The 57,671-nt window shown below is 69.1% G+C and carries 35 protein-coding genes; 8 read left to right on the top strand and 27 right to left on the bottom strand.

The features are described from left to right. The first annotated feature begins 479 nt into the window (after nucleotides 1-479). Nucleotides 480-1,565, top strand: coding sequence for a LacI family DNA-binding transcriptional regulator (locus tag GGD89_RS13695; RefSeq protein ID WP_184046229.1), 1,086 nt, complete (start codon nucleotides 480-482; stop codon nucleotides 1,563-1,565). Nucleotides 1,566-1,615: 50 nt separating this feature from the next. Here GGD89_RS13695 and GGD89_RS13700 read toward each other — a convergent pair whose 3' ends face one another. The 5 genes from GGD89_RS13700 to GGD89_RS13720 form a co-directional block, all read right to left on the bottom strand. Next, nucleotides 1,616-2,404 (bottom strand): thioesterase II family protein, encoded by a 789-nt coding sequence (locus GGD89_RS13700; protein WP_184046231.1) that lies wholly within the window; start codon nucleotides 2,402-2,404, stop codon nucleotides 1,616-1,618. Then, nucleotides 2,401-3,507, bottom strand: coding sequence for a Gfo/Idh/MocA family oxidoreductase (locus GGD89_RS13705; RefSeq protein WP_184046233.1), 1,107 nt, complete (start codon nucleotides 3,505-3,507; stop codon nucleotides 2,401-2,403). The genes GGD89_RS13700 and GGD89_RS13705 overlap by 4 nt, the downstream gene beginning before the upstream one ends. After that, nucleotides 3,507-13,199 carry a polyketide synthase gene (locus GGD89_RS13710; RefSeq protein WP_184046235.1) on the bottom strand — a complete coding sequence of 3,231 codons (9,693 nt, stop codon included), beginning with the start codon at nucleotides 13,197-13,199 and terminating at the stop codon, nucleotides 3,507-3,509. The genes GGD89_RS13705 and GGD89_RS13710 overlap by 1 nt, the downstream gene beginning before the upstream one ends. A gap of 94 nt (nucleotides 13,200-13,293) precedes the next feature. Then, the gene (locus GGD89_RS13715) at nucleotides 13,294-19,560 is read right to left on the bottom strand and encodes a non-ribosomal peptide synthetase (RefSeq protein ID WP_184046237.1); all 6,267 of its coding nucleotides are present in this window, start codon (nucleotides 19,558-19,560) and stop codon (nucleotides 13,294-13,296) included. A gap of 65 nt (nucleotides 19,561-19,625) precedes the next feature. Continuing rightward, nucleotides 19,626-20,393 carry a class I SAM-dependent methyltransferase gene (locus tag GGD89_RS13720; RefSeq protein ID WP_184046239.1) on the bottom strand — a complete coding sequence of 256 codons (768 nt, stop codon included), beginning with the start codon at nucleotides 20,391-20,393 and terminating at the stop codon, nucleotides 19,626-19,628. Between the two features lie 475 nt (nucleotides 20,394-20,868). Between GGD89_RS13720 and GGD89_RS13725 the strand changes: the two genes are divergently transcribed. Continuing rightward, nucleotides 20,869-22,938 carry a TonB-dependent receptor gene (locus GGD89_RS13725; protein WP_184046241.1) on the top strand — a complete coding sequence of 690 codons (2,070 nt, stop codon included), beginning with the start codon at nucleotides 20,869-20,871 and terminating at the stop codon, nucleotides 22,936-22,938. 189 nt (nucleotides 22,939-23,127) lie between these two features. Here the strand turns inward: GGD89_RS13725 and cobF are convergent, their stop codons facing one another. After that, nucleotides 23,128-23,904 (bottom strand): precorrin-6A synthase (deacetylating), encoded by a 777-nt coding sequence (cobF, locus tag GGD89_RS13730; RefSeq protein WP_184046243.1) that lies wholly within the window; start codon nucleotides 23,902-23,904, stop codon nucleotides 23,128-23,130. Next, entirely contained in the window at nucleotides 23,901-25,154 is a 1,254-nt protein-coding gene (cbiE, locus tag GGD89_RS13735) for a precorrin-6y C5,15-methyltransferase (decarboxylating) subunit CbiE (RefSeq protein ID WP_184046245.1), read from the bottom strand. The genes cobF and cbiE overlap by 4 nt, the downstream gene beginning before the upstream one ends. Nucleotides 25,155-25,338: 184 nt before the next feature. Here cbiE and GGD89_RS13740 point away from each other — a divergent pair, with 184 nt between their 5' ends. The 3 genes from GGD89_RS13740 to cobJ are packed head-to-tail and all read left to right on the top strand — an operon-like array spanning nucleotide 25,339 to nucleotide 28,454. Beyond that, nucleotides 25,339-25,968 (top strand): precorrin-8X methylmutase, encoded by a 630-nt coding sequence (locus tag GGD89_RS13740; RefSeq protein WP_184046247.1) that lies wholly within the window; start codon nucleotides 25,339-25,341, stop codon nucleotides 25,966-25,968. Next, entirely contained in the window at nucleotides 25,969-26,751 is a 783-nt protein-coding gene (locus tag GGD89_RS13745) for a precorrin-2 C(20)-methyltransferase (protein ID WP_184046248.1), read from the top strand. Continuing rightward, entirely contained in the window at nucleotides 26,748-28,454 is a 1,707-nt protein-coding gene (cobJ, locus tag GGD89_RS13750; RefSeq protein WP_184046249.1) for a precorrin-3B C(17)-methyltransferase, read from the top strand. Before GGD89_RS13745 ends, cobJ begins: the two co-directional genes overlap by 4 nt. Nucleotides 28,455-28,479: 25 nt before the next feature. Here the strand turns inward: cobJ and GGD89_RS13755 are convergent, their stop codons facing one another. From GGD89_RS13755 to tcuA, 5 genes are all read right to left on the bottom strand, one after another. Beyond that, nucleotides 28,480-28,782 (bottom strand): BrnA antitoxin family protein, encoded by a 303-nt coding sequence (locus GGD89_RS13755; RefSeq protein WP_184046250.1) that lies wholly within the window; start codon nucleotides 28,780-28,782, stop codon nucleotides 28,480-28,482. Beyond that, a complete protein-coding gene (locus tag GGD89_RS13760) occupies nucleotides 28,730-29,062 on the bottom strand; it encodes a BrnT family toxin (protein WP_184046251.1) in 333 nt (110 codons plus the stop codon). The genes GGD89_RS13755 and GGD89_RS13760 overlap by 53 nt, the downstream gene beginning before the upstream one ends. Before the next feature lie 232 nt (nucleotides 29,063-29,294). Beyond that, on the bottom strand, nucleotides 29,295-30,074 hold the full coding sequence (locus tag GGD89_RS13765) for a cobalt-precorrin-6A reductase (protein ID WP_184046252.1): 780 nt from the start codon (nucleotides 30,072-30,074) through the stop codon (nucleotides 29,295-29,297). Then, nucleotides 30,071-31,189, bottom strand: a complete 1,119-nt coding sequence (tcuB, locus tag GGD89_RS13770; protein WP_184046253.1) for a tricarballylate utilization 4Fe-4S protein TcuB — start codon at nucleotides 31,187-31,189, stop codon at nucleotides 30,071-30,073. Before tcuB ends, GGD89_RS13765 begins: the two co-directional genes overlap by 4 nt. Further along, the gene (gene tcuA / locus GGD89_RS13775) at nucleotides 31,173-32,468 is read right to left on the bottom strand and encodes an FAD-dependent tricarballylate dehydrogenase TcuA (protein WP_184046255.1); all 1,296 of its coding nucleotides are present in this window, start codon (nucleotides 32,466-32,468) and stop codon (nucleotides 31,173-31,175) included. The genes tcuB and tcuA overlap by 17 nt, the downstream gene beginning before the upstream one ends. Nucleotides 32,469-32,666: 198 nt before the next feature. Between tcuA and GGD89_RS13780 the strand changes: the two genes are divergently transcribed. After that, the gene (locus GGD89_RS13780) at nucleotides 32,667-33,914 is read left to right on the top strand and encodes a flagellar hook-basal body complex protein (protein WP_184046257.1); all 1,248 of its coding nucleotides are present in this window, start codon (nucleotides 32,667-32,669) and stop codon (nucleotides 33,912-33,914) included. Nucleotides 33,915-33,931: 17 nt separating this feature from the next. Here GGD89_RS13780 and hemW read toward each other — a convergent pair whose 3' ends face one another. From hemW to GGD89_RS13800, 4 genes are all read right to left on the bottom strand, one after another. After that, nucleotides 33,932-35,131 (bottom strand): radical SAM family heme chaperone HemW, encoded by a 1,200-nt coding sequence (gene hemW, locus GGD89_RS13785; RefSeq protein WP_343058608.1) that lies wholly within the window; start codon nucleotides 35,129-35,131, stop codon nucleotides 33,932-33,934. Beyond that, a complete protein-coding gene (ubiB, locus tag GGD89_RS13790; protein ID WP_184046259.1) occupies nucleotides 35,125-36,693 on the bottom strand; it encodes a 2-polyprenylphenol 6-hydroxylase in 1,569 nt (522 codons plus the stop codon). Before ubiB ends, hemW begins: the two co-directional genes overlap by 7 nt. A gap of 102 nt (nucleotides 36,694-36,795) precedes the next feature. After that, the gene (locus tag GGD89_RS13795; RefSeq protein ID WP_184046261.1) at nucleotides 36,796-37,689 is read right to left on the bottom strand and encodes a class I SAM-dependent methyltransferase; all 894 of its coding nucleotides are present in this window, start codon (nucleotides 37,687-37,689) and stop codon (nucleotides 36,796-36,798) included. Nucleotides 37,690-37,760: 71 nt separating this feature from the next. Beyond that, on the bottom strand, nucleotides 37,761-38,654 hold the full coding sequence (locus tag GGD89_RS13800; RefSeq protein ID WP_184046263.1) for a DUF4405 domain-containing protein: 894 nt from the start codon (nucleotides 38,652-38,654) through the stop codon (nucleotides 37,761-37,763). A 475-nt stretch (nucleotides 38,655-39,129) separates the two neighbouring features. Here GGD89_RS13800 and GGD89_RS13805 point away from each other — a divergent pair, with 475 nt between their 5' ends. Next, nucleotides 39,130-39,411: a hypothetical protein gene (locus GGD89_RS13805; protein WP_184046265.1), complete on the top strand. Its 282-nt coding sequence runs from the start codon at nucleotides 39,130-39,132 to the stop codon at nucleotides 39,409-39,411. A 116-nt stretch (nucleotides 39,412-39,527) separates the two neighbouring features. Here GGD89_RS13805 and GGD89_RS13810 read toward each other — a convergent pair whose 3' ends face one another. The 5 genes from GGD89_RS13810 to GGD89_RS13830 all read right to left on the bottom strand — a co-directional run bounded on the left by GGD89_RS13810 (nucleotide 39,528) and on the right by GGD89_RS13830 (nucleotide 45,153). Continuing rightward, nucleotides 39,528-40,535, bottom strand: a complete 1,008-nt coding sequence (locus tag GGD89_RS13810; protein ID WP_221238470.1) for an ABC transporter ATP-binding protein — start codon at nucleotides 40,533-40,535, stop codon at nucleotides 39,528-39,530. 17 nt (nucleotides 40,536-40,552) lie between these two features. After that, nucleotides 40,553-41,533, bottom strand: a complete 981-nt coding sequence (locus GGD89_RS13815; RefSeq protein WP_184046269.1) for an ABC transporter ATP-binding protein — start codon at nucleotides 41,531-41,533, stop codon at nucleotides 40,553-40,555. Nucleotides 41,534-41,537: 4 nt separating this feature from the next. Continuing rightward, nucleotides 41,538-42,467: an ABC transporter permease gene (locus GGD89_RS13820; protein WP_184046271.1), complete on the bottom strand. Its 930-nt coding sequence runs from the start codon at nucleotides 42,465-42,467 to the stop codon at nucleotides 41,538-41,540. Beyond that, nucleotides 42,464-43,453 (bottom strand): ABC transporter permease, encoded by a 990-nt coding sequence (locus tag GGD89_RS13825; protein WP_221238471.1) that lies wholly within the window; start codon nucleotides 43,451-43,453, stop codon nucleotides 42,464-42,466. The genes GGD89_RS13820 and GGD89_RS13825 overlap by 4 nt, the downstream gene beginning before the upstream one ends. A 119-nt stretch (nucleotides 43,454-43,572) precedes the next feature. Continuing rightward, entirely contained in the window at nucleotides 43,573-45,153 is a 1,581-nt protein-coding gene (locus GGD89_RS13830) for an ABC transporter substrate-binding protein (protein ID WP_184046273.1), read from the bottom strand. Nucleotides 45,154-45,512: 359 nt separating this feature from the next. Between GGD89_RS13830 and modA the strand changes: the two genes are divergently transcribed. Next, complete coding sequence (gene modA, locus GGD89_RS13835) at nucleotides 45,513-46,370, top strand: molybdate ABC transporter substrate-binding protein (protein ID WP_221238472.1); 858 nt, start codon at nucleotides 45,513-45,515, stop codon at nucleotides 46,368-46,370. 22 nt (nucleotides 46,371-46,392) lie between these two features. Here the strand turns inward: modA and GGD89_RS13840 are convergent, their stop codons facing one another. From GGD89_RS13840 to GGD89_RS13865, 6 genes are all read right to left on the bottom strand, one after another. After that, complete coding sequence (locus tag GGD89_RS13840; protein ID WP_184046275.1) at nucleotides 46,393-47,751, bottom strand: M16 family metallopeptidase; 1,359 nt, start codon at nucleotides 47,749-47,751, stop codon at nucleotides 46,393-46,395. Continuing rightward, complete coding sequence (locus tag GGD89_RS13845; protein ID WP_246423114.1) at nucleotides 47,748-49,220, bottom strand: M16 family metallopeptidase; 1,473 nt, start codon at nucleotides 49,218-49,220, stop codon at nucleotides 47,748-47,750. Before GGD89_RS13845 ends, GGD89_RS13840 begins: the two co-directional genes overlap by 4 nt. A 230-nt stretch (nucleotides 49,221-49,450) precedes the next feature. Next, nucleotides 49,451-49,618: a 50S ribosomal protein L33 gene (rpmG, locus tag GGD89_RS13850; protein WP_184046277.1), complete on the bottom strand. Its 168-nt coding sequence runs from the start codon at nucleotides 49,616-49,618 to the stop codon at nucleotides 49,451-49,453. A gap of 137 nt (nucleotides 49,619-49,755) precedes the next feature. Then, nucleotides 49,756-52,893 carry a methyl-accepting chemotaxis protein gene (locus tag GGD89_RS13855; protein ID WP_184046279.1) on the bottom strand — a complete coding sequence of 1,046 codons (3,138 nt, stop codon included), beginning with the start codon at nucleotides 52,891-52,893 and terminating at the stop codon, nucleotides 49,756-49,758. Nucleotides 52,894-53,123: 230 nt separating this feature from the next. Continuing rightward, complete coding sequence (locus tag GGD89_RS13860; RefSeq protein ID WP_184046281.1) at nucleotides 53,124-53,711, bottom strand: hypothetical protein; 588 nt, start codon at nucleotides 53,709-53,711, stop codon at nucleotides 53,124-53,126. A gap of 619 nt (nucleotides 53,712-54,330) precedes the next feature. Beyond that, nucleotides 54,331-57,468 (bottom strand): methyl-accepting chemotaxis protein, encoded by a 3,138-nt coding sequence (locus tag GGD89_RS13865; protein WP_184046283.1) that lies wholly within the window; start codon nucleotides 57,466-57,468, stop codon nucleotides 54,331-54,333. Nucleotides 57,469-57,671 lie beyond the last annotated feature (203 nt).

Here is a 57,671-nt window from a genome sequence, read left to right on the forward strand (position 1 = left end):
CTGGGCCACCACCGACCGCGTCTACATCAACATGGAAAACCGGGATGACTGAGGGACCTCAGGCCGAATTTCCATCCTTCAGGTTGCTCAATCACAACAGGGCCATGGGAGAGACTTGCCCGGAGACTCACCGTTCCATCCGGGCAAGTTTCTTCGCAACCCTGTTTGTCGAACGGATCGTGCCGACCGTCGGTGGGCGGGGTGCGACACTTCGGTCTCGCGGTCGGTTTTTCATCCGGCGCGAAAACGCGCCGCGCGCCAGGTCGCCCGACCTCATTGTTTCCTGTTGCGAGAGGGGCGAAAAGTCCGCACCGTCGCCGTCTCTTGCGTTACGGCGGTCTGCCGGCCTGTCGGAAGTCGGGCCGTCGAGGGATCGTGTGTCCTCCCCTCGGGGGAACAGTATGGGACCCGACCCTGTTCGGCAGAGCGTGATGGGTCCTCACGTGGGACGTCGTGCTTTCGAAAGGACCGAGACTACGATGCGGGAGAAGAAGAAGAGTGCCCAAGGGACCCGGCCGGTGTCGATCCGCGGGATCGCCGGCATCACAGGGTTCTCCACGACGACGGTCAGTCTGGTGCTGAATGGGCGCGCCGGCAATTTCAACATTTCGGACGAAACGCGCGACCTGATCCTCGCCAAGGCCAAGGAGTTGAACTACCAGCCGAACTTGCATGCGCGCAATCTTCGCAGCGGGCGAAGCGATGTTCTCGGCCTGACGGTGCCGACTTTGCGCAATCCGTTTTTCGGCGAGTTGGCCGAAACCTTCGAAGCGCAGGCAAGAGCCGAGCGCAAACTGGCCTTGATACATGTGACCCAGTACGAGCGTGCCGAGGAAATCAGCGCGATCCGCTACTTTCTCTCGCAGCAGGCCGATTGCATTTTCGTGGCCAATCCGATGGCCCTGGACGAGATTGCGGCGCTGTGCGAGGGCTCAAGCGCGCGCCAGATCTTCCTCGATGCTCAAGCGGCGGGCCGCAACACCGTAAGCACCGATCATTTTAGCGCGGCGCTCGAACTCACCCGCGCCATCGTGGCCTCAATGGCGCGAGATGGCCAACGGGGGCGGATCTACTTCTTCGGCGGCATGGCGGACCATCAGGTCACTCGGATCCGCCTGGACGGCTTCAAGGCGGCCTTGACCGAAGCCGGACTCGGCTTCTCGGACGCGCAGGTCATTTGGTCGCCCTTTGATGCCGAAAGGTCCTGTGAAGTCATTCGGGACCACTTCGCGACGAAGGACGACACGGCAGGAATGTTTGTTAACTCCATCGTTCCGATGGAAGGGTTGATTCGATACTTTCCCGAGAATTTCGATGTTTGCCGCTCCGTCCACTACGGCGTCTTCGACAGTTCACCCTATCTCCGTTTGCTCACCAGCCTGAAGATCATTAGCGTCAAGCAGGACTCACAAGGGATTATGGAGGCGGCGTTCGACCTGTTTCGGCTCGGCACCTCGCACAGTGAAAAAGCGTCGATCGTCGTTCCACACCGACTCATAGGTGCAAACGCTTGCGATCCGCCGCCCTCGCCCGCCGACGCCCAGGAGGGTCGCTACACATCGTAATCGCGATGATCTGGCCCGCTCCCACTCGTGTTACTTCAAACGTCGACACCTTACGCCAGTGCCGGCACCCGCGCACGGCTGAAGTCCAGGACCGCTTGACAGAAGGCGCGCGGTCGACGCGTCGGGTAGAAGTGATCACCCGCCACCTCAACGAAGGCCGTCTCTCCCCTGACCCAGTCCGCCCAGCCCCGAACCTCCCCGGCGTCGGCTTCGTCGTCGAGGCTGCCCCAGAGCATCAACGAAGGGGTGCGGACCGTCGCTTGTCGTCCGTCGTTGTCCAGGATATAGCGTTCCGTGGCCTCGAAATCGGCCCGCAACAAAGGCAGGAACACGGACAGCAGGTCGGCATTGTCGCGCACCTCCGGCACGCATCCGCCGATGCGGATCAGCGTGTCGATGAAATCGCGGTCGCTCCGCCCGCTCAACAGACGCCGCGCCCGCAGGTGCGGCGCCTGACAGCCCGACAGCACCAGTGCCGCCGGACCGACATCGGCGGCTTCCAGGGCCTTGCAGATCTCGAACGCCACCTGGGCCCCCATGCTGTGCCCGACCAGGATCAAGGCATCGCGGACCCGGTCGGGCCGCGTGAGCAACTCGGTCGCGATATCCTGGGCCATACCGGGTACATCGCGCCTTGGCGGCTCGGACCGCCGCTGGTCGCGTCCCGGGTAGGTGGCCAGGGCGCTCGGGAAGGGGCAGACATCCGCCGCGCGCCAGGCCGAGAAGGCACTCCCACTCCCGCCGGCGAAGGGACAGAACAGCACCCAGCGCCGCTCTGCCGCACCCGTTCCATCCCCCGGCCAGAGCGACGTCCACCGCGTCGTGGTCCACGGGGTCATGCCGCTGTCTCCGTCACGGCGCGGCCGAGGCGCCCGCAATCCACGCGCACCGGTGGTTCGTGATCCTCGTATGCGATCGGCCCCGCGCAGTGCATGACGTGGTGCCAAAGCCTGGACAGCGCGAGATCGTAGGCGGGATCGGAGGTCGCCGCGCGCGCGGTGCCGTCGCCGGTCGTGCCGGGATGCAACCATTCTTCCAGAGCGCACCGCACGCCTTCGGCGCCGTCCCGTTCGAAGGCATCCGACCAACACGCGGCGGCATCGGCCAGGACCCGACCAGTCGGCGCGTTCAACCCGATCCGCGCCGCGTCCTGGTACAGGCACATCCGGTCGTCCAGGTGACCCGTCATATACAGCGTGGGCGACCAGACCACCGGCCCGAAGGTGGCAACGTGCGTGAGGGTTCCGGATGGCCAGAGGAGTTGGCCCGAATGCATGACCAGACTGTGCTGGTCGGGATCGTCGCGATCCATGGTCGTCTGGAGCAGCAGGTCCGCCCGACGATCCGCCGCCTCGAGCAACAGTCCTTGAAATGGACCGACCTTTCCGGACAGGCGGACCGAGACCGTCGCCGGATTCCAGGCCAGCGCGAGGCAGATCAGGTCCAGCATCGAATACAGAAGCTGCCGGCTGGTCATGAACCGCGCAAAGACCGGTGCCTGACCGGTCTGCGCCTGAACCTCCCGCGCCGCGCGAATGAAGGTTCGCGGTGCGCGGGCATGTCGGTAGAAGGGATTGACCCGGTAGGACAGGCCGTTCCCCTGCGCCGCGTCCTGAAGACGCTGGACGTCGTCCGGATGCACCGGATGCTCCTGAAGAACGGAGACGCCACGCGCCAGCAGGGTCTCGGCCAGCCGGGTTCCGTCACCCCCGACGATGGCCGACCGGACAACCACGCAGGCGCCATCAATAGGGCCGGGAACATCCTCGACAGAGGTGTACTGCGGCACCGCGTGGGCATGCGCCAGACGCCGGGCGCGCGGACTGCCGCGCGCGACCAGGCCCACGGGCGCGATCCAGGGATGGTCCTCCAGGAACGCGTTCAGATAGACCTCGCCGAACTTGGCGCCGACGATGAGAATCTTCTTCTTCTGGCTGATCATCAGACCCGCTCCTCCACGGCCTGGACGGACCGCCAGCGTGTCAGCGCCGTGGCGACCTCGGCGGCTGTTCGGCGCGCCGTCATGATGTCCCAGTGCCCCGCGTCCACGCGGTGATGGACGGCTCTGGACAGACCCGGCCAGTCGTCCGTGGGGCGGGACCAGTCGGTGGGACGCCGGGTGGCTTCGATCCACAGGCTCGGACCGTCCGCCAGGGCTGGCGGCGGCGCCCCGTGCAGCAGGTCCAGAAGCCGTCGCACCGTCTGAATCCAGTCGCGGACCTCCGCGATCCCGCGCGCGGCCGGTCGCGCCCCGGCCGTGTGGACCCGCTCCGCGAACGCCTGGAGCATCTCGGTCTCGGACAGGGCTTCGAAGCCCGGCGGCAGGCTCAGACGCTCGTCGCGTTCGGCCATCATCCGGTAGAACGCCGCCGGATGATCGATGGCGACATCCCGGCGATGCACCGGATCGATGAGAACCAGGGACGGCACGCGGTCCTCTTGGCGCAGCCGGCGCGCCACCGCCGCCGCCAGAGGGGCGCCATAGGACCAGCCGACGACCTCGATGGGATCGCCGTACCGCGATTGATCCAGGACAGTGGCCGCATGCACGCCAGCCAGATCCTCGAAACGCTGGATCCCGGCCAGGTTCGGCACACAGAGCCCCGTGACCCGATTGCCCAGATGCTCCGCCAGATGCCGGTAGGCCCCAACATCCCCGTCCGACGCATGCAGGACAAGGGTCCAGGGCTCCGCCGCGCCGTCGCACAGAAGAACGCTCGAACTGTCCCGACGGTCGGCCTTCGCGGGCAGATGCGCGCAGAACGCCCTTAGCGTCGCGTGGCGGAACAGGGACTGCAAGCTCGCCCCCGTGTATCCCCGACGATAGAGACCGGTGATCAGGCGGGTGGCCATCAGGCTGTCGCCGCCGCTGGCGAAGAAGTCCGTGTCCTCGGTGACAGGCCGGGACAGCAGATCCTCCCAAAGGGCCACGATGTCCGCCGGGATGCCATCATCGCCCGCCGACGCCGCGTCGATGTGAGCATCGGTCCCGGACGCGTCCGCCGCCCCCGTGGACACGGTATCCGCCGGCTCGGACGCGGTCTTCGGCCCCGGCAGGATCTCACGCACCCGCATCCGAAGGGGAGGCAATGGCCGCCCCGCCGCCTCGACCGCGACGCGCTCCACCTCGGACTCGTCCGGTCTGGCCCATCCACGGGACCGGGCCATGAAGACATGCTGACGCAGCGGTGTATCGTCGGCCTCGGGCCATTGCCGGTCGGGGATGAAACCGGCGTCCGTCAGGGCGGCGCGCCAGCGATCCGGTGTCAGCATCGGCTGATCATCCAGAATCCGGTCGTCCTGATAGGCGCTCAGTCCCTCCAGGAACCCCACGCTGGCCAACTGCAAGGCGCTGCCACGCGTGGTCGCCTCGAGCAGAAGGAGATATCCGCCCGGCTTCAGAAGGCGGCGCAGGCGGCGCAGCGTGCGACCCACATGGGCGCTGTCGTGCAGGACGTTCGCGGCAATCACCACGTGATAGCCGCTCTCGGGATGCGCGGCCATGTCGAAGGGTGCGTTGACGTCCAGAAGGGCGACGTCCATCGCCGGGACATCCCGGAAGGTCTGTTCCGCATCCCGCAGGAACGCCGGCGACACGTCCGTGAACCGGTAGAGGTTCAGGCGTCCGGCCAGCGCCGTCACAACCGGCCGCGTCGTCGCCCCGGTTCCCGCCCCCACTTCCAGCACATCGAGCGGCCCCCAGGCGTCCGCCAGCGCCGATGCCAATGTCGCCGCCCGCTGGTTCAGAAGCCGCGGGGTCGGATGATCGCTGTAGAGGCTCCGCGCTACGGCGGCATCGTCACCGAACAACAGATCCAGCGGCGACACCTCGCCCCGGAACAAGGCCGCGTGCCCGGCGATGCTGCGGTCGAGATAATCGGTCAAGACGGACAGCCATGGCGCCTCGAAGGGCAGAGCGCCCGGCTCCGCCAGCCGCGCCGTACCGCCGTCCAGGCGATAGGCCGCGCCGTCTCGCCGCAAGACACCCGCGTCGGTCAGATGGGCCAGCCACTGGCGCAACAGCGCGTCGTACTTCGGCGCGGCCTCCAGGTGACGGGCCAGGGCCTCGACCGTCACGGCCGTCCCGGGACGGAACAGGCCCGTGGCGTCCAGGGTCCGCCACAGCCCCCGCGTCGCCCGGGCCTCCAGGAAGAGCCAGGCGGCATCGATCCGCAGCACCTCCTGGTCGTCGGCGGGCGGCAGGGACACGTCGCGCACGGCCGGCACCTCGGCCGGGTCTTCGTCGGCGCACAGCACGTCGTCCGGCACCACGTCGACGTGCCATGCCGCCGACCCAGGGTCAATCCGCAGATCGCGCACGCCCGGCAGCGCCCGCAACGCCCGCTCCACCCTCAACACGGCCTCGGCATCGTCGCCGAGGGGGCCGCGCCAAGCCTCGCGGATCGGGGCGAACGCGTCCCCCTCCGCCGACATCGCCGCGCCGACCGTGACCGCCTCCTGATCCTGCAGGTCCGGTGCGTCCGTGATCCGGTCGATCAAGGCGGTGTAGGCCGCGAACATCGCCGCCGGAAGGCCCTCCGGGAAGACGTCCTCCATGAAGAACCAGTTCAGAACCAGGCCCTCGGCATTTTCCATGACCTGATGATCCAGCCAGACCTGGGGCGTCTGGGTGAACGCATGCACCGGATCACCCAGGAAGCTGCCCAGGGCGTCCTGAATGCTGTCTCCGTCGAAGGTCATGCCGAGCATGCTGGTGAACACGACGGGCATCAACGCCTGCCCCCCGCCCTGCCGCAGGCGTCCCCACTCTCGCAGCACCTCGACCCCATTGACGTCGGCCAGGCCCAGGCGTTGCCAGACGCGCTGCTGCACCGCGTCCATGCGCTCCGACACGGTCCAGCCCTGCCGATCGTCGTAATCGACCAGCAACACCGACGTGAAGTCTCCGATCAGCTTTCGCACATCCGGATGGGAGGGTTTCCGGTTGAAGGACGTGACGTTCATGGTGAAACGCGGGTGCCGCGCCCAGGCCGCCAGCGTGTGCGCATACAGCGTCAAGAGCGCCGCCGATGGCGTCACGCCCTTGGCCCGCCAGGCGGCCTTGAGCGCGGCCCACCGGGTCGCCGAGACACGGTGTTGCAGCGCCCCGAAGCGTGGCGGGGACGGCAGGACGCCGCCGCGCACCGGCAGTTCGGGCGCCGCCGGTAGATCGGTCAGCAGGTCCTGCCAAGCACACCAGGCCGTCTTCCAGGCGGGGGTGTCCTTGCGCGCCAGTTCCGCCAGGACGTAGTCGCGGAACCCGCAGCCCAACGGGGCCAGAGTCTCGCCTCGATAGAGGGCCGCCCAATCGTCCATCATGACCTTGAAGCTCTGCGTGTCGAACTGCAGCAGGTCGAGGTTGGCGTGCAGACGGTAGCGGGTTCCCTCGGTCAGGGAGACAACAATCTCGAAAATCGGCCAGCGATCGGTCGGCAACACCTGCTCCGACAGCCGGCGGCGGGTCTCCTCCAGGCGGGCCTGGCGCTCCTCCGGCGCGCAGGTCCGCAAGTCCACCACGTCAAACCGGTAGTCGGGCACCGTCTCAAGCACTCTTTGCCGTCCATCCGGCGCAACGACGCTCCTCAGCATGTCGTGGCGCCGCACCAAGGCGACCCAGGCCGCCTCAAGGCGTGTCCAATCCAGCGTGCGGGTGTCCTTGTCCCATTCGAAGACCACGTGGCAGGCCACGCCGCCGTACCCGATCAGGTCGGTCCGTCCCAGCCAGTAGGCGTGCTGGATCGGCGTCAGCGGGAACGGCTCGAACCGCCCGGCCGGGTCCGGATCCAGCACGGTCCCGCCCGCGTCCCCAGTATCGTCCGAGGGCGCGTCCCCGTCGGTGGTCTCCGGCAGGGCCGCCTGGATCAGGGCGCGGAGCGACGAGACGCTCAGGTCGTCATAGGCGGCGCTGGCCTGGATGGAGACCCCGAATGCCCGCTCGATGGACGCGCTCAGGTCCAGGAACATGAGCGAGTCCAGGCCCAGGTCCATCAGGTTGTCGTCGGGATCGATGGTGTCCGCGTCGTCCAGTCGCAAGTGCTCCCGCAAACAGGTCGTCAGCCAGTGGATCAGGCCGGCGTCGTCCGTGGGCGGCCGCGCCGTATCGTCCGGTTGCACGCGGTCCGCCGAAGCCGCGTCCGATGTGGCCTGGTCTTTGGTATCGGCGACGGCATCGGGAACGGCATCGGGTCGAGCCTTCGCGGGGTGCTCCGCCGCGCCGTCCGCGTCTGCAAGCGCATCGGACCGCCGGGCGGACGACAGGCGCATCGCCAACCGCACCGGCCCGCCGTCCATCATCGCCCGTTCCAGATGCCAGAGCCCCTCGTCCGGGCGCAGGGCCAACATGCCCTCGGCCGCCAGAGCGTCGAGGCGGTCCTCCACGGCGGCCCGGCCGACCTCGGCCCAGGCCCCCCAGGCGATCGACAGCACGCGCGGCCCCGCCCCGGACCGAGCCGTCCCCTTTGTGCGCGCCGCATTGATCGCCAGGGCATCCATGAACGCGCTGGCCAGGGCATGCGCGCCTTGTCCCCGAGGTCCCAGGGTCGCGACGGCCGACGAGTACAGGATGAGATATCGGCTCCCATGCCGCGTCAGATCCTCAAGCAGCACGCGCGCCGCTCCGGCCTTGACGGCGAAGACCGCCGCCATCCGGTCCGGCGTCAACGTCTCGATCGGCGCATCGTCCAGAATGCCGGCGGCGTGGATCACGCCATCGACGCCGCCATCGGCCGCCAGGACTCCCATGGCCGCCCGCACCTGGTCCGGATCCGCGCAGTCGCACACGACCACGCGCACTTGACGTCGGCCGCCGTCTTCCAGGTGGTCGCGAAACGCCTCGCCATCCGGCGGCAGCCGGTGCGCCATCAACGCGATCCGGCGCGCGCCGGACCGGGCCAGCCAGCGGGCGCTGAGCCGCCCCAGCCCGCCGAACGCACCGGTCACCACCTGCCACCGGCCCGTTTCGAACACACCCGGCGGCAGCATCGCCGGCATCGCCGCCCCCGTCACCGGGGCGACGCGCGGCGCGAAACAGACCCCATCGCGCACGACCACAAAGGACACCGCGCCCTGAAGCGCCGTCAGGGCCAGGGTGAGATCAGACCAAGGCGCGTCGGCCGACAGGTCGGCGACCCGTATGGGGCGACGGGCCTCGTGACTGGCGACGCGCAAAAAGCCCCAGAGGGCACGGGCGTCGATGTCGATGTTTTCGTGGTCGTGGACGGCCCAGGCCCGCCGTGTCACGAACACCAGGTCGTCTTGCGGCCACTGAACGAGAGCCGTCCGGACCTGCTCCGCCGCGTCCAGGGCAGACGCGGTCTCCACCATCACCAGGCGGCGCCCCGGCACCGGGGACACGCCACCGGCCCGCAGGGCGGAAGCCACGTCATCCGCGAGGCCGTCGAAAGCGATCCCAGGCGCGCCATCCGCAGCGCGAAGCGGTGCCAGGTCCTCCTGGTACAGCGTGTCCGGCGCCGCTTTCGGCATTGGCAGGCCGGCGTCCGGAGTGCCCTCCACCATCGTTTCCGCCACGGCCAGCGGATGCCAGTCGCCAGTGGCCCGCCGGCCCTCCAGGCAAACCCGTGCCTGGCCGAACAGGCCGGCGCTTGTCACGGCCCGCACCAGGGTCACGTCGGCGGGAGACTCTATCGCGTCCGCCCGCAGGCGCAGCGGCGCCGCACCCAACAGCCCGCATCGCAGCTCTTCGCGGCACACGTCCTCCAGACGGGTCCGCAGCGCCGCGTCGTCCCCCGCGCAGGCGGACATATCCCAGCACAGGGCATCCGTTCCCTCGACCGGTGCCCCTGTCAGAGGCGAACGAGACGACAGGCCCCAATCGGCGCCGGGCAGGGACGCGAGGAGAACATGTTCGCACAGCTCCCCAGTCTCCAGGGACGGCCCCGGGAAGACCTCCATCCGCGCGAAGCCCGCATCCCGGCAGTGGGTGCGCCAGCCATCCACCGACAGGAACAACTCACCATGTCGTGCCGCGACGTCGGCCAATGGCGCGACCAGTGGCCCGAACACGAAGTCGAACAGCCGCACCGTGCGTGTGATTTCCCGCATCAGCAGCCGTCCGCCGGGCTTCAGGAGAGGCCGCAGGTTGGCCAACGTCGCCGCGATATCGCGGGTCGCATGCACGACGTTGGCGGCCACGATCAGGTCGTAGCGGCCAGCCTCGAAGCCTTGCGTCACGGCCGGCCGCTCCAGGTCCAGGTCCCGATACCGCACGAAGGGATAGGCGGCGAACTTGGTCTCGGCCCGCCGGGTGAAGATCGGCGAGATGTCGGTAAACTCGTAGCGCACGTCCGCATGCTCGGCCAGGACCGGCAACACGCTGCTGGTGGTGCCGCCCGTGCCGCCGCCGACCTCCAGAATCCGAAACACCTCCGCCGGCGCTGTCCCGGACGACGTCCCCCGCATCGCGCACAGGTCGGCCACCACGGCCGCCGCGACGCGGTTGAAATAGCGCCCATAGCTGAGATCCTCGTACAGGACCTCGACCCCACGGCTCTGCCCCGAGGGAAAGATCACCGCGACCGGATCGACCTCGCCGCTCAGCATGTGACCAAGCGCTTCGCCCGCGCGGCGAATGGTCTCCGGAATGCCTTGCAATCCCTCGCAATCGTCGAGAAGAGCCTCGAAGATGGCGTCCAGCCGCCCGACCTCGGGTTCTCGCACTTTGCGATAAGCCTTGCCCTCGCGGACGTACAGGCCGTCTTCCACGCAGGCATCCAGCAACCGCACCAGAAGTTGCCGGTATCGGGGCAGGAACCGCCCGGCCCGGAGGATCTCCGTCGCCGACGCGGGGCGATCCAATGGTCGCCCCAGGGCCTGCTCGACCACGCGGTCCACATAGATGCCGTGGAGCGTGGTGATCCGCCCGTAGAAGCCCGACAGCCGTGGAAGGTCGATGTCCGCCAGGGCGTCGCGCGCCATCCCCTCGGCCCGGATCAGCACGCCGGCCGCCTCATCCCGAGACGGCGCCGCGGTCTCGCGAGGTCGCCACCAGAACGGACGCGCGTCGAACACATAGGCGGGGGCTGGCGCCCTGGGTCCGTCGCAGGGCAGCAGGTCCGTCCAGCGCAGATCGTAGCCGGCCACGAACAGACGCGCGGCGGCCTCCCGCATGGCCTGGGGGCCGGTCACGCCCCGGCGGCAGGAGGCCACCCAGGCACAGGCGTCCGGCGCCTCCCGCTCGCCCATGTCGGTGAGAACCGAACTGGGGCCGATCTCCAGGTAGGTCGTGATCTCAAGGGCGCGCAGGCGCTCCTGCGCCGCGCGGTAGCGGACGGTCTCCCGCATCTGCCGAGCCCAGTAGCCTCCGCCGGTGAAGGTCTCTTGTGTCGCCAGATCGCCGGTGATGCTGGACACGAAGGGGACACGGGGCGGACGGGGTGGCGGCAGGTCATGGCAATACGCCTCAAACATCGACAGGACGGGATCGAGATGCCGGGAGTGGGCCGCGCAACCCGACGCCACGGCACGCGTTCGGACGCCCTGGCCTTTCAGATCCTTGGAGAACGCCTTGATGGTCTCCACCGGCCCGCTGAAGACCAGATGACGCACGCCGTTGTCGGCCGCGAGGTCCAGTCCCGCGCGTGCCGCTTGGTCACGCAGGTCCGCCGTGTCCGCGAACACGGCCAGCATCGCCCCGCCCTCGCAGGCCGCCATCAGGTCCCCGCTGCGCGCGGCCAGACGGAGCATGTCGCCTCGGTCGTAGATGTCGGCGACCGCGGCGGCGGCGTATTCACCCCATGAATGCCCCAGCACCACGTCCGGCGTCAGCCCAAGCGCCCGCCAGTGGTCCGCCAGGGCCAGTTCAAAGGCGACGAGAGCCGGCTGTGCGAAAGACGGCCGCGCCAACACGGCGGCGTCCGGATCGAACAGCACGTCTTTCAGGGGCCGTGACAGCAGATCGCCGCACAGATCGGCGCAGTCGTCCAGGGTCGCGGCGAACGCCGCCGAGGAGTTGTACAAGGCCCGGCCCATGCCAGCCCATTGGGAGCCGAGCCCCGAAAACGTCCAGGCCATCTTGCGCCGGTCCGCGCGCCGCCCCGTCATGAGAAGCGGATCGGATCCGCCCTGGGCATGCGCCGACAGGGCCTCGGCGCTGTCCTCCACGACCGGAACCGTCAACCGCCAGTCGAGGTCGAGTTGCCGCCCGGTCAGGGCCATGCGCGCCAGGGCGGCGGGCGGCTGGGTTCGCCAAACCTTGGCGTAGGCCGCCGCCAGGCCGCGCAAGCTGGCCTCGCTGGCCGCGCTCAACAGCAGGTAGCCGTCCGCGTCCCCGGCGGTATCCGCACGGCCGGCGCCCGGGGACGACGCGGGGAAAGACTGGACGACGACGTGGCAGTTGGTGCCGCCGATCCCGAAGGAGGAGACCCCGGCGGAGCGCACCGGCCTGTCCCAGGGCCGGGACGACACCGGCACCTCGAAGGGTGAGCGCGCCAGGTTCAAGGCCGGATTGGGGGCGTCGAAGCCCACCGAGGGCGGAATCACGCCTCGGTGAACCGCGACAATCGCCTTGATCAGGCTGGCGATTCCGGCCGCCGTGTCCATGTGGCCGTAGTTGCCCTTCAGCGATCCCAGGGCCACGGGGCCGGCGGCCGGGTCGCGCCCCGCGAACGCATCGCGCAGGGCATCCACCTCGATCGGGTCTCCCAACGGCGTGCCCGTGCCATGGGCCTCCACAAGGTCGATGTCGTTGGCGTCCACGTCGGCGTAGGCCCAGGCCTCGCGGATCACGTCACGCTGGCCCGCGCCGGAGGGCGCGGTGAAGCCGACCTTGCGGTTGCCGTCGTTGTTGAAGGCGCTGCCCCGCAGGACCGCGAGGATGGGGTCGTTGTCCCGGCGCGCGTCTTCCAATCGACGCAACACCACAAGGCCCAAGCCATGCCCCGCGAAGGTGCCATCGGCCTGGGCATCGAAGGGCCGGCAGGACGCGTCGGCGGAAAAGATCATCCCGGGCTGGTGACGGTACCCGGCGCATTGGGGGAACGACACACCCACACCGCCGGCCAGGGCCATGTCGCATTCCCCGTTGCGCAGGCTTTCGCAAGCGATGTGCACCGCGACCAGGGAACTGGAACAGGCGGTTTGAACGGTCAGCGCCGGCCCATGGAGATTAAGCTTGTAGGCAACCCGGAGGCACAGATAGTCCTTGTCGTTGCCCATCAGCGCCTGCATGCCCCGCGCCCTGGACAGGCCCTGGAACGAGGCTTCCCGCGCCGCCGGATAGGTGCTCATGCGCGCCGATCCGAAGACGCCGGTCTGGTGCGGCACCCCCATGGGCGGGTACCCCGCGCTCTCCAGGGCATGCCACGCCGCGTGCAGGAAAAGACGCTGCTGGGGATCGATCAACTCGGCCTCGGCGGGCGCGTAGCCGAACAGCGCGGCATCGAAGGCGTCGGCGGCCTCCAGGACGGCCCCGGAGCCGACGAACGTCCGATCCTCGCGATCCCGCGCGGTCACGCCGGCAGCCGACAGTTCGTCGTCCGTGAAGGCGCGCGTGACGCAGCGACCATCCACCAGGGTTTGCCAGAAGGCTTCGATATCGGGCGCGTCGGGAAAGCGTCCAGACAGGCCGATCACGGCAATCGGCTCGCTCTCACCATACCTTGGTTGGGTGTCCAACATGGGTGCGGTTGCCTTGTGTCATGGTGAAGCCATATAAGCGATTAAGACGCAATCGCATATCAGGATGCGTGTCCGCCTGTCTCGCGGTCTGGTCCTACGCCGGGGCGTGATCGAGACCGCGCCGCCGCCGCCGCAACCGACCGCGCATCGCCGGTCCCGCTGTTTCGGTGGATGCCATGTTGGTCGATACCGTGTCGGTGGACGCCGTGTCTCCGCTGTGAGGGACCATCGCGCCCAGATGGCGGGCCAGAGCGGCGGGTGAGGCTTGCAGGAAGACGTCCGTGACCTCCAGGGGCTCGTACCCCTCGCGGCGCAGGAAGGCGTGCAGTCGCACCAGGGTCAGGGAGGTGGCGCCGGCGTCGAAGAAGTTTTGCTGCGCGACGATCTCCTGCCCGAGATCCCGACGGAAGAAATCGGCGATCAAACGGAGCGGCGTCTCCTCGCCGGACCGGCTCTGCCGCCCGGTCGTCGGACGCACGATGGTCAGGGCATCCCGGGCAGCCTTATTCTCACGGGGCGCTGGCGCCCGTCGCGCGACCGACGGGGCCGCTCGGGGACACAACGCCTCAAGGTCCAAGGTCCAGGTGTCGGTCTCGGTGCCCAGGCGCCGCAGCATCGACGTGAATCGGTCGAACATTCCGTTCAACAGCGCGGGATCGAACAGTGCTTCGGCGGCGTCCCAGTTGTAGAACAGCATGCCATCCGCTTCATAAACCTGCAGATCGATCCAGGTCTGCGGGGTTTGGGAAATCCCCCGGACCGGTTTCAACCAAGCCCTGCGGGACAGGAACCCCTCGTCCTGGTCGTAGCCGATGGCACTGGTGAAGACCACCGGCATGGACACCGCCGCCACGCCGTCCCGGCGCGCCAGATCCCGCATGACCCGAATGGCCGAGACACCCCGATGGGCCATGTCCTCACGCAGCCGGGTTTGCATGTGGTGCGCCGAGTCCAGCCATCGACGGCGTGGTTCCCAGGACGCCAGCATCAGCGCGGTGAAGTCGCCGAGCACCTGATCCACATCGGGATGAACCGGCTGGCGATCGAACACCGTCAGGTTCAAGGTGACCTCCGGACGGGCGCTGAAGGCCGAGATGGTCGCGGCGTAGACGGCCAGAAGCAGGGCCGACGGCGTCATGTCGTGCCGCTGGGCCGCCCGGCGCAACGCCGCCCAGGTCTCGGCGGGCAGACTGTCGTCGCGGCGCCTGAACCGGGGCTGGTCCACGTCTTGCGGCGACCGGATCAAGGGAAGATCCGGCGCGCCTGGAAGGGACACCAGACGCCGCCGCCAGTGATCCAGCACCTCTTGCGGTGGCGATGTCCCTTCGACATGAACAAGGTAGTCCCGGAACGTCATGGCGGGCGTGGACAGGGTGGCGTCCGGATCCTGATACAGCGCCTTCAGTTCCGCGAACAGGATCTGCATGCTCATGCCATCGACGAACAGGTTGTCGATGTCGATGAGGATGTGACAGCGCGGGGTATCATCGGCCTCGATGACGTGCACGGCGAACGCTGGCCAGACGCTGGGGTCCCGAAGCTCCTGGGACAGCCGTTCCTCCAGCGCGCGGGCGGAGGGGCTGTCCAGGCGCGCGAAGCGGTGTCGCGGGATGTCAAAGTCGGGCGCGGTCTCCAGAACCCGCTGGCGGCCGTCGTCAACCACCGCACGCAGCATGTCGTGGCGCGCGATCAATCGCTTCCAGACGGCCCGGAACCTTTGAACATCCAGGGCCTCGGTTTCGAACACCACGAAGAAGTGGGAGGCCACGCCGCCGAGCGCGAAGCCGGGTTGACGGCCCACCAGATAGGCTTGCTGAATCTCCGTCAGCGGAAACGGCGCGAACCGGGCCGAGGGGTCCGGCACAAGCTCCGATCCGCCGGCCGGCGAGGCCAGCGGTTGAAGTGTTGCCGCGAAGGCCGACAACGTCGGATGGGCGAAAACGGTCTCCAGGCACGCGTGCCAGCCGTCCCGGGCCAGCGTCCCTACAAGGCGGGTGGCCACCAGGCTGTCGCCGCCCAGCTTGAAGAAGTCGCTCTCCCGGCTGACCGGGCCGCACTCCAGAAGCTGTTGCCACACACGAGAGACATGTGTCTCGGCCTCGGTTCGCGGCTGCGTTTCGGTGGCGCGGGTCTCCCCGGTCTCATCGGCCATGGCTGCCAGGGCCTTGGTGTCGACCTTGCCGTTCGCCGTCAGGGGCATCTGATCCAGAACCCGGATCTGGCGCGGGATCATGTAGTCGGGCACATGCGCGGACAGGGCGTCCCCGATGGCCTCCGGATCAGCCACCTCTCGACACGCGGGGGCGCGCAGCAGGAACACGGTCAGGTCCGACAGGTCGTGGTGGGCCTCCAGAACCGCGTCGAGGCTGGCGATCCTGTCGCGCCAGACGGCCGCGTCGCGGATCTCCGTCGATCGGCGGTCGAACCGTCGCAGCACCTCGGTGCTGACGAACCCCTCGGCGGGAGGCGAGGACACCTCCAGGACCAGGACGCAGGCGCCGGGGGCCGCAAGGGACCACAGGTCGCTCAGGGCGCGCACGGGATCGGCCATGCGGTGCAGGGCGTTGTTGGCCCAGACGATGTCGGCGGCGTGCGCGTGACGTGACCGTTGGGCGTCGTCGCATCGCTCCGCCCGCGCGTCTCCCCACGCGGCCAGCCGGTCGCGGGCACGCCGGACCATCTCCGGGGAGTCGTCAAGGGCCAGGTAGGAGACGTCGGCGTCGGTCAGCCGCTCCAGCAACGCCGCCGCAGCGACACCGCCCCGCGCGCCGTACTCCACGACGCGAACGGGACGCCCCAGTCGCTGGCTCAGGTCGCGGACCAGGCCGGCCAGGTGATCCAGCACGCCGGTCATGCCGGGCAATCGGAGCGCGACCTGTTCCGGCGACCAGACCGGATCGTCCAGCAAGGACAAGGCCGGCGTCCCGTCGCGCAGCATGGTGGCCAGGGAACCGTGATGACGCTCCAACGCCTGGTGCAGAGGCCCGGACGTCGGTTCGACGTCAGCGGACGCCGCCTCGGCTGGGGGCTTGGTCAGGCTATAGAGGTTCTCCCGCTCCGCCAGCAGACCCTGGGCGACCAGAAACCGCAGCCAATCGTCCAGCAGCGGGCGCGCGGCGCGGGCACAACCGTAACTGCTGGCGATGGCCTCGGCGGACCGGGGCTCCGTCAGGTCCACGCCATGGCGTGACAGGTGATCAACCAGGAACTGGGCGATCACCCTGGCCCGCCGCGGATCGGCGGACGTGGCCGGCAGCGTCTCGAACCACGTCCGGTAGGTCGGCGGCATACCGGACTCCGCCGTCAGACGCCGCCGGAACGCCCCGGGCTTCAGGGTCGCGAAGGCGCAGAGTTTCTTGTCCTTGTCCCCTGTCGCCAGGGTCACCGCCCGGGCGATCCCCGGCAGGTGCGAAAACGCGGCATCGATTTCGCCAAGCTCGATACGGTGGCCGCCCACCTTGACCTGCTTGTCGCGCCGGCCAAGGAACTCAAGCACGCCGTCCGGCCAGTAGCGGCCCAGATCCCCCGTGCGATACCAGCGCCCCGTGGCCGTCTCCACGAACCGGTCGGCCGTGCGCTCCGGATCGTTGAAGTAGCCCAGGGCCACACCGGCACCGCCGATCCACAACTCGCCGGGCGTCCAGGCCGGACAGTCCCGGCCAACGGCGTCAACCACGCGGTAGGACTGGTTGGCCAGCGGAAATCCATAAGGAATGGAGGGCCAGTGCTCCGGCACGTCGTCCACATCCAGGGCGTTGGACCAGATGGCGGCCTCGGTCGCGCCGCCCATCGCCACAAACTGTCCGTCGCGCCGGAAGGCCCGGTAACGCGCGGGCAGGTCCTTGCCGATCCAGTCCCCGGACAGGAAGACGAGGCGCAGGCGCTCCGGAGCGGGCAGATCGCATCCGTCGGCGAAGGTCAACAGCATGTCGAACAGCGCCGGCACCGTGTTCCACAGCGTCACCCCGTCGCGCTCGATGAGGTCACACCAGACCGCCGGATCACGCCGGTCGCCCTCGGTCACCAGCACGATACCGCCGCCGGCGCCCAACACGCCGAAGATGTCATAGACGGACAGATCGAAATGCAGGGCGGACAGAGCAAGGACGCGGTCGCCGGGGCCGACGCCGTAGCGTGCATTGAGGTCGACGCAGGTGTTCAACGCGCTTCGGTGAGACACCACGACGCCCTTGGGCATTCCCGTCGAGCCGGACGTGTAAATCACATAAGCCGCTTGATCGGGGCAGACAGACGCCCCCGGCCCGGGGTCCGCCGGCGGCACCGTTTGCCAGACGACGCGGTCGAGCCCATCGCCGTGGCGCGCATGGGCCGGGTCCTCGGCGCAGACGATCACGGCCGCAAGCCCGGCATCATTGCAGATCCGGTTGATTCTCTCCTCAGGTTGATCAACGCCAACGGGGACATACGTGGCGCCAGCATGAAGAATGCCCAAGGCCGCCGCCACCTGTCCCGCCCCCTTGGGCATGCAGATCCCCACCCGGTCGCCAACCGACACGCCCAGGTCCTGCAAACGATCGCTCAGGCCGCCGGCCCGCGCGGCCAGGTCACCGCGAGTCCACGTCACGGACCCGTCGCGCACCGCGATCTCGTCCGGATCGGCGGCCGCCTGCCCGAACACCGCGTCGTGGAGACACCCGTTCGGTACCGGGGCCGCCGTCGCGTTCGCACGGACACGGGCGGCGAGTTGATCCGCCGGCAAGACGTCCAGCACCGGATCCTCCCAAGCGTCCGCATAGGTCGTCAGACGATCCACCAGGGCGACATAGGCCGCGAACATCTCGCCGATCATCTGCTCCGGGAACAGGTCTTCGTTGCAATCCCATTGCAAAACGACGGTGTCGCCGCGACGCACGGCCATGTGGTCAATCCAGACCTGCGGCGTTTGCGACACCCCCCAGCCCGCCGTGCCCAGCGTCTCTTCGACGCGCCGCCCGATGAGGGGCGTATTCAGGTTGCCGGTGAACACCACCGGGGCACCATGGGGGTGTCGGCCCTGCTTGCGCAGGTCGCGCATCACCTCGACACCCGAATACGCGCTGTGGCTCCATGCGTCGGCGAAGGTGGCCTGGTTGGCCTGCGCGCGGTCGCACAGCGCGCCGGGCGCGCACTCCAGGTCCAGCACCATGACATTGGTGAAATCGGCCACCATGCCCTCGACCGAGGGGTGAAGGGGTTGGCGGTCGAACAGCGTCAGGTTCAGCAGCAGCCGCGACTGGCCCGTCCAGCGGCCCAGAACGGCCCCAAAACAGGTGGCCAGAACCATGGTCGGCGTCAGGCCGTGTGTCCGGGCGTGCGCCTGGAACCGGTCCCAGGCGTCAGGCCCGATGTCCACCGACCGGCGCGTGATCCGGACCCGGTCGATGGTCTCCGGCTCCCGTTGAAGCGGCAAGGCCGGCGCGTCCGGCAGGCTGTCCAGCCGGTCGCGCCAGAACGCCTGGTCCCGCGCCCGGCGGTCCGTCTCCAGCGCCTCCCGTTGTGCCAGGTAGCTGCGAAAGTCATAGGCTTCGGGGAGCTTCGGCAGGGGGGCTCCCCGAAGGACCGCACCGATATCCTCGAAAATCGTCGCATAGCCGGCGGCATCGGCGACCAGCAGGTCAACGTTCGTGAAGACGCGGTGACGCCCATCCGGCATCACGGCCATCTGGACGTCCAAGGACTCGCCGCCTTCCACGTTCAGCAGTCGGTGGCTCAGCCGCTCGCGCAGATCGGCGAGGGTGCGCTCTCGCGCCTCCTCGGACACCTCCCGGAGGTCGTGAACGTCCAGGCCGGGCCAGGTGGGCGCCTCGGCCAGGACCTGCGTTCCATCGGGGCGGAAGGCCGCGCGGAGCATCGGGTGTCGCCTCAGGACGGCGGAGACGGCTGCCTCAAGATCCTGTGGGGCCAGCCCGGCGCCGTCGAACTCCTGATAGAGATGACAGCCGACCCCCCCAAGGGGCTGCGACCCACTGCGGCCCACCAGATACGCATGCTGCACCGGCGTCAGCCGGAACGGCCGGTCAGGCTGGGCTGTCGGCCAGCGCGGCGCGTCGGTCTTCGCGGCCGTCCCCGGCGCATCTCCCAGGGACTCGTCAGGGGCATTTTCCGCCGCATCGGCCCGAACCAGATCCATCCAGCCGTCCAGGGTCGGCCTGCGGTACAGGTCGGCCACGACAATCGCATGACCCGCGGCCTGGAACCGATGCGCCCATTCCAGGATATCGAGGGAATCCAGCCCCAGCCGGAGGAGGTTTTCGCGCGCGCCGATCTGTCGCGACGGCAGGTCAAGCTGACGGGCCAGCGCGGCCGCGAGATCACTGTCCCGCCACGCGCGGGACTCCAGGCCCTCGCATGTGAGCCTCATGGGTTTTCCCTCCGATGGATAGGCCTTGGTGATCGACAGTGGTTCGTGAACCGGCTGATCCCGTTTTAGGGCCTGGAAAACACGGCGGCGGGAACCGGGCTGTCCGGGAGACTCCGCGCGGTCAATCCCTCCCGGCGGGCCTCGTCCTGAAGGAGGTCCAGGCCGAAAACGTGCCAGTCCCGTTCGATCTCGAACCGCCTGAGCAGGTTGGCGCCATCGAACTCCTCATAGCGCAGGCGCCAACGGATCACGTCGTCCTTGATGGGTTGGCCCTGCAGGTGAATGTCGTAACGATTGGTCCCGACGGCGGCGGAGGCGATCCGGTAGTCGTCCACCACGCACGGCGCGGATACGGCCATCACATCCACCAGCGCGATCCCATCGGGCGTCAGACGCCGAGCCATGTCTTTCCAGAAGAAGGCCCGCTCCTCGGCGTCGAAGAATCCGATACATCCACACACGATGAAGGCACCAACGGTGTCCGGAAGACACGCGTCACCATAGGCCGCCGCCCGCACACTCACGCGAGCGCGCAGGGCCGGATCGGCGATCAGGCGCGTCATCAACCCCACGCGCATGGACGCGGACGGCTCGACCGCCAGGATGGGGTTGTCGGGCAGGGCCTCGGCGATGACGGCCACGCTCTGCCCCGTGCCGGCGCCCACGTCGACGATCCAGTCGCTCGCCGAGATCGATGCGCCACGAAGGACCGTGACAACGGACTCCTTGCGATCCTGCCAGTGACCCTCGGACAGGATGTCGTACATCTCCGCGGATTGGATGTAGTGGTCCGGCTCCGGCGCGTACCCTTTTACCTCGGTGACCTCCAGCATCGTCCTGCCTCCTTTCCCCTGGGTCCAAGAGCGGTGTCACGATCTCGAACGCCCCGGCGCGCGCAGCCCCCGGCAGCCGGCCGTCCCCACGGTCACAGCCGTGGCGCGCATCAAGCCGCGCGAACATCCCGCATAGGATTATGATCGTCCTTTGTATGATCCTATAAATGCGTATCCGACTTGCGGACGAGAATCAATCTCATAATCAACCCAAGCAAGAGGTTTTTCCGTCTTGGGTTGCTATAATGGGGATTGACGCTACGTTTTGTATGGATATTTACTCTTATTCGCATCTGAGGCGCAACTCAAAGACGACAACTCTCAGGCCGCCCTGGCACCACACCGATCCGTGATCGCGCGTTCTAATGTTGATAATAAGTCTCAATATCGTTACGGCGCGACACCGAGAGCACCAGACCATTCTCGTCGCAGTGGTTGCCCCCCCCGACAGAAAACAAAGAAGGAAACAACCGGAATGAGACGTTTCTGGCTCGCCACGGCCTCGGTTCTCGCGCTCTCGTCCGCATCCGATGCGACGGCGCAATCGGACATGGACGGATCCGACGCGCGGGCGGACCGGCCCCTCCCCGCCGAACAGGTCGGCGACGGTCAGGCCAACGCCGACAAGACGACGGTTTACCTGGCCCCGGTCCACGTCACCGCGACGAAACGTCCGGTCACCAGCTTTGACGTCATCGGCAACGTCTCGGTTCAGACATCGGATCAACTTGAAGCGGCGGCCGCCACGAAAACGGAAGATCTAGGCAGCGTATTTCCCGAGCTTTCCAACATGAATCGGGGGACCCGCCTCTACAACAACATGACCATTCGTGGTCAGTCCGGGGCCGATTATTTCTCCCCCAGCGTCGGTCTCTATGTTGATGGCGTTCCACAGCTTTCTCAGAGTTACGCTCAGTCCCTCCTGGGTCTGGAGCAGGTCGAGTTGCTCAAGGGGCCGCAGGGCGTCATTTACGGACGCGGCACCCTGGGTGGCGTCTTGAGCCTTGTCACCCGGACCCCGGACGACGAGCCGGAGGTCTGGGGCGGCTTCGAGTACTACGGTCGCGGCATACGCTCCGACCTTGGCGCCAGCAGCGGCTTCCTCGACAGCGGCTGGGCCGTTCAGGCCATGATGATGGATGACCGCCACTTCGGGACCCTCGACAACCCGGATCGGGGCGAGGAGAACGTCGACACGTCGGAAACGACGGGCGGCTGGATGTCCCTGCATTATCGCTCTCCCACGCACCCGTTCGAGACCCGTGTTCGCGCGGGTCTGGAGACGTACCGGTCCAGTGAAGAATACTTCGTGCCCTTTTCCCCACTCTCCCGCGATCGGGTGAACTGGAACGCCCTCGGCGCCACCGACAGGCCCGACCTGGAACGGGTGCTGAAGCACGTCACCTGGGACGCCATGTACGACGTGTCCGACACATGGTCGCTGAAGGCGATCGCCGCCTATCAGTCCATGGAGCTGGATCGCATGTTCTTGGAGGGGACGAATACCGTCGACTCTCAGAACAGCCTGTTCACGGAAGTTCGCGCGAACTACGACACCGATACCCTGAATACGGTGATGGGGCTTTCTTTTCAGAAGCTTCGATATGAACACGAGAATGTCGCCGAAGGTCTCTGGGGCATGGGCGGCAAGATTTCGAACAACGACATCTACAATTACGCCGCGTTCGCCGATGGCGCCTGGCGCTTCCATCCGCAATGGGAAATCAGCGCCGGCGCGCGCGTCTCTCTTGAGAGCGCCGAGACGGAAATGGTCCTCGAGGAGGATGGCGTCGACGTCCACTATTCCAATGATGACCGGTTCTTTTCCGTGACGCCGCGCGTGGCGCTGGCATGGCTGCCCAATGACCAGAACCGGTTCTGGATTGGATTCGGGCAGGGGTTCAAGCCCGGTGGCTTCAACAAGGAAGGTGTGTCCGCCCAGGATGCCACGTCTTACGAGTCGGAAACCGCGACCAACATCGAGGCCGGCTGGAAGTGGGCCAGTCGTGACTACAGGCATGCCGCCGAACTCACCGGATACGCCATCTTCAGCCAGGACGTCCAGGGCTACGCCGGTCCGCCGGCCGGCATGTACCTGACGAACATGGGGGATGCCCGCAGCCTTGGCGTCGAAGCCACGTGGAAATCCGAAGTCATCGACGATCACGTGATCTCCATCGGCGGCATGTACAATGATTCCCGCTTCACCAATGGCCAGTATGAAGGCAACAAGGTTGCCTATGCGCCGCAATACAGCGCGCTCGTGGCCTGGGACGGACGGTACGGGTCGGACAAACAGATCCAGTCCCGTGTGGCTCTGCGACAGAACGGGCCATTCTACTTCAATGAGTCCAACGACCTGCGTCAGGACAGCTACACGATTCTGGATGCCAGCCTGATGTGGGACACCGGTTATGGCGTCGAAACCGGCGTCTATGCCAAGAACCTCTTGGATACCGAGTATCGTACCACGGCGTTCGAAGGGGTCGGCGCCCAGCTCGGCGCGCCTCGGGAAGTCGGGCTCAGGATCCGATTCCGGTTGTAGCGAACAGCCGTCGGAGTCCAGGCCGTGACTGCTGTCCCCCCGCCGAGGCCGAAGCCCGCTATCATGAGACCCGTCGGGAGGCCACGATGGCGGCGGAGCACTCACACCAACCAGCCTCCGCCAAACCCGGGGCGGTTCAGATGGTGAGGCACCGAAGAAAACACAGGTGCCCGGGGGCGGCCGCGCGCCTCACCCCCCCTTGGGAGCCCGCCGGCGCAGCAGGTAGGTGTCCATGACCCAGCCCTTGCGAGCGCGCTGGTCCTGGATGGTGCGGGAGATGCGCTCGGCCACGTCCCCCAGCGGCCCGGCGATCAGCACCTCGTCCGGGGTGCCGACGTCGCCGCCCCAGAAGATGTCCATGTCCGGCTGATCGGCCAGCCGGCGGAAGGCATCGCGCGAATCCAGCATCACCACGCTGTTGGTAACCGCCGCCGGATCGCCGGTCTCGATCTGGCGGCCGGTGGTGATGGTGATGGATTCCCCAACCCGATTGAGCGTCACCTTGTGCCTGGCGGTCAGGGCCTGCACGCAGGTGATGCCGGGGAACACCTCGAACGTCACGTCGTCGCGGCCGTCGGCGATCAGATCGTGGAGGTTTTGCAGAGTGCCGTCGTAGAGCGCCGGATCGCCCCAAAGGAGGAACCCGCCGATCTCGCCGTCGGCCATCTCGGTGTCGATCAGGTCGGCGATCACCTGGGTACGGCGCTTGCGCCAGTCCTCCACCGCGCCGGCGTAGTCGGCGGACTCCCGGTCCCGCTTCGGGCTGGCCCCGGTGGCGATACGATAGGGACGATCGCTGGCGTGCCGCTCCAGGATCTCGCGGCGGAAGCGGATCAGCGAGTCCTTGCCCTCGCCCTCCTTCTCCAGGACGAAGAACACGTCCACGCGGCGCATGGCTTTGATGGCCGCCAGTGTGAGCGCGTCCGGATCGCCCGGGCCGATGCCGATCAGGTAGATTGTCTTCATGAGGACCCATCCTGAGGTTCGCCGACGGCTGGCTTGCGCGCCGACAGCAGGGTGACGGGCATGGCCGGCCGCCAGCCGTGGAAGCCGCCCAGCGGCCGGGCGTGCGACACCGACAGCCGAGTCAGGTCGCCCCGCCAGCGGGCCTGAAGGGCAACCAGGGCGGCCTCGCCCTCCAGGGTGACGGCGTTGGCCACCAACCGCCCGCCCGGTGGCAGGGCGCCCCAGCAGCGCTCGGCCACGCCGGGCACGGTCACGCCGCCGCCGATGAACACCGCGTCCGGCGCCGCCAGGCCATCCAGGGCCTCGGGCGCGCGGCCGGCGACGATCTCCAGGCCGGGGACGCCCAGGGCCTCCCGGTTGGCCTCGATGAAGGCGCGACGGTCGGCGCGGGTCTCGATGGCGATGGCCTGGCACGCCGGGTGGCTGCGCATCCACTCGATGCTCACGGAGCCACAGCCGGCGCCCACGTCCCACAACAGTTCACCCGGCCGGGGCGCCAGCCGCGCCAGGGTGACGGCGCGCTGGTCGCGCTTGGTGATCTGGCCGTCCTGGGCGAAGGCCTCGTCGGGCAGCCCGGCCAGACGCGACAGCCCGCCCCCAACCCCGCCCCCGGCGCCAGCGTCGGCATGACAGTCAAGGGCGATCACCGCCAGGTCGGCACCGGGCGCATGGGACCAGGCATCGGCCCGCCCCTCCAGGCGGCGTTCGCGCGGACCGCCCAGGTGCTCCAGCACCGTGATCGCGCTGGCCCCGAAGCCACGCGCCGCCAGCAGCGCCGCCACATGCGCCACCGTCGTGCCGTCCTCGGCCAGCAGCAACAGCCGCGCGCCCTCCGTCAGCAGGGGATGCAGCGCGGCCAGCGGTCGGCCGTGCAAAGGCAGCACCGGCACCTGGTGCAGCGGCCAGCCCAAGCGCGCCGCCGCCAGGGACACCGACGACGGCGCGGAAAACACGCGCATCTCCGCCACGGGCACCCGCGCGGCCAGGGTCGCCCCCACGCCGAACAGCATCGGGTCGCCGCTGGCCAGCACGCACACCGGCTTGCCGCGCCGGCTCAGAATCCACGCACACCCCTCGGAAAAAGGGCTCGGCCAGGGGTGGCGCGCCTGCCCCTGGTTCTCGGGCAGAAGCGCCAGATGCCGCGCCCCGCCGATCACCACGGGCGCCCCCAGCACCGCATCGCGGGCCGCCTCGCCCAGGCCGGCGAGACCGTCCTCGCCGATGCCCACCACGGTCAACCACGGCTCCATGGATGTTCCTCGCCCCGAGACGCCAACCGGCGCGGTGATACGCCACACCCCCGGCGCTGGCAAGCCTCGCCCCCCGCCCCGCCGTCGCGCGCCCGCGCGGGCGCGTCATGCTGTCGTGGGGGGTTTCGGCTCCGGGCTGGCTGGTGTACAACGCCGCTCCGTTTCTCCGCCGGATCTTGCCCGCATGCTCGACTACCTCCGCGACGCCCACGCCATCTACCGCCGGTCCTTCGCCATCATCCGCGCCGAGGCCGACCTGTCCCGCATCCCCGCCGATCTGGAGGACGTGGCGGTGCGCGTCGCCCACGCCTGCGGCATGCCGGACGTCATCGACGACCTGTCGTTCTCCAAGGGGGCCGGCACCGCCGGCCGCGCCGCCCTGGCCGCCGGCAAGCCCATCCTGTGCGATTGTCGCATGGTGGCCGAGGGGATCACGCGGTCTCGCCTGCCGGCCGACAATGCGGTGCTCTGCACCCTGAACGACCCCGGCGTGCGCGAGAAGGCCGCCGAGATGGGCACCACGCGCTCGGCGGCGGCGGTGGAGCTGTGGCGCCCCCATCTGGACGGCGCCATTGTCGCCATCGGCAACGCGCCGACCGCGTTGTTCCACCTGTTGGCGCTGCTGGATGACGGCGCGCCCAAACCCGCGCTGATCCTGGGCTTCCCGGTGGGCTATGTGGGCGCCGCCGAGTCCAAGGACGCCCTGGCCACCGACCCGCGCGGCGTCCCCTTCGTGGTGGTGCGCGGCCGGCGCGGCGGCAGCGCCATGGTTTCCGCCGCCGTCAACGCCCTGGGGCTTGAGGAGCACGCCTGAATGACCGCCGCGAAAGGGCGCCTGTTCGGTCTGGGCGTCGGTCCGGGTGACCCGGAGCTCATCACCGTCAAGGCCCTCAATCGGCTGCGGGCGGCGCCGGTGGTGGCCTACCCCACCTCGCACGGCCGCAAGGGTCAGGCGCTGACCATCGTCGAGGGCTACTTGCGCGACGAGCAACAGCGGCTGCCCATGGTCTTCCCGGTGACCACGGAAAAGCTGCCGCCGCCGTTCGACTACGAGACGGAGGTGCGGCGCTTCTACGATGACTCCGCCGCCGCCGTCGCCGCCCATCTGGACGCCGGTCGCGACGTGGCGGTGCTGTGCGAGGGCGATCCGTTCTTCTACGGCTCGTTCATGTACCTGCACGACCGGCTGGCGCGGCGGTACGAGACCGAGGTGGTGCCGGGTGTGTGCTCCATCCTCGCCGGCGCGGCGGTGCTGGGGACGCCCCTGGTCTACCGCGACCAGAGCCTGTCGGTGTTGTCGGGCGTGATGACGGAAGAGGACCTGCGCCAGCGCCTGGCCGCCGCCGACGCCGCCGCCATCATGAAGCTGGGCACCACCTTCGCCAAGGTGCGCCGGGTGGTGGCGGATCTGGGCCTGATGGACCGGGCGCTGTACGTGGAGCGGGCCACCATGGGCGCCCAGCGCGTCGCCCCGCTGGCCGAGGTGGACCCGAAGACCGTGCCTTACTTCTCGCTGATCCTCATCCCCGGTCCCACCTGGCCGGGGTCGGGACCAGGGTCTGGGCGGGGGGCCGGGCCAGGACCGGCCGCCGGATGACCACGGCGGCGATCGTCATCCTCGGCCAGGGCAGCCTTGGGACCGCGCGGCGCATCCAGGCCGCGCTGGAACCGGGCACCCCGATCCATGGCCTGACCGGCCGGGTCGAGGGCGCCGACGTCGGCTACGAGTCCTTCGGCGAGACTCTGCGTGGGCTGCACCGGGACGACGTGGCGGTGATCGCCCTGTGCGCCAGCGGCATCGTCATCCGCGCCCTGGCCCCCCTGCTCCAGAACAAGCGCAGCGAGCCGCCGGTGCTGGCGGTGGCCGAGGACGGCAGCGCCGTGGTGCCGCTGCTGGGGGGGCTGCGTGGCGTCAACGGGCTGGCCCAGCGGGTGGGCGCGGCGCTGGGCACGGCGCCGGCCATCACCACCACCGGGGAGGTCCGCTTCGGCCTGACCCTGGAGGCGCCACCGGCCGGCTATGTCGCCCGCGATCCCGGAGCGTCCAAGGCGTTCATGTCGGACCTGTTGGGCGGCGCAACCGCGCGCCTGGAAGGGCATGCACCCTGGATCGCCGACAGCCGCCTGCCGCTCACCGAGGATGGCGGCCGGGTGATCCGTGTGACACCCGAGGACCGGGACGCCGCGCCCGGCGACCTTGTGTTCCACCCCGCGACCGTGGTGGTGGCGGTGGAGGCCGGGGACCCGGCCCTGCCCGCGCGGGTGGCCGAGGCGCTGGCCAAGGGCGGACTGGCCCACCAGGCGGTGGCGATGCTGCTGGCCCGCGCCCGGGACGCGGCCCATCCCGAGGTCCATCAGGCCGCCGCCGCGCTGGGCTGCCCGCTGCGCTTCGTGGACGCGCCCTCCGCCGAAGCCATGGCGGATCTGGCGATCCCCGAGGACGCGCGGGCGCGGCCCCTGGCCACCCATGGCCCCGTGGCCCTGGCCGTGGCCACCACCCCCGAAACCGTCCGGCCGATCGGCCGGCCGCGCGGCCGGCTGGCCGTGGTGGGCCTGGGACCGGGCACGTCCGGCCTCTGCGCCCCGGTGGTGCGCGAGGAACTGCGCCGCGCCACCCACTGGATCGGCTACGAGACCTATCTTCGCATGGCCGGCAGGCCGCGCCCCGACCAGGTGGTGCTGGGCTCGGACAACCGCGTGGAGATGGACCGCGCCCGCCATGCCTTCGCCCTGGCCGCCGAGGGCGCGCGGGTGGCGGTGGTCTCCTCGGGCGATCCGGGCGTGTTCGCCATGGCCACGGCGGTCATGGAGGCCCTGCACGAAAACGACGATCCCGCCTGGCACGGCGTGGATCTGGCCATTTTGCCCGGCATCTCGGCGGCGCAGGGGGCGGCGGCGCTGGTCGGGGCGCCGCTGGGCCATGACTTCTGCGTGATCTCGCTGTCCGACAACCTGAAGCCGCTGGACGTGATCCTGGACCGCGTCGAGCATGCCGCCCGCGCCGACCTGGCCATGGCGCTCTACAACCCGGTGTCCAGGGCCCGACCGTGGCAATTGACCCGCGTGCTGGAACGGCTGTTGACCGTGCGCGCGGCCGGGACCCCGGTGGTGCTGGCCCGCGACGTGGGCCGCCCGGCCCAGGCGGTCACCGTCACCACCCTGGGCGCGGTCCGGCCCGAGCAGGTGGACATGCGCACCGTGGTCCTGGTGGGGTCCTCCGCCACACGCACCTTCGGGCGCGTCGCCGACGGCGGCACCTGGGTGTATTCGCCCCGGTGGTACGTCAAGGGCGAGGGCTGAGCGGCGGCCGGGTGGCGCGACGCCGTCAATGGCCGCGCATGGCCTCCATGTAGGTGCGCAGCACCGCGTTGATGCGCGTCTGATACCCCGGCCCCTGCGCCTTGAACCACGCCAGGATATCCGGATCCAGCCGCAACGAGACAGGCCGCTTGCGCGGGGCCAGCACCTCCGCCCCACGCCACCAGTCGGCGTCCGGCATGGGTGGTGCCTCCGGGTCGTCCGCCACCCGCCGCGCCACCTCCTCGTCGCTGAGCGCATCAAGCGCCTCAAGCTCCTCAGGGTGGGGGGTGAGTTCGTTCCAGGATTTCCGTGTAACGCGCTCGGTCATGGGCTCCTGCCTTCCAGGCCGAAATGATGCGGCAGACGTCCCCCGATCGCGGGGTGAACACCACCGTCAGGCATCTCCCCTGCACCATGCCCAGGGCGATGAACCGCTGTTCGCCATAGTCCCACCGGTCATCTTCCCGGACGATCACAGGTCCTTTAAATATCGCTGCTGCGGTCTCGAAGGAAAGGCCGTGCTTTCTTAGATTGGACTGAGACTTGGCCTCATCCCATTCATAAAATTCCCATTCACTTTCGAGGTCGACCCAATCGTAATCTGACATTGAGAGCTCCGACGTATGTGGATTTCATCATGTTCGTTCTTCCTTTTTCCGGGGCTATCGTGCCCCGGCCACATTGAAGCTCTTCTCATACGTGCATTTTTCTGCATGCACTATTTTTTTATTTTATGTCGCATTTGTGCCAACGATTCGGCACGACTTTAAGATAAGGCGACAGTCCGACCCCGTCAATATAATACGTAAATACAGCCTCGTCTCATGCCTGGTCGACGTATCACCAGCGCATCTGCGGGGCAGATCCTGTCACATTCTCCAGCCACGCCAGCGCCTCGGCCACGGTGGCCACCACGGGCACGCCGGCCGGCCGGGGCGGGCGGTCGCGCATCACCACCCGCACCCCCAGCGCCCGGGCCGCCGTCAGCTTGGCGTCGGTGGCCGTGCCGCCGCTGTTCTTGCAGACGATGGCGTCGATGCCCCGCTCCCGCAGCAGCGCCGTTTCACCCTCCAGGGTGAAGGGGCCGCGCGCGAGCAACACCTCGGCCGCCGCGAAGGGCGGCATGGGATCCGGCGCCTCCACCGAGCGGATCAGAAACCACGTCCCGGGCAGCGCGGCGAAGGGCGCCAGGTCCTGGCGCCCCAGGGCCAGCAGCACGCGGCGCGCGTCCATGTCCCGAAGCTCCGCCACCGCGCCGTCCCAGTTCGTCACGCCCACCCAGCGGTCCCCGGGCACGGGCCGCCAGGCCGGCCGCTCCAGCCGCAGCAGAGGCACCCCGGCGGCGGCGCAGCCCTCGGCGGCGTTCCAGCCCATGCGCGCGGCGAAGGGGTGGGTGGCGTCGATCACCGCCGTGATGCCCGAGTCCGCCAGATAGCGCGCCAGCCCCTCGGCGCCGCCGAAGCCGCCCACCCGCATCTCTCCCGCCGGAGGGCGCGGCCGTCCCGTGCGCCCGGCCAGCGAGGAGACCGGCCGCCAGCGGGGATGGGCCGCCAGGGCCTCGGCCAGGGCATAACCCTCGGTGGTCCCGCCCAGAATCAGCACGGGCGCGCGGTCTGTCATGACTCCTCCCGATGTTGGGGTGTTCGCCGTTCGATCGCCGCGCGCAGGATCGCCAGGGCGCGAAACGGCGCGTGCATCAGGCGGCCGAGCGGCAGGGTGACGAACAGGGCCAGCACCGTCCCCAGGTGCAGGGCCAGCAGCATCCCCATGGCGGCAGTCCCACGCAGCAGAAGCAGAGCGAGGCCGCTGGCCGACGCCGCCGCCAGCAGGGCCAGCAACAGGGCGCCGTCGGCCCTGGTCTCCAGGGCCTGGGGGGCGGGATCGGCCCGCGCGCGCAACCCCGCCATGCCGGCCACGCCCGCCAGCAGGGACACGCCGCCCACGGTGCCCAGCAGCACCGGCGCGCTGAACCACGGATAAGGCGCCCTCATCCCCAGCAGATGATGCGCGATGGCCGCCGAGACCGTCGCCGCGACGGTCAACAGAAATCCATACAGGATCAGGTGGTGCATGCGCCGCCGCCAGGGCGAGAAGCGGTCGTCAAGATCGTTGCAGCCCACCCCGCCCCCGTCCAGGTGACGCAGCGCCAGCATATCGCCCAGGGCCCGGGGCAACGCCCGCAGGACCTGGCGGGGCGATCCACCACCAATGACCCGCCAGAAGCGAGCCATGGCCACGCCGACCCAGGCCAGCGGCGGCAGCAGCGCCAGCGCCGCCCCCCAGACCATCGGCCCGCGCGGGATCACCGCATGGAAGGCGCCGGGGCCGGGGTGAGGCGCAAACAGCACCTCCCACGGAACCCATGCCAGCGTCACCACCGGCACCAGCAGCGTGCAGGCCAGGGCCAGAAGGGCGCCGCCCCCGGCTCCTCCCGGCCACGGGATCCCCGCCATCCGCCGCCAGGACAGCGCCCGCACCCGCGCCAGCGCCGCCGGCAGGGCGACGGCGAAGGCATGGGGCGGCCGGTACTGGCAGGCATACCAGCAGCCTCGGCAGTCGTGGCACAGGTTGGCCAGATACAGCAGGTCGGCGTCGGTCAGGGCGGGCCGGGCGTCGGCGGCGCGGAACACCGGGCAGTAGCCGTTGCAGTACTTGCACACCACGCAAACGGTCATCTGCCGCCGCGCCTCGTCCAAAAGGGCGCGATCATCCCGATCCTCACAGGTCAAGGGCATGACGCGCGGCCTCCTCTCCGGCCCGGCGCCCGAACACCGCGCTCACGGTCAACGCGGTGCCGGACAGATAGCGCCCGCCCAACAGGGCCGGCGCCATGATCATCCCGGCGGCGAACACGCCCGGCCATGGGCGCCCCCGTCCGTCCAGCACCCGGGCGCGGTCGTCCACCCGCACCCCCAGTCCGGTGAAGGTCAGGCCGGGCCGCAGGGACAGCGTGAACCAGGGGGGGCCGCCACCGGGACCATGGCACGCCAGGGTCCCGGCCAGACGACCGGCATCGAGCCCGAGGCACGCCGCCAGCGCCAGCGTGTCCAACGTCCGAACCGGGGGATACACCCGGGGGCCGAGGCGCGCCAGCCCCGCCGCGTCCAGGATCACGTGCGCGATCTGGCCGGGAGCCTCGGCCACCAGCCGCCCCCAATTGGCATAGCGCGGCGAGCCCCTCTCCGCCGCCGGGTCCACCAGCGGCCGGCCGTCGCGGTCCAGCACCAGGCCGTCGGTCATGCCCTCGGCGCGGGTCACGATGCCGCCGTCATCAGCCGGGGACCGGGCGTCCACCGCCACCAGGTGACCCCGCGCCGCATCGCCGACCGGCATCGCCCCCTGATCCAGCAGCGCCCGCAGCAGGCGCCCGTCCGCATGGGGCGTGCCCCGGTTGACGAACCCGTCGGCGGCCGGCCCGAAGGTCTCACGAAGCCAGCCACGGTTGGCCTGGAAGCCGCCGGTGGCCACCACCACGGCGCCGGTCGCGATCCGCCGGGTCGCGCCGTCCCGGGTAATCGTGACGCCACCGCCGGGGTCCACGTCCGCCACCGTCACCCCATGACGCACCACGACCCCCAACCGCGCGGCGGTCCGAACCAGGGCGTTGACCATGGCCGTGCCGCCCCCCAGCAGGAACACCGTGCGCCGCGAATAGGGCAGCATGCCGCCCGCGCGCGGCTGAAAGGCCACGCCCTGGGCCGCCAGCCAGGCCGGCAGGTCCACCGAGTCCGCCACCAGCCGCGCCGCCAGGGCCTCGTCCAGGGTATCCCCGCCCACCCGGCGCAGGTCGGTCCGGAACTCGGCCTCGGGATAGGCGTCGGCGACCAGCGGGGACGGCCCGTCGTGGGCCACCCGCATGTTGCGGGCATGTCGGGTGTTCCCCCCCCGAAGCGCCTCCGGCGCCTGATCCAGCAGCCAGACCGACGCCCCCGCCCGCCGCGCGACGATGGCCGCGCAGAGGGCGGCCAGGCCACCGCCGGCCACCAGCACCTCCGGTGGGCCGTCCGCCGTCATGGACGCGTGGTCCCGGCAAACCCGGCGCCGCGCCCCAGCGCCACGCGGCAACTCCTGCCGGGCAAGGAGCGTCGCCCCGCATCACCGGGTCCGCCAACACCCTGAACGGCAAGGCCTTGACGACCCGTCCGCGCTGGCACGGGGTGTGCTTCTCCGACAGGTGGTGTGGTCTGTCCCGAGCCCAGTCGGAGCCTCGACATGAGCGTGTTCGCCTCCCTGCATACCTCGTCCCAGGCCATGATGACGCAATCCCACGTGATGGAGCGCATCAGCGGCAACGTGGCCAACATCAATACCACGGGCTACAAGAGCTTCAACGCGCACCTCCAGGATTCGGTCAACCACATCAACACCAAGGGGACGTTCCTGACGGTGGACGCCGTGGACGTGCGCCAGGCCGACAAGCAGGGCATCATCCAGTCCACCGGGCGCGACCTGGACGTGGCCATCAACGGCCAGGGGTTCTTCATCACCAATCCGGCCTTCGATGGCACCGGCACCCAGCACTTCACGCGCAACGGCTCGACCGGCATGCGGGTGGCCGACGACGGCAACGCCTACCTGACCACCCTGGACGGCCAGTACTTCATGGGATGGTCCGCCGACGCCACCGACGCCGACGGCACCATCGACACCACCCAGCCGCTGGCCCCCATCCAGGTCAACAGCGCGGACAGCCTGCCGGGCGCCGCCACGACGGCCATCACCTACGCGGCCAACGTGGATGCCGGCAGCACCACGGGGCACACCTTCGAAAGCCGCGTATGGTCCAACCCGGACGAGACCGGGAAGAACGATCCCTATGCCCTGGTCATGACCTGGCAGCCGAGGTCCGACGAACTCAACACCTGGACCGTGAGCTACAGCGTCCGCGATCCGCTCGGCGCCACCACCACGCTGGCCGACACCACCACGGTGGCCTTCGGCGGGACCGGCCGCTACCTCACCCCGACCGAGGACATCACGGTGACCGTGCCCTTCGCCGACGGCACCGACACCACCGTCACCCTGGACCTGACGGGCATGACCCAGTACGGCGACACCGGCTTCCAGGAGCACTACCAGGACGCCAACGGCTATCCCGACGGGACCCTGGCGGGGGTTTCGTTCGACGTGTTCGGGCAGTTGACCGCGCGATACAGCAATGGCGAGGCCCGCGTGCTGTCACAACTGGCGCTCGCCGACTTCCCCGCGCCGCAAAACCTGCTGGATGCCGGGTCGACCATGTTCACCTACAGGGTGGAGGCCGGCGAGCCCGATATCTTCGCGGTCACGAACACACTGGCGCGCACGGCCATCATTCCGGGATCCCTGGAAGGCTCGACCGTCGATCTGGCCCAGGAATTCACCACCATGATCACCACCCAGAAGGCCTATTCGTCCTCGGCCACGGTCTACCGCAGCAGCGACGAGATGATCCGCACCGCGACAGACCTGAAGCAGTAGGCGGCCCCGACCGCCCCCTACCCCGCCAGCAGCCGCCCCGTCACCGCGTTGAGGCAAAGGCGCCCGGCCGGCGTGGTCGCCAGCCGCCGGCCATCCCAGGTCACCAGGTCCAGATCGGCCAACGCGGCCAGCGCCTTGCCATCCACCACGTCGGTGAGCGGCATCCCCGACAGCCGCGCGAACCGCGTGGCGTCTATCCCCTCGGTCAGGCGCAGCCCCACCAGCACCCGCTCCACGGCGCGCTCGGCCGGCGTCAGGGCCGCCCGCTCCGCCACCCCGTGGCCGTCGCGGGCCACCCGGTCCAGCCAGGCGCCGGGGTGGGAGATGCAGCGCGTCGCCACGCCCCCCATCCGTCCATGCGCGCCCGGACCGATGCCGATGTAATCGCCACCCCGCCAGATGTCCCGGTTGTGCCGGCATTCAACCCCGGACCGGGCGTGGTTCGACACCTCGTAGGCCGGCATCCCGGCGGCGGCGGTCAGATCCTGAGTCACCTCGAACAGGTCCGCCGCCCAGTCTTCCCGGATGTCCTCGTCCGGCAAGGACAGCAGCCCGGCCCGGGCGCGGCCGAAGAAGGCGGTGCCGCGCTCGATGGTCAACTGGTAGAGCGACAGGTGCTCGGTCCCCAGCGCCAGCGCCTCCCGCAGCGACGCCGTCCAGTCCTCCCGGGTCTGCCCGGGCGCGGCGTAGATCAGATCGATGGACACGCGCGGAAAGGTGGCTTGGGCCAGGTCCAGCGCCGCCAGCGCCTCGGACCGGTCGTGACGGCGCCCCAGGACGGCGAGGATCGCGTCGTCCAGCGCCTGCACCCCCAGGGACAACCGGGTCACCCCGGCGGCGCGCACCCCGGCGAAGCGCGCCCGGTCCACGGCGCCCGGGTTGGCCTCCAGGGTGACCTCCAGGTCGGGGGCCAGGGGAAACAGGCGGGCGGCGGCGTCCAGCACGGCGCCGACGATGGCCGGGTCCATCAGCGAGGGTGTGCCGCCGCCAAAGAACACGCTGGCCAGAGACGCGCGCGGCCGCCCGTTCGCGACGGACTCCATCTCGCGGACATAGGCGCGTGCCCAGACGTCAGGGTCCGGATCCCGAAGGACATGGCTGTTGAAATCACAGTACGGACACTTGGACAGGCACCAGGGCCAGTGCACATACAGGCCAAGGTCCGGGTCGCCGGCCGATCCGTCGACGGTCGGCGCGAACCCCGGCCTCGTCACCACCCGACCGTCAACTGAACGGCCAGCAAGGTCCCCAGCACCGCCACCAGCATCCACGGCAGGATCATCAGCATCGCGTTGGAGCGCTTCGGCCGCATGGCCTTGACCGTTTCCGGATGCAGGCGCAGGCCGTCGGCGCTGAGCAACGCGGCGGCGCGGTCCGCATGGGCCAGGATGCGCGGCAGGCGCTCGGCGGTACTCTGCAGGGTGTCCATGCCGTCCCGCAGGCGGCCCATGGGTCCCATGGTCTCGGCCATCCAGGACTCGATCAGCGGCTGCGCCAGTTCCCACATGTTCACGTCGGGCGCCACGCGGCGGCCCACGCCCTCGGTCACCAGCATGCTCTTCTGCAGCATGAGCAGCGACGGCTGGGCCTCCATGTGGAAGGTCTCGGTCACCTGGAAGAGTTGGGCCAGCAGGCGGGCGATGGAGATTTCGGCGAGCGGCTTGCCCATGATCGGCTCGGCGATGGAGCGGCTGGCCTGGGTGAACGCCTCCACCGACTGGTCGGCGGGGACCCAGCCGGCCACGAAATGCGCCTCGGCCACGCGCCGGTAGTCGGCGGTCAGGAACCCCAGCAGCATTTGCCCCAGGGTGCGCCGGGTGGACGGGTCGATACGGCCCATGATGCCGAAGTCCACGGCGACGACGGTGCCGTCCGGCTCCACGAACAGGTTGCCCGGGTGCATGTCGGCGTGAAAGAAGCCGTCTCGGAAGACCATGTTGAAGAAGGCATTGGAGGCGCGGCGAATGACCTCCAGCGGGTCCAGGCCGGCGGCGACCAGGTGGTCCACCTCGTCCACCGGCAGGCCGACGATGCGCTCCTGCGTCATCACCCGCTGGGCGGTGCGGGTCCAGTCCACATCGGGCACGCGGAAGGTCTCGTCGCCGGCGAAGTTCTCGGCCATCTCGCAGGCGGCGGCGGCCTCGAAACGCAGGTCCATTTCCATGTGCACCGACGCCTCGAAGGTGCGCACGGTCTCGGAGGGCTTCAGGCGCCGCAACGCCGGCTGGGTGGCCTCCATCACCTCCGCCAGCCAGTCCATCAGCGCCAGGTCGCGCCGGAACGCCTCGTCCACGCCCGGACGCAACACCTTGACCGCCACCTTGCGGCCCTCGGGGTAGCTGTCCTCGGGATGCGTGATGGCGAAGTGCACCTGGGCGATGGAGGCCGCGGCCACCGGCTCCGGCTCGAAGGTGAGGAACACCGCCTCAAGCGGGCGATCCAGTTCGGACTCGACGATGCGCCGCACCTCGTCGAAGGAAAACGGCGGCAACTGGTCCTGAAGCTCGGTCAGGTCGGTGGCGACCTCCTCGCCCAGCAGGTCGGTGCGAATGGACAGGGCCTGCCCGACCTTGATCGCCGTCGGTCCCAGTTCGGTGAGCGCGCGGGCCAGTCGCTGACCCGGTCGTCCGGGCGCGTCCCGGCGCGACACCAGCCGCGCGGCCGCCACCACCGGCGCCGCCACGCCCACCCTGTCCAGCAGGAACAGGGCATCGTGACGGGCCATGACGCGGGCGATCACCCACAGCCGGGAGAGATTGCGAAAGAGACGGGGTGTCATCACCGGAGCGTGGATCCTGCCGCATGCGACGGGCGGTCGTAAGTCATGACCGGGGTCCTGGACGGAAGCAAGGCCGGCGCGCCCGGCCGGCCGGAAAGCGGATCACAGGCGCCAGCCCGAGTGGATGGCGGCGATACCGCCGGACAGGTTGCGGTGGCGCGGGCGCCGCAGCCCGGCCGCCGCCATGCGCCGGCACAACTCCTGCTGCGGCGGGAACCGGCGAATGCTCTCGGCCAGATACTGGTACGCCTCTTTGTTTCCGGCCACGAAGCGGCCCAGGTTGGGCAGCACCGAGAACGAATAGGTATCATACAGCTTGTCCAGCACCGGCATGACCACCGTGCTGAACTCCAGGCAGAAGAAGCGCCCCCCCGGCTTCAGCACCCGGCGCGCCTCGGCCAGGGCGGCGTCGATGTTGGTCACGTTCCGCAGGCAGAAGGCGATGGTGTAGACGTCGACGCTGGCGTCGGCCACCGGCAGGGTCTCGGCATCGCCCACCAGCCACTCCAGGCCCTCGACGAGCCCCCGGTTCATGGCCCGGTCGCGGCCCACGGTGATCATCTCGGCGTTGATGTCGCAGACCATCACCCGGCCCCCGCCCGGCGGCCCGGCCAGGGCATGGGCCGCGTCGTCCTGGTCCGGCCGGTCCGATCCGGTGTCGTCCAGCGGCGCGGCGCGGCGGGCATCGGCGCGGGCGCGGCGCTCCATGCGCTCCAGGATGCGGAAGGCGATGTCGCCGGTGCCCCCGCCCACGTCCAGGCAGGTCATACCCGGACGCGGCGCCACCTGGGCCACGAACGAGTCCTTCCAGAGACGATGAACGCCACCGCTCATCAGGTCATTCATGAGGTCATAGCGGCCGGCGACGGAGTCGAACACGTCGCGCACGAGCCCCGCCTTTTCGGCGCGGCCCACGGTACGATACCCGAAATGGGTGGTGTCCGGACCGGCCTGGGAAGCGCCGGCGGCGGAGCGGTCGGAGGTCTGCTGCGTCATGGCGCGCACCTTACCGGAACACGGTGGGGGGGGCTAGACGGATCTTGCGGGCCACGCGGCGCTGGGCCGGGTCACTCGCCGGACGACGCGGACCGGGCCCCCAGGGCCACGGCCAGCACCGCCAGGGGCGGGCGGCCGGCGGCCTCCGCCACGGTCTTGAGGCGGTCCTCCGGCGTGGCCTCGATGCCCTGACGGGACAGGCGCCACAGCAGCGCCTCCACCGGTTGACCCTCCTCGGCGGCCAGGTCGGCCAGCGCGCGGCGCCCCACGCCCGTGCCGGCGAAACGGGCCTCGATGGTCTGGACGGTCGGCGGCCCCGTGTCCGGTGACGAGGCCGCCTCCGCCGAGACGTCCTCCAGGACGGCATAGACCACGGACGGGGGCAACCCGTTGTCGTCGGCGATGCGGCGCAAGGTGGTCCGGCGGCCATCGGCAATCGTCAGGCCGGCGGCGGTCAAGGCGGCCAGCGCCGCGTCGGGGTCCTTGTGCGTGCGGAACGCCAGCGCGGCCAGCGAAACCTCCTCGGCATGGCCGAAGGGCGGCTGGTCCTCCGGCGCGGGCGCCCAGGCGTCGCGCGCGGCCTCGTTCAGGTCGAGCACGAGGGTCACCGGCGGCACGCGCAGCACCGCGCCCACCGACAGCGCCCCCAGGATGACCAGCGCCGCCAGCCCCTCGACGCGGGGGATGGCGTGTCCCCGCGCCCGGGTCCGCAGGTGATGCAGGAACGGCTTCCAGTTGTTGACCAGATGCCAGACGCCGGCCCCCAGGAACAGGACGCTCGCCACGATGTGCCAGTCGCCCCACTGGTCCTTGGTCAGACCCAACAGGGTCCAGTCGACCCAGTGCGCCACCCGACCCGGCGGCGCCAGGAACAGCATCACCCCACTGACCGCCATGACCACGAACCCGCCGGCCACCAGCAGGGAAATCAACCCACGCCCGTTGAAGGGCTTGCGCGCCGCCATGGAGTCCTCCCGTGACCAAACGCATGTGGCGCAAGAACACGCGCCGGACGGCGGACCGTCAACCCCATCCCGCAATCGCCGGCCCCGCATCCATGCATGCCGGGAATGACCAGCCATCACTTCACGTCATACCCGAAAGGGCCGACACTGCCGGCTTGCGTTTGGCCGGCACCGACCCGCGTGTCCGCCTGGACAAGTCCCAAGACGCCGCGACGCCGCCCGCCGCCCTGGCGGGACATGGGGTGATCGAGGAGGTCCGCACGGGCGAGGGTGTCTGGGCCGGGCACCGTCAGACATCACGACAACCGGTATGGCACGACGGAGAGTCGCCGGGCGCGCATCGGCGCCCGCGATACCGGACCGCATGGCCTTCCAGCCGCCGCGCCCTTGTATCCCCCACGCGACCGGCAACCGGTGGCCGGAGCGCGGTTCCATGTTTTGGGAAGAATTTGGGTTTTTGGGAAGAGTTTGGACGATGATAACGCTTGAAGATTGCTGTGGCCTGAGTGGCGCGCGGCCGGACGAGGTCATCGTGGTGGCCTACCACGAACGCATGGCGCCCATCCTGGCGGCGGGCAAGGTGCACGGCCTGCTCGCCGAACCAAGGGGCGGCGACACCCTGCGGCGGATGATCCTGGACGAACAGGCCCGCGCCGACGGCCGGGGCGACGGGGCGCGCGTCGAGGCCCTGGCGATTCTGTATCGGGAGGCGTGCCACCTCTACCCGCAAGAGACCGCGTGCCCCGAGAGCCCGTGACAGGAGGACGGGCGGCGGATCCGCCCGCGACGGCGGGCGACCGGTCCATGGTTTCAGTCAGCCGATCGAGCGCCTCGCGCACGTGACCGTCGCTCGGGGTCAGGTCACGGATCCCCCTACCCCCGCCCCTCCTCCACCGCATGGCAGGCGACCAGGGTGCCGTCATCCTGGGCCAGCGGCCTGGGCACCTCGGCCGAGCAGCGCGCGTTGGCCAGCGGACACCGGTCGTGGAACACGCAGCCCGAGGGCAGGTTCATGGCCGAGGGCACCTCGCCGGGCAGGCCGGGGGGCTTCATCTCCTCGGTGCTGACGCGCGGGATGGCCGACAGCAGGATGCGCGTGTACGGGTGTCGGGGGGTCTCGAAAAGCGCTTGGGTGGTCGCCAGTTCGCACAGGCTGCCCAGATACATGACCCCCACCCGGGTGCCGAAGTGGCGCACCACGGACAGGTCGTGGGTGATGAACAGGTAGGTGAGGTCGCGCTGATCCCGCGCGTCCATCATCACGTTCAGCACCTGCGCCTGAATGGAGACGTCCAGGGCCGAGATGGGCTCGTCGGCGACCACGAACTCCGGATCGACCATCAACGCCCGGGCGATGGAGATGCGCTGGCGCTGGCCGCCCGAGAACTCGTGCGGGTAGCGGGAAATCCAGGTCGGATCATTGCCCACGGAGACCATCACCCGTTCGACGGTCTCCCGGACCTCGGCGTCAGACAACTCCGGGAGGTGGAAGCGCAACGGCTCCTCCAGGGTCTGCCGGACGGTGCGGCGCGGATTGAGCGACGCATAGGGGTTCTGGAAGATCATCTGCATACGCCGGTGGAACGGCCGGCGCGCCTTGTGACGCAGGCCGTCGATGCGGGTGCCGTCGAAGTGGATCTCCCCCGAACTGGGCGGCAGCAATCCCATGATCACCCGGGCCAGGGTGGATTTGCCGCAGCCGGACTCGCCCACCAGGCAGAAGGACTCACCCCGGCGAACGGCGATGGACACGTCGTTCAGCGCCTTCACCTCGCGCCGGGTCCGCTCCAGGAAATGGCTGCCCAGGTCGAAAACCTTGCGGACGGCGCGGGCCTCCACCAACACCCGATCGCGGGCCGGGGTCGAGGCCGGGTCCGTCATGGTCGTCGCGGTCCCGCTCATGCCGCCACCCCGCTCGCCAGGTCTCGCGCCCGCACACAGCGCACCCGGTGGCCGTCCAGGTCCTCCAGCGCCGGCAGGGCGTCGCGGCACCGATCCTCGACAAAGTCGCAGCGGGGGTTGAAGGGGCAGCCCTCGGGAACGGCGGTCAACGGCGGCATGGAGCCCCGGATCTGGTTCAGCCGCGCGCCCGGTGTCCCCTCGCCCGGCAGCGCCGCCAGCAGGCCGCGCGTGTAGGGGTGCACGGGATCCTGCACCACGCGGGCGGTCTCGCCGGTTTCCACCACCCGGCCGGCATACAGCACCACCACCCGCTGGGTCACCTGGGAGACCACGGCCAGGTCGTGGGTGATCAGGATCAGCCCCACCCCGTGCGTTTTGCACAGGTCGAGCATCAGGCTCATGATCTCCGCCTGGATGGTGACGTCGAGCGCCGTGGTGGGCTCGTCGGCGATGATCAGCGCCGGCTCGGTCAACAGGGCGATGGCGATCACCACGCGCTGGCGCATGCCGCCCGACAACTCGTGCGGATAGGACTCGAGGCGCTTCTCCGGCGAGGGGATCTTGACCTCCCCCAGGCGGGTGATGGCGATCCGGCGGGCCTCGGCGTCACCGATGCGCCGGTGCGCCTTCAGGGTCTCCACCATCTGGGTGCCGATGGTCAGCACCGGGTTCAGGGTCATCATCGGATCCTGGAAGATCATGCTGATGCGGTCGCCCCGCACCCGGCGCATCTGGTGGGTGGACAGGCGGGTGAGGTCCTGGCCCTCGAACAGGATCGACCCGCCGGCGATGCGCCCCGGCCGGCCGATCAGATTGAGGATGGCGAAGGCGGCGACGCTCTTGCCGGCGCCGGACTCGCCGACGATGCCCAGGCGCTCGCCCCGGTCCACGGTGAAATCGACGTCGTGCAACGCCGTCAGCACGCCCTGGCGCGTGGGGAACTCCACCCGCAGGTCGCGGACATCAAGAAGCGGCATGGACTTAGCCCTTGAACAGTCTGGGGTTCAGCACGTCGCGCAGCCAGTCTCCCAGCAGGTTGATGGCCAGGATCAGGGTGATCAACGCAATGCTGGGGAAGGTGGTGATCCACCAGGCACCACTGAAGATGTACTCGAAGCCGGAGCTGATCAGCGACCCCAGCGACGGCATGGTCACCGGCATCCCCAGGCCCAGGAAGGACAGCGCCGCCTCGCTGATGATGGCGTTGGCCACCTGCACGGTGGAGATCACCAAGAGCGGCGACAGCGTGTTCGGCAGGATGTGGCGGGCCATGATGGTCGGCGCCGACAGGCCGATGACGCGGGCCGCGTCCACGTATTCCTTCTTCTTCTCGGCCAGCACCGAGGCGCGGATGGTGCGCGCGTACTGGGGCCATTCGGCGAAGCCGATCACCAGGACCAGCATGACGATGGCCATGTCCTCGTAGAACTCGGCCCCGACGGCGGCCTTGAACACCGCCAGGGCGATGATGGCCAGCATCAGCGTGGACATGGCCAACTGGATGTCGGCCAGACGCATGAAGAAGGCGTCCACCTTGCCGCCCAGGTAGCCCGAAACCAGGCCGATGACGATGCCCAGCGTCATTTGCACCATCACCGCGAACACGCCGATGACAATGGAGATGCGCAGACCGTAGAGGATGGCGCTGAGAAGGTCACGGCCCTGGACGTCCGTGCCCAGGGGGAAGGCGGCTTCTCCCCCGGACGTCCAGACCGGCGGGATCTCGGAATTCATGATGTCGATCTGCGCCGGGTCGTGCGGGTTCATGCTCGACAGCCATGGTGCCAGCAGCGCCGCCAGCACGAAGGCGACCAGGATCGCGAAGGCCGTCAGGGCCACGGGATCGCGCCGGAACCGATAGAGGACGTCGGAGCCCAGGAGGGCCGTCAGGCGGGCGGTCAGGTGAGTCATGACGGAGCCCCCACCAGACGCACGGTTGGATTGACCAGGGTGTAAATCAGGTCAACCACGGTGTTGGTGACCACGAAGATCAATCCCACGACGATGATGTAGGCGATGATCAGCGGCGTATCGACGCGCGTCACCGCCTCGATGAACATGAAGCCCAGGCCCGGCCACTGAAACACCGTCTCGGTGAGAATGGTGTAGGCCAGCATGAGGCCGATCTGGACGCCGCCCACGGTGATCACCGGCAGCAGCGTGTTCTTGAACGCATGCAGGAACCACACCCGCCGGGGGGCCAGACCCTTGGCCCAGGCATAGCGGATGTAGTCCTGTTCCAGCACCTCCATCATCTCGGAGCGGATCAGGCGGATGAACAGCGGCAGGAAGATCGACGACAGGGCGATGCTGGGCAGGACCAGGTGGGATATCCCCTCGCCGGTCAGGAAGCCGGTTTTCCAGCCGGGGACAATCTCCACCAGGGACTCGCCGCGCCCGAACGAGGGCAGCCAGCCCAGGTTCACCGAGAACAGATAGATGAGGAAGATGGCGGTCAGGAACACGGGGATGGAAATGCCGACGATGCTGGCTCCCATGGCCGCCTGGGAGAGCCAGGAGCGGGGCTGGATGGCGCACCAGCAACCCAGCGGCACGGATACCAGCACAATGATGATGGCGGCGCCGATCACCAGGTCGACGGTGGCCGGGAACTTGTCGGCGATCACGTCCAGCGCCGGACGCTTGAAATGGTAGGAAACGCCAAGGTCACCCTGCACCGCGTTGCCCAGGAAACGCCAGTATTGTTCCAGGAAGGGATCATTCAGGCCCATGCGGTCGCGCAGGGCCTCCCGCTCGGCCTCCGACACGGCTTGCCCCACCAGTTCTCGCAAGGGGTCGCCCAGGTTGTCCTGGATGGAAAAGCCGATGAGGCTGATGACGAACATCACCAGAACGGCTTGCAGGAGGCGCTTGATCAGAAAGGCGACAATGGCCATGGCGGTTCCAGGGGACGGGAAGCAAGGGACGGGAAGCAAGGGATGGCGCGCGCATCACCGAACGCGACAGAGGGAGGCCGGCAGGGACGCCGGCCTCCCTCCACCCGTTAGGCAGACCGTTAGTCGATGACCAGGTCACCCAGGTACGGGAAGTCCATGACGTTGACGATATCCTCGATATGCACGCCGTCGCGCGACGCCCAGGACAAGTCCTGCCAGTGCAGCGGCACGAAGGCGGCGTCCTCGTACAGCAGTCGTTCCACCTGCTGCAAGACCTTGGCGCGGGCCTCCTGGTCCACCATGGACTGGGACTGAATGATCAGCTTGTCCACCTCGGGATTCGAGTAGTTGCCGGAGTTGTACTGGCCGTAGCCGGTTTCCGCATCCGGGGTCATCAGCAGGAATTCGGTGTAGTTGGCCGAGTCCTCGGTGTCGGGATGCCAGCCGATCATCATGATGTCGGCGGCGCGCACGTCGAACTCGGGCCAGTACTGCGCCTTGGGGATGGTGGTCAGATCAACCTTGATGTTGATCCGGGCCAGCATGGCCGCCGCCGCCTCGGCGATCTTGTCGTCGTTCACATAGCGGTTGTTGGGCGCCATCATGGTGATGGAGAACCCATCCTCATAGCCGGCCTCGGCCATCAGCGCCTTGGCCTTGTCCAGATCGTAGCGGGGCTTCAGGTCGGCCGCGTGCCCCACCTGACCGGGCGCGCTCTGCTGCGCGGCGACGGTGGCGAAGCCCTTCATGATCTTGTCGACGATGCCCTGGTTGTTGATCGCGTACACGATGGCCTGACGCACGCGCGGGTCCTTGAAGGCCTCGACCCGGTCCTGGTTCATCTGCAACGTGATGATCCGGGTGCCACCCATGGTCACAAGGTTGACGCCCTCTTCGTTGCCCAGTCGCTCCAGGTCGGTGGGCGGCACCGGCTTGATGAAGTCCACGCCGCCGGACAGCAGCGAGGCCACGCGGGTCGGGTCTTCCTTGATCGGCGTGAAGATGATCTCGGTGACATTGCCCGGGGACTCGGTGTCCCAGTAGTCGGCGAAGCGCTCGAACTCCACGCGGACACCCTGTTCACGCGCCCGCACCACGAAGGGGCCGGTGCCCGACGCATTGGTCGAGGCGAACGTGCTGCCGTGCTTGACGATGGCGTCCTTGGGCTTCCCGTTGTCGTCGGTGCCGGTGTAGAACGCCTTGTCCATGGGGAACAGGTAGGTGGCCAGGTTCAGGACCAGCGGGTACGGCTCGACCGTCACCAGATCCACGGTGTGGTCGTCGATGATCTTGGCGCCCTCGAACGGCTCGAACAGGGCCTTGAAGTCCGGGCTCCCCTTCAGGCGCTCCAGGGTGAAGACCACGTCCTCGGCGGTGAACGGATTGCCGCTGTGGAACACGACCCCCTCGCGCAGGTGGAAGCGCATGGTCAGGTCGTCGATCTGCTCCCAGCTCTCGGCCAGGCGCGGTTCGTACTCCAACTCCTTGGTGAAGCGCACCAGGGGGTCGAACACCATGTGCGCCATTTCCAGGGTCCCGCCGGAAAGCTGCTCTTGCGGGTCCAGCGAGACCGGATCGGCGTCATAGGCCATGCGCAGGGTCTTGGCCTCGGCCGGCGCGACTCCGGCGATCCCCGCGCCGACCGCCACCGCGCAAGCCAGCAGCGCGCCAGTGGCGATTTTGGTGAACTGGAACGTCATGCCTTGGATCTCTCCCTGATGGGGTTGGGGGTGGGAGCCCGCGGTGCCGGCCCTTGGCGGCGGCGCCTCGCATACCGTCGAGACGGGCGGGAAACTTCCCAGTCCAGGTTCCGTGGTACACCACCCGCGAGGAACAGGCAAAGGTCCATTGGACGGCGCCGTCCACGCCTTTGGCGGGTTCAGGATACGGTCCGCGACCTTGGGTTCGCCACGAGTCCCATGGGAACATCGGCCGCCCCATGCCGGCGCGTCCCGCATGGCATGAACCCTGCTATGCTGTCGGGGCTTTCATCTTTTGCGCTTCCGCTCTTCCGATCATAGCGCGAAAAACGATCATCCCCACCACTGGAGATCAAGACATGCCCGCCCCGTCACCGTGCGCCCTGCCCCATCCCCGCACGACACCGGTTGCCCCGCCACGCGCGCACCGTCTGCGGATGTTGCAGGCGGTCCGCGCCGTGGTCGGGATCAGCCTCGGGGGGATCACGGCCTTGGGGCTCGGGCTGGGGGTCTTGAGTCCGACGCCGGCCCACGCCGGCGAAACCCTGGTCGCCGTCGCCGCCAACTTCACCGCCGCCGCCCGCGAGATCGGCGCCGCCTTCACCACCGCCACCGGCCACACCGCGACGTACAGCTTCGGCTCGACCGGCAAGCTGTACGCCCAGATCGCCAACGGCGCGCCCTACAGCGTGTTCCTGGCCGCCGATGCCGCCCGCCCGGCCCGCGCCGAGGCCGACGGGTTGGCGGTCGCCGGCTCCCGGTTCACCTACGCCGTCGGCCGTCTGGTGCTGTTCAGCACCGACCCCGGCCTGGTGGACGACTCGGGGCAGGTCCTGAAAACGGGAGACGTCGAGCGCCTGGCCATCGCCAATCCGGTGACCGCCCCCTACGGCACCGCCGCCATCGAGGTGTTGCGGACGATGGGGGTCCACGACGCCCTGGCCGGCCGCCTCGTGCGCGGCGATTCCGTCTCCCAGACGCTGCAGTTCGTGACCACCGGCAACGCGCCGCTGGGATTCGTCGCCCTGTCCCAGGTCATCACCCTGCCCGGTGGATCGCGATGGATCGTACCGACGGACCTGCACGCCCCGCTGCGCCAGGACGCCGTACTCCTGACGCGGGGCAAGAACAACTCCGTGGCACGGGCGTTCGTGGCCTTCCTGAAAAGCCCGGAGGCCCGGGCGATCATCGCCCGCTACGGCTACGGCGTCGAGTAAGCCGCGCCGTGGGCCTGTCCCGTCAGTTCGACGAAACCAGCCCGTCCGGCTGCCCCACCACCACGGTGGTCAGGGCGGCCGGATCCATCAGCCGGGCGGCCACGCGCCGGGCGTCCTCCAGGGTCACCGCCTCGATATAGTCGTTGCGGTCGTTCAAATAGGAGGGGGACAGACCCTCCCGCTGCATGGCCACCAGGATCGCGGCGATGGAGCCCGTCGACGAGAAGCGCAGCGGCCAGGCCCCGGTCAGGTAGGTTCGCGCGTCGGCCAGTTCCTCGGCCGTCGGTCCCGCGTCGGCCATGCGTCGCCATTCCTCCTGGATCAGGGACAGGCTTTCGGTCACCCGGGCGTTGTTGGTGGCCACGCCCCCCATCCAGACGGGCGCGTGGTCCAGGGGCACGAGGTAGCTGTAGACCGAGTAGGCGAGGCCGCGCGCCTCGCGCACCTCCTCCACCAGCCGCGACGCAAAGCCGCCCCCCCCAAGGATGTAGTTGACCACGTAGGCCGCGTACCAGTCCGGGTCCGACCGCGCCAGCCCGGCATGGCCGAACATCGCCACGCTCTGGGGCACCGGACGCTCGATCACCACCGTCCGCCCGTCGGCGCGCGCCACGATGTCGGGCACCGCCGGCAGGTCCGACGTCTCGGGGAGGTCACCGAACGCCTCGTCGATCAGCGCGGCCAGCCGCTCCGGCGTCACGTCGCCGGCCACGCCGATGGCCAGGCGATCGCGCACCAGATGCCCGCGCGCGAAGGCGCGGAGGTCGTCCTGGTCGATGGCGGCGATGGTCTCGGCGGTCCCGGCGGGATCGCGGCCGTAGGGATGCTCCGGGAACAGGGTCTGGTACCAAGCGCGACGGGCGATCTCGTTGGGATCGTTCTCGGTGTAGCGCAGGCCCGCCAGGATCTGGGCGCGCATCCGCTCCACGGCGTCGGCGTCGAAACGCGGTGCCCGCAACGCCAGGCTGAGCAGCTCCACGGCCTCGTCCAGGTTCTCGGTCAGGGTCTTGACGGTCCCGCTGAACGAATCGCGGCCGGCATCGAAGGACATCTCGATCGCCAGATCGGCCAGCCGATGCTGGAAGGCCCGCGAGTCCAGGTCGCCGGCCCCCTCGTCCAGCAGGCCGGACACGAGGTGCGCGAGGCCCGCCTTGCCCGGCGGATCCAGCGCCGCGCCGCCATCGAACGCGAACGTCAGCGTCACCATGGGGTTGGTGTCGTCGGCGACCAGCCAGGCCTCCAGGCCACGGGGCGTGATGACGCGGTCCACCTCGATGGCCCGGGCCGCCGGCACCAGGGCGACGACGGCGAGGACCAGCGCGCCCAGCAGGGTCGCCACCGGGCGAAACGACGAGCGCTTGATGGTCACATCCTCCCTCATGTGCGGGACTCCGGCAGCAGGATGGCGGTGGCGGTGCTGACCGGGCCGAACACCACGCGGGCGGCGCGCATCACCTCGTCGGCGGTCACGGCGGCGATCTGCTCGGGCCAGGCCTCGATATCCTCGACCGTGGCGCCCGTGGTCAGGGCCGCCCCCAGGATGCGCGCGGTCCCGAAGGTGTTGTCGCGGGCGTAGACCACCGAGGCCCGCAGCCGCCGCTTGGCGCCGGCGATCTCGTCGTCCGTGACACCGGTCTCCAGCAGGCGGGTGATCTCGGCATCCACGGCGGCGCCGACCTGGGCGGGCGTGACGCCGGCCGCCGGCGTGGCCGACAGCGTGAAGGTGCCGAAGTCCACCGCGCGGCCGTTGTAATACGCGGCCGCCGAGACGGCCACGCCCTGCTCGACCACCAGGGACTCGTACAGCCGGCTCACCGGGCCGCCGCCCAGCAACTCCGCCAGCACCTGCAGGGCGGGGTAGAGCGTGGTCTCGCCCACCGTGCGGCTGGGGGCGATGCCCCGACGCCACCAGGACGCCTGCCCGACCTGGGGATGGCGCATGGTCAGGGTAACGTCCACCGGCGGCGGCAGGTCGCGCACCCGGGCGCGCTCGACCGGCGTCTCGGCGGCCGGCACCTGGCCATAGGTGCGTTCGGCCAGGGGCCGAAGCTCCGCCATGGTCACGTCGCCCACGACCACCACCACCGCGTTGTGCGGCGCGTAGAAGTGGCGATAGAACGCGAGCGCGTCCTCGCGGGTCAGGGCCTGAAGCTCGTGGGACCAGCCGATGATCGGATTCTTGTAGGGGTGCACCGACCACAGGGCCTGATCCAGGCGCTCGCTGAGCAAGGCCGCCGGTTCGTTCTCGGTGCGGCTCAGCCGCTCCTCGACGACCACCGCCCGCTCGGTCAGGACATCGTCCTCCGTCAGGCGCAGGTTGGCCATGCGGTCGGCCTCCATCTCCATCACCAGGTCCAGCCGATCGCGGGCGATGGTCTGGTAGTAGCCGGTGAAGTCGCTGCTGGTAAACGCGTTGTCGCGCCCGCCGTTGCGCGCGATGATGCGCGAGAACTCGCCGGGCGGGATGGTCTCCGTGCCCTTGAACATCAGGTGTTCAAGAAGATGGGCCAGGCCGGACTTGCCGGGCGGCTCGTCGGCGGCGCCCACCTTGTACCACACCATGTGGGTGACCATCGGAACCCGGTGGTTGGACACCAGGACCACCTGCAGGCCGTTGTCCAGGGTCAGGACCTGCGGATCGAAGGCCTGGGCGTGGGCCCGCGTGCCGGCGGTCAGGGCGACCAGCAGCGTGAGAGCCAACAGCGGCGGAAACGATGGGAGGAACCGGCGGCGGATATCCGCCGTGGGCGGCGAAACGCGGCGCGCGGCGGCGCGCTGTCTGGCGCGCGCCGGATGGCGCGGCATCCGCGATACGGAGAGAAACGCGGGGTCGGTCTGGGATCCGGACATGAGGGCATCCTGTCGTGGGGTCAGGAGATCATGCCGGGGATATGGTCGCGACCGGGCGGATCCTCAACGCCCCGTGTGCCGCACCAAGGCACCGAAGGACGGCCGGCATCCGGTCACACGAACGCCGGTGCGTCATGACGCACCGGCCTGGCGGCCACGCAAAAACCGGCGTGTCATGACACGCCGGCCGGGGCGACACCGATGAACCGCGCGGGCGCGCGGGCGCACGATCAGCGCAGCTTGGTTTCCTTGAAGACCACGTGCTTGCGGGCCTTCGGATCGTACTTGCGGAATTCCAGCTTTTCGGTGGTCTTGCGCGGATTTTTCTTGGCCACATAGAAGTAGCCCGTGCCCGCGGTGCTTTCGAGCTTGATCTGGATGGTTGCCGGCTTGGCCATGGTTCGCGGTCCCGCGTTGCTCAGGTGATCGCCATCGAAGGAGGCCGAGACAATAGTCGGATCGCCGCGTGAGTCAAGGGCGAGGATGGCCTTATACCAGCGGCGGATGAGCGTGACTCATCCGCCGAGGTAGCGCGTCACGCCGCCACGGCCCGGGATCGTCCGCCGGCCAGCACGATCGCGCGCAGGGTCTCCAGCCGGGACTCCGGAACATCCAGACGGACATGCGTGGCCTGCTCGGTGCAGGCCACCAGCGTCGCCGGAACCCGCCCGAGGTCCGGAACATCGATGGTCATGTCGAGGCCCCGCTCGCCCTCGACGGACCGATCCAGGGTGGCCACGCCACTGGGCGCCAGATCCTGCATCAGGCAGGATCGGATCCCGCCGCCGCCGAGATCCACGGTCACCGCCAGATTGACGGTGCGCAGGGCATGGGTCTCGCGGTCCTCCTCGCTGCCGGAGCGGACGATCCGTTCCAGGGCCAGCAGCATCTGTTCGACCCGCTCGCGAACATCCTCCGACGCCTGGCGAACCTCCCGCGCCGTACTACCGGTGGTGTCCGCGCTCTCCGACACGGCCTCGATGTTGTCCGAGGCGTTCTGCGTGCTGTGCGCGGCCTGCCGGGCGTTCTCGGTGATCGCGCCGGTGGCGGCGGTCTGTTCCTCGATCGCCGCCGAGACGGCGGTGGTGATTTCGTTGATCTCGCCGATGACGCGCACGATCTCGACGATCGCCTCCACGGCCTCGCGGGTCGCGGCCTGCATGCCGCCGATCTCGGTGCCGATGGTCTCGGTCGCCCGGCTGGTCTGGCTGGCCAGGGTCTTCACCTCGTTGGCCACCACCGCGAAGCCCTTGCCCGCCTCGCCGGCCCGCGCCGCCTCGATGGTCGCGTTCAGGGCCAGCAGGTTGGTCTGCTTGGCGATGTCGCTGATCATGTTCACCACCGCGCCGATCTGGTCGGCCGCCCGCGCCAGCCCCTGGATGCGGTCGTTGGTGCTCTCCGCCTGCTCGGCGGCCCGGTGGGCGATGCCCGAGGCCCCCGACACCTGGCGGCTGATCTCGCCGATGGAACTGGCCATCTCCTCGGCCGCCGCCGCTACGGCGTCCACGCTGGCGGAGGACGCCTGCGACGCCTGCGACGCGGCGTTGGCCCCGTCCTCGGTGTGGCTGACCGCGTCGGCCATGCGCACGGCGGCGGCGTGCATGACGATCACCTGGTTGCGCACCACGGTGACGGCACTGCGCACCTCATCGTCCAGGGCGTTGGTGAGGGCCATCATCTCGGTCTTCACCCGGCGGGCGTTGCGCCGGGCCTCGGCCGTCTGCTCGGCCTGCATATGATCGATCTTCTGGCTGTTTTCCTTGAAGATCTCCACCGCCGCGGCCATGGCGCCGATCTCGTCGCGCCGCGCGCGGCCGGGAACCTCGACCATCAGGTCGTTGCGGGCCAGCCGCTGCATGACCGAGGTGATGGCCTTGATCGGCCGCACGATGGACCGGCCGATGAGCATCGCGCCGACGACGCCCAGCACCAGCGACAGGGCCGCGCCCCCGACCAGCAGCGTCTCGGCGAACGCCCGATCGGTCATCGAGCGCTGCTGCGCCGCGATGCTGGCCCGGGACAGCGCGGTGTCCATGTTGGCGCGCGCGGTCTCCATCCCCGCCTCGGCCTCCTGGATCTCGACGACATGCGCGATCAGGCCATCGAACACGCGCGCCAGATCCTCGATACGGGACCCGAAGGCGCGCTCCAGCGCCGCCGCGTCGCCCGGATCGATCTCCCGCACCTTGTCCATCAGGTCCGCCTTCAAGACCGTCAGCCGCTCCAGAAGACGGCGCGCCCGGTCCGCGCCGGCCGGATCGTGCTCGTCGACCACGACAAAGATGCTCTCCTTGGTCCGCCCGGCCACCCGCTGCAGGTCTCCGGCGGCGCGGATGATCTCCTGCGCGGCGTCCAGGGTCGTCAGCGCCGCCGTGGCCACGGCCAGCGACTCCTCGGCCGAGACATCGGCGCGCCGCCCGATCCGCCTGGCGAGCGTCGTCAGATCCTCCAGGCTGGCATCGACGGCGTGCTCCGCCGCCGCCTTCTCCTCGGTGATCGCCCGCAGTTCGGCCATCAGGTCGAACTCGTGCTCCAGGGCCTTGCGATAGTCCTGGATGGCGGTCGACACCCGCTTCATGAGCGTCGCCGTGGCGCCGGCGCGGATCGCCTTTTGCAGGGACAGCGCGGCCATGAACATCTGACGGGTCGCCTGCCCCACCGCCTGGGCATCCGCGTCCGCCATGGTCAGCAGGAAGTGCTGTTCCTGGGCCCGGGTCCGCACGGCCAGGACTTCAAGGTTCGTCAGGGCGATGTACGCCTGGTACAGCACCTCGCGTTCCGCCTGGGACACCGGGTTCTGGCGGGCGGCCTGGATCCGGGCGAGCTGGAAGCGCTTGATGTGGCTGATGGAGGCCGCCAGGGCGTCGGACGCGGCCGTCAACGACGCCTCCGTCTCGGCGCGCTCGGCGGCCACGGCGCGTTCGCGCACGGCGGCGTCGTCAAACGTCTGGAAGCCCGCGGCAACGGTGACCAGCGCCTGGTCCAGCGCCGTCCCGTCCGCGCTGTCGAGCCCTCCGACGACCTCGATCAGGTCGCGGATCATGGCCTTCAGGCTCTCCAACGCGCTCACGGCCGGTGTTCGTGTCTCGTCGGAGCCCATCCTTTCGTACTGCTCCAGCCGTGCGGCGAAGACGGACAGTTCTTCCAGGCCCTGCCCCATCATGTCCTGCACCGCATCGGCGTCATCGCGCGCGGAGATGGCCGCGCGCGCGTTGGCGCGCGCCTCGGCGAGGCGCTCCGACCGTTGCCGGATCACCTCGGTGATCAGGGTGTCGAGCGTGTCATTGAATCGCACGACGTCCTCGGCCGCCGCGTGCACCGCCTCGGCACTGGAGACATAGAGGGAGAAGTTCTCCCGATAGGTCTCCACGGCCGTCCGGGCGATGGAGACCTGCTCCGCCAGATCGGCGCGCCGGGCAAGGGCATCCAGCCGCTGATCGATCCGGTCCAGGCCCGCATGCACGGTTTCGGCGACGGACAGGTCCGCGTTGATCCGGCCGGTCAGTTCGGCCTGGACCGTCTCGCCCAGGTCGGTCACCGCCTCCAGGCCGGAGCGCTCGATGGTGAACCCCGCGCCGGTCTGCTTCAAGGATCCCCAGCCGATGGCGGCCACGGTGACGGTCAGGGCCAGGACAAGCAGGAAGCCTGTCAGAATGCGCGATGAAATGCTCATGAGCCGGCCTCCCGACACGAAACGGCGGACCGAGAACCGCGACATGCCGTCCGCGCCGGCGAACGCGGACCGCCGCCCGCGTGCCACCCCCGGCGCCCCGCCCCTCGTGCCAAAGCCCCGGAACCGCCGCCGCCATCCGGACGGGACCGCACGCCCCGGGACAGGCTCGGCGAGAAGGCTCCGGTGTGGAGACGGCGGCACGCGGCACGGCGCGGGTGGCCATCGCGGCGTCAGAACAGTTTTTCGACGTTCACGCCCACGGTGATGGCACCGATGGCCTCACCGGTCTCGGGATCGACAATGGTGGCGCTGACCTGCGACAGGAACGCCTCGGCACTGTCATCGAACTCCACGTCATCGATGAAGTGCTCGCCCGGGCCGGCGGCATAGGTCTTCTGCCACTTGGCCTCGTCACCCTGCCAGTAGTCGGAGGTGACGTCGGACTGCCCCACGTTGAGCCCCACGTTGTCCATGACGAAGATCTCGGAGACGGTGCCGTCCAGGGCCTGTTTCTTCTCCGTCAGGAAGGCGGAGAGCGGATTGCCCAGGACCGCGTCGATCAGCGGGCCGGATCCGGCCGCCGCTTCCTGTTGCCATTGCGTGTCGAGCGCCTGGATTGTCTCCGCGCTGATCCCCGCGTGCTCGACATTCTGCGCCTTGATCGCGGCGATCACCGTCGGCTCCGTCAGCCAAGGTTCGATCTGGTCGGCCATCAGGCGCTCGATCTGCGGCCGGAACTCGTTGGCCATGGCCAGACCAGGGGACACGGCGACGGCGATGGCGACGACGGCCACAAGACCCTTGACCCTGTTGTGCATGACTCGCTCTCCCGGTGTCGTACCAACGGTCCTTGAGACGGATCATTGAAGCCCGGTTGAGACCTTGCCGTGACCCGTCGGTGGCATAATACCAAAGGTGGATGAGTGTGACTCATCCGCCGAGCGGCACCGGCCCACTCCCCCACCCGGCCACCCCAAGTATACTGCCCCAAGGAAACACTGGGGGGTGGCCGGGTGGAGGAGTGGGCCGGCCACGGACTGCAACGGTCAGTCTCAATGACCGCTGGTATAAGATCTCCGCAGAAATGCGCGCGTCTTGCCTTGAGTTCACGCAAAATCCAGCGGATCCGGGCTGAGAGCACAACACACGCCCCTTGCTCTGTAAAGTCGGCATCACCCGTTCTTGGCGTAACGTGGCGACGGGCGCCTTGGAGACGTCAGGGAAAACCCACGGCAATCCTTAATCTTTACATAATAGTATTGAATTTTATATCGATTGGTTCATGAGGAGGTCTGCTCCCTTCGATCCGGGCAATCGCGCCTGGTCCCGAACACCCGGAGTCGGGGCCCGCCCACATCCTCCCGGGGCCAGGGACGATCCGGGGGCGTGGGACGCCGCCAGGCGCGGCGGCCGGACGTCGTCCCGCGATGCCGGGACTCACGCGGCCATGGCGGAACGCCTGTCGCGCGCCTGGACGAAGCTCTGCATCGCCTCCAGCCGCGCCTCCGGAACATCCAGGCGCACGTGGCTGGCCTGTTCCGTGCGGGCCACCAGCGTTGCCTGGAACACCCCGAGTTCCGGCAGATCCACGGTCATCTCCAGCCCGCGCTCGCCGTCGATGGAGCGGTCCAGGGTGGCGACGCCGCTGGGCGCCAGGTCCTGCATCAGGCAGGCGCGCCGCTCGCCGCCCCCCAGGTCCACGGTCACCGCCACGTTGACGGTGCGCAGGGTATGGACATCGCGATCCTCGTCGCTGCCCGAGCGGATGATGCGTTCCAAGGCGTCCAGCATCAGCTCGACCCGCTCGCGCACCTCCTCGGCCGCCCGCTGCACCTCGCGCGCCCGCTGCCCCGTCAGTTCCGCGGACGCGGACACCTCGCCGATATTGTCGGACGCCTCCTGGGTGCTGCGCGCACCCTGCACGGCGCTGTGGCTGATCTCGCCCGTGGAGGCCGTCTGCTGCTCCACCGCCGCCGACACCGCCGTGGTGATCTCGTTGATCTCGCCAATCACCGAGACGATGCCCTGGATCGCCTCCACCGCCTGATGGGTCGCCGCCTGCATGCCGCCGATCTCGGTGGCGATGGTCTCCGTCGCCTTGGCCGTCTGGTTGGCCAGCGTCTTCACCTCGTTGGCCACCACCGCGAACCCCTTGCCCGCCTCCCCGGCCCGCGCCGCCTCGATCGTCGCGTTCAGCGCCAGCAGGTTCGTCTGCTTGGCGATGTCGCTGATCATGTTGATCACCGCCCCGATCTGGTCCGCCGCCTTCGCCAGGCCCTGGATGCGATCGTTGGTCGCCTCCGCCTGGCCGACCGCCCGGTGGGCGATGTCCGACGCCCCCGATACCTGACGGCTGATTTCCTTGATCGAGCCGCTCATCTCCTCGGCCGCCGCCGCCACCGCATCCACGTTGCCGGCGGCATCCCGCGACGCCCCGGCCGCCGCGTCGGAGCGCTGCTCCGTCTGGTTGACGGCCTTGGTCATGTCCACCGCCGCGTCGTGCATCGCGTGCGCCTGATCGTGCACGATCTTGATCGCCGCGCGCACCTCCTCGTCCAGCGCGTTGGTCAGCGCCATCATCTCCGTCTTCACCCGGCGCGCGTTGCGCCGCGCCTCGGCCGCCTGCTCGACCTGCATCTGCTCGATCTTGCGGCTGTTGTCCTTGAACACCTCCACCGCCGCCGCCATGGCGCCGATCTCGTCGCGCCGCGACCGCCCGGGAATGTCCACCGTCAGGTCGTTGTCGGCCAGCCGCTTCATGACCTCGGTGATCGCCGTCAGCGGCCGCGTGATCGACCGTCCGATCACCGTCGCCGCGGCCACGCCCAGCACCAGCGCCAGACCCGCGCCCCCCAGAAGCAGCATCCGCGCCAGGTCACCGTCGTTGCCGGCCTCGATCGCGGCCGCCTGATTGGCCCGTTCCAGGGCGGAGGTCAGGGCACTCCGCGCCGCCTCCATGCCCTCGGCGGCCCTCAGGATCTCGCGGGTATCGGCGGCCAGGCGTTCGAACACCTGGATCAGGGTCTCGATGCGATCGCCGAACGCCTCGTCCAGTTCGGCCACGTTCCAGGGATCGGTGAGCATCACGCTGTTGATCAGCGCCTCGCGGTCGTCGGCCATGGCCGCCAGCGTGGCGCGGATGGCATCCGAGTCCTGCGTCTCCGGCTGGGCCACGAAGGCGAAGATCATCTCCTTCGCCGTTTTCATGGTCTCGGCGAGCGCCCCGGCGGCGGCGATCGTGTTCTGGGCCGCATCAAGGCTGTTGAACGACCGGATGGTGGCGCTCAACGACTGCTCCGCCAGCGTATCGGCGGCGACGGAGGCCCGTTCCGTCAGTTCGATCAGCACCGCCAGCCCCTCCTTGCTCGTCAGCGCCGAGGCCTCGCGCGCCGCGCGGATGGCCAGCACGGTGTCATCGAGGTCGAACACCCGCTTGAGGGCCTGGCGCTGCGCCTGGGCGGCATCGGCGGCGGCTTCCGCCGGCGCCCCGGCCGGCCCGTCCCCCACCGACCGCCGCAACGCCAGAGCCCCCGACAGCAGCTTGCGCGCCGCCACATCGGCCTCCTCGGCGGCCAGGGCATCGCCGGTGGTGACGAAAATCATCTCCTGGATCCGCACACGCGAGGCGAGGGTCTCCAGGTTGGCCAGTTCCAGCGTGGCCTGGCTCAGCGCCAGCAAATCATCGCGCGACACGAAGGACTGCTCGGCCGCCGCGAGGCTCTCGGCCTGGATCCGCGCCAGATCCTCAAGCGCCACCGTCAGCGCCTCCGACGAGTCCTCCAGCGACCGGATCACCGCCTTGCGCAATCCCCGGGCGGCGCGGCCGTCCTCGGAGGCCACCAGAAAGGCCTCCAGGCCATCGCGCACCGACGCAAACGCCTCGGTCAGGTCGGCGGTATCGACGGCATCCACGCTCGTCACGGCGTTGCCCAGACCGGCGGTGGCGTCGTCGAGCGCGGCCAGGTCCTCCGCCAGGGCCGCCGCGTTAACCACCACGTTCTGCGCCAGCGTTCGCTCGAAACTGAGCGACAGCGCCGCGAGGGCATCCTCCATGGCGCGCACCCGATTGCGCAACGCATCGGAGCGGTTGCGATCGTTGTTGGCCGTCTGCACGTTGCCGCGCGCCTGGTCCAGGCGCTCGGTGCGCCGGTCCACCTCTCCGGTGATGACCTCGTCCAGTTCGGCGCCAAGCACCAGGATGCGCTCGGCCGCCCGGGAGACGGCGTCGGACCGGGCCTGAAACGCCTCGTAGTTTTCCCGGTAGACGTCCACCGCCCGCCGCGCGGTCTCGACCTCGGCGGCCAGTTCCGGGTGCATGGCCAGGGCATCCAGGTCGTCCTCGATCGCCGCCAGCCCCACCCGCACCAACCGGTCGGCATCGGCGCCGTCATTGTAGCGTCCCAGCAGTTCGGCGTTGTCGGTCTCGCCCAGGCGGATCAGGGCGTCCGTGCCGATCCGTTCGGTCTCGAAGCCGTGATTGATCTGTTCCAGCGCCCGCCAGCCGACGACCGCAACCATGACGGTCAGAAACAGAATGAAGATAAAGCCAACAAGAACTCGGGCAGATACCTTCAACGGTCACACTCCTTATCACGGACCAGGACGCCCGCGGCACGCAGCACGTCACGCACTGGCGAAGGCGGCTCGGACAATCGCTTTGAACAATCGGCTTGGACAATGGCAGTCGGCGGGAAGGCCGGCGGACCGGACGCCCGTCAGCGGATCCGGCACGGCACACCCGGCGTCGCGGCGATGCCACGACGCGGTCCGGGATTGGA

It is taken from the genome of Roseospira visakhapatnamensis (assembly GCF_014197915.1).
Classification (GTDB): domain Bacteria; phylum Pseudomonadota; class Alphaproteobacteria; order Rhodospirillales; family Rhodospirillaceae; genus Rhodospira; species Rhodospira visakhapatnamensis.

Bases quoted from the DNA above. Each gene is read 5' to 3' on its own strand.
- GGD89_RS13820 (WP_184046271.1), bottom strand. From the start codon at position 42,467: ATGACTCACCTGACCGCCCGCCTGACGGCCCTCCTGGGCTCCGACGTC.
- GGD89_RS13825 (WP_221238471.1), bottom strand. From the start codon at position 43,453: ATGGCCATTGTCGCCTTTCTGATCAAGCGCCTCCTGCAAGCCGTTCTG.
- cobJ (WP_184046249.1), top strand. From the start codon at position 26,748: ATGACCACGGCGGCGATCGTCATCCTCGGCCAGGGCAGCCTTGGGACC.
- GGD89_RS13780 (WP_184046257.1), top strand. From the start codon at position 32,667: ATGAGCGTGTTCGCCTCCCTGCATACCTCGTCCCAGGCCATGATGACG.
- GGD89_RS13715 (WP_184046237.1), bottom strand. From the start codon at position 19,560: ATGAGGCTCACATGCGAGGGCCTGGAGTCCCGCGCGTGGCGGGACAGT.
- GGD89_RS13810 (WP_221238470.1), bottom strand. From the start codon at position 40,535: ATGACGGACCCGGCCTCGACCCCGGCCCGCGATCGGGTGTTGGTGGAG.
- GGD89_RS13765 (WP_184046252.1), bottom strand. From the start codon at position 30,074: ATGACAGACCGCGCGCCCGTGCTGATTCTGGGCGGGACCACCGAGGGT.
- modA (WP_221238472.1), top strand. From the start codon at position 45,513: ATGCCCGCCCCGTCACCGTGCGCCCTGCCCCATCCCCGCACGACACCG.
- GGD89_RS13720 (WP_184046239.1), bottom strand. From the start codon at position 20,393: ATGCTGGAGGTCACCGAGGTAAAAGGGTACGCGCCGGAGCCGGACCAC.
- GGD89_RS13860 (WP_184046281.1), bottom strand. From the start codon at position 53,711: ATGCACAACAGGGTCAAGGGTCTTGTGGCCGTCGTCGCCATCGCCGTC.
- ubiB (WP_184046259.1), bottom strand. From the start codon at position 36,693: ATGACACCCCGTCTCTTTCGCAATCTCTCCCGGCTGTGGGTGATCGCC.
- GGD89_RS13795 (WP_184046261.1), bottom strand. From the start codon at position 37,689: ATGACGCAGCAGACCTCCGACCGCTCCGCCGCCGGCGCTTCCCAGGCC.
- GGD89_RS13700 (WP_184046231.1), bottom strand. From the start codon at position 2,404: ATGACCCCGTGGACCACGACGCGGTGGACGTCGCTCTGGCCGGGGGAT.
- GGD89_RS13815 (WP_184046269.1), bottom strand. From the start codon at position 41,533: ATGCCGCTTCTTGATGTCCGCGACCTGCGGGTGGAGTTCCCCACGCGC.
- cbiE (WP_184046245.1), bottom strand. From the start codon at position 25,154: ATGGAGCCGTGGTTGACCGTGGTGGGCATCGGCGAGGACGGTCTCGCC.
- GGD89_RS13705 (WP_184046233.1), bottom strand. From the start codon at position 3,507: ATGATCAGCCAGAAGAAGAAGATTCTCATCGTCGGCGCCAAGTTCGGC.
- GGD89_RS13760 (WP_184046251.1), bottom strand. From the start codon at position 29,062: ATGTCAGATTACGATTGGGTCGACCTCGAAAGTGAATGGGAATTTTAT.
- GGD89_RS13805 (WP_184046265.1), top strand. From the start codon at position 39,130: ATGATAACGCTTGAAGATTGCTGTGGCCTGAGTGGCGCGCGGCCGGAC.
- GGD89_RS13755 (WP_184046250.1), bottom strand. From the start codon at position 28,782: ATGACCGAGCGCGTTACACGGAAATCCTGGAACGAACTCACCCCCCAC.
- GGD89_RS13855 (WP_184046279.1), bottom strand. From the start codon at position 52,893: ATGAGCATTTCATCGCGCATTCTGACAGGCTTCCTGCTTGTCCTGGCC.
- tcuB (WP_184046253.1), bottom strand. From the start codon at position 31,189: ATGCCCTTGACCTGTGAGGATCGGGATGATCGCGCCCTTTTGGACGAG.
- GGD89_RS13710 (WP_184046235.1), bottom strand. From the start codon at position 13,199: ATGTTGGACACCCAACCAAGGTATGGTGAGAGCGAGCCGATTGCCGTG.
- cobF (WP_184046243.1), bottom strand. From the start codon at position 23,904: ATGAAGACAATCTACCTGATCGGCATCGGCCCGGGCGATCCGGACGCG.
- rpmG (WP_184046277.1), bottom strand. From the start codon at position 49,618: ATGGCCAAGCCGGCAACCATCCAGATCAAGCTCGAAAGCACCGCGGGC.
- GGD89_RS13830 (WP_184046273.1), bottom strand. From the start codon at position 45,153: ATGACGTTCCAGTTCACCAAAATCGCCACTGGCGCGCTGCTGGCTTGC.
- GGD89_RS13845 (WP_246423114.1), bottom strand. From the start codon at position 49,220: ATGTCCGGATCCCAGACCGACCCCGCGTTTCTCTCCGTATCGCGGATG.
- GGD89_RS13725 (WP_184046241.1), top strand. From the start codon at position 20,869: ATGAGACGTTTCTGGCTCGCCACGGCCTCGGTTCTCGCGCTCTCGTCC.
- GGD89_RS13745 (WP_184046248.1), top strand. From the start codon at position 25,969: ATGACCGCCGCGAAAGGGCGCCTGTTCGGTCTGGGCGTCGGTCCGGGT.
- tcuA (WP_184046255.1), bottom strand. From the start codon at position 32,468: ATGACGGCGGACGGCCCACCGGAGGTGCTGGTGGCCGGCGGTGGCCTG.
- GGD89_RS13740 (WP_184046247.1), top strand. From the start codon at position 25,339: ATGCTCGACTACCTCCGCGACGCCCACGCCATCTACCGCCGGTCCTTC.
- GGD89_RS13800 (WP_184046263.1), bottom strand. From the start codon at position 38,654: ATGGCGGCGCGCAAGCCCTTCAACGGGCGTGGGTTGATTTCCCTGCTG.
- GGD89_RS13840 (WP_184046275.1), bottom strand. From the start codon at position 47,751: ATGAGGGAGGATGTGACCATCAAGCGCTCGTCGTTTCGCCCGGTGGCG.
- GGD89_RS13695 (WP_184046229.1), top strand. From the start codon at position 480: ATGCGGGAGAAGAAGAAGAGTGCCCAAGGGACCCGGCCGGTGTCGATC.